This is a genomic window from Pseudomonas sp. SG20056, assembly GCF_031764535.1.
In the GTDB taxonomy this organism is placed as follows: Bacteria; Pseudomonadota; Gammaproteobacteria; order Pseudomonadales; family Pseudomonadaceae; genus Aquipseudomonas.
On record NZ_CP134499.1, the window covers coordinates 675728 to 732224 of the forward strand.

Genomic DNA, 56497 nt, shown 5'->3' on the forward strand with positions numbered 1-56497 from the left:
GCACGCCGATGCCATCCTCAAGCGCATTCTGTTTCTCGAAGGTACACCTGACATGGTTCCGGACAGCTTCCGCTTCGGTCAGAGCGTGCCAGAGATGCTCAAGTTTGACCTTGCGCTGGAGTACCACGTGCGTGCAGCCCTGAGCAAAGGCATCGCCCTGTGCGAGCGGCATCAGGATTACCAGACCCGCGACATCCTGCTGGTGCAACTCAAGGACACTGAGGAGGATCACGCGTATTGGCTTGAGGTTCAGCTGGGTTTGATCGACCGTATTGGTTTGCAGAACTACCTGCAGACGCAGATGTAAGATTTTGCAGCCAACTAAAAGCCCCGCATGTGCGGGGCTTTTTGTTGTGCTCGAGCTTAGTCGCGATCACGTTCCAGCAGCGGTTTAAGGAAGTAGCCGGTGTGCGACTGCGGCATTTCGGCGACTTCTTCCGGCGTGCCGACGGCGATGATCTGGCCACCTTTGGAGCCACCTTCTGGGCCGAGATCCACCAGCCAGTCGGCGGTTTTGATCACGTCCAGGTTGTGCTCGATCACCACCACGGTGTTGCCGTGGTCGCGTAGGCGATGCAGCACGTCGAGCAGTTGCTGGATATCGGCGAAGTGCAGGCCGGTGGTCGGCTCATCGAGGATATACAGGGTCTTGCCAGTGTCGCGCTTGCTCAGCTCGCGGCTCAGCTTGACCCGTTGCGCCTCGCCGCCGGACAGGGTTGTCGCGCTCTGGCCCAGCTTGATATAGGACAGGCCGACATCCATCAGCGTCTGCAGTTTGCGCGCCAGTGCCGGAACAGCATCGAAGAACTCCCGTGCTTCCTCGATGGTCATGTCGAGCACTTCGGTGATGCTCTTGCCTTTGTATTTCACTTCCAGGGTTTCGCGGTTGTAGCGCTTGCTCTTGCATACGTCGCAGGGTACGTAGATGTCCGGCAGGAAGTGCATCTCTACCTTGATCAGGCCGTCGCCCTGGCAGGCTTCGCAGCGTCCGCCTTTGACGTTGAAGCTGAAGCGCCCCGGGCCGTAACCGCGCGAGCGCGACTCCGGCACGCCAGCGAACAGCTCGCGGATCGGCGTAAACAGCCCGGTGTAGGTCGCCGGGTTGGAGCGTGGCGTACGGCCGATCGGGCTTTGGTCGATATCCACCACTTTATCCAAGTGCTGCAGGCCGTCGATGCTGTCGTGGGCGGCGGCTTCCAGGGTGGTGGCGCCATTCAGCGCGGTGGCGCTGAGCGGAAACAGGGTGTTGTTGATCAGCGTCGATTTGCCAGAGCCGGACACGCCCGTGACGCAGGTGAGCAGGCCGATCGGGATTTCCAGGTCGACATTGCGCAGGTTGTTACCGCGCGCACCTTTGATCTTCAGCGAGAGCTTCTTGTCCCGTGGTGTGCGCTTGGCCGGCACTTTGATCTTCACGCGTCCGGACAGGTATTTACCAGTCAGTGAGTCCGGGTGGGCCATGACTTCAGCCGCTGTGCCCTGGGCAACGATCTGCCCACCATGCACGCCGGCACCTGGGCCGATATCTACCACGTAGTCGGCCATGCGAATGGCGTCTTCGTCGTGCTCAACCACGATCACCGTGTTGCCGATGTCACGCAGGTGACGCAGGGTGCCGAGCAGGCGCTCGTTGTCGCGTTGATGCAGGCCGATGCTCGGCTCGTCGAGGATGTACATCACCCCGACCAGGCCAGCGCCGATCTGGCTGGCCAGACGAATACGCTGCGCTTCACCGCCGGACAATGTGTCGGCGCTGCGGTCTAGGGTCAGGTAGTCGAGGCCGACGTTGACCAGAAACTGCAGGCGCTCGCGGATTTCCTTGAGGATCTTCTCGGCAATCTCGCCACGGCGGCCGGGTAGCGCCAGGCTGCCGAAATACTCGGTGGCGTCGCCAATCGGCATGCCGCTGACCGCTGGCAGGGTCTTCTCGCCGACCCATACATGCCGCGCCTCACGGCGCAGGCGTGTACCGCGGCAATCCTGACAGGCCTGGGTGCTGAGAAACTTGGCCAGCTCCTCGCGCACGCTGGTGGATTCGGTTTCGCGGTAGCGCCGTTCTAGGTTCGGCACGATGCCTTCGAAGGGGTGCGAGCGTTTGACGATGTCGCCACGGTCGTTGAGGTATTTGAAGTCGACGTTCTGCGTGCCGCTGCCGAACAGGATGCACTTCTGGTGTTCGGCGCTGAGCTCATCGAAGGGCACTTCCAGGCTGAAGCCGTAATGCGCAGCCAGGGAGCCGAGCATCTGGAAGTAATAGACATTGCGCCGGTCCCAGCCGCGGATCGCGCCCTCGGCCAGGGTCAGTTCGCCATTGACCAGGCGCTTGGTGTCGAAGAATTGCTTAACGCCCAGGCCGTCACAGGTCGGGCAAGCGCCGGCCGGGTTGTTGAAGGAGAACAGCTTGGGTTCCAGCTCGCTGATCGAGTGCCCGCAGACCGGGCAGGCGAAGCGAGCGGAGAAGATGATCTCTTCGCCTTCTTCGCCCTCCATCGGCGCGATCAGGGCCAGGCCGTCGGCCAGCTTCAGTGCTGTCTCGAAGGATTCGGCCAGGCGCTGCTGCAGGTCGCCGCGCGCCTTGAAGCGGTCAACCACGGCATCGATGCTGTGTTTTTTCTGCTTGTCGAGTTTCGGCAGTTCATCCAGCTCGTAAATCTTGCCGTTGACCCGCACGCGGACGAAGCCCTGGGCGCGCAGCTCATCAAAGACTGCCAGGTGTTCGCCTTTGCGTTCGCGGATCACCGGGGCCAGCAGCATCAGCTTGCTGCCTTCGGGCAGGGCCAGCACCTGGTCGACCATCTGGCTGACGGTCTGCGCTTCTAGCGGCAAGTCGTGATCCGGGCAGCGTGGAATACCGGCGCGGGCGTAGAGCAGGCGCAGATAGTCGTAGATCTCGGTGATGGTGCCGACGGTGGAGCGCGGGTTGTGTGAGGTGGATTTCTGCTCGATGGAGATTGCCGGCGACAGGCCTTCGATGGTGTCGACATCGGGCTTTTCCATCATCGACAGGAACTGTCGAGCATAGGCCGACAGTGACTCGACATAACGGCGCTGGCCTTCGGCGTAGAGGGTGTCGAAGGCCAATGACGACTTGCCGGAACCGGACAGGCCGGTGATCACGATCAGCTTGTCGCGCGGCAGGGTCAGGTCGATGTTTTTTAGGTTGTGGGTGCGTGCACCCCGGATCAGAATCTTGTCCACAAACAACGGCCTCGCATGGCGGGCGGAAAACCACCGAGTATACGGGCCCGAAGGCGGGCGCGGCAAAGCGTCACTGCTGTGCCGCGCTCATTCAGTGCTGCTAGAATCGCCGCCTATTTCGACAGGGCCTTTCCCATGCATGATCCGCACAGCGAGCGCATGAGCGGCAGTGAAACCCGCGCGGCCGGTGGCCTGGCGCTGGTGTTCGCGTTCCGCATGCTCGGTATGTTTATGGTGCTGCCGGTACTGGCGACCTATGGCATGGAGTTACAGGGCAGTACACCGGCGCTGATCGGCCTGGCGATAGGCGCCTACGGTTTGACCCAGGCGTTTCTGCAGATTCCGTTTGGCATGCTCAGTGACCGCATCGGCCGGCGGCCGGTGATCTATGTCGGCCTGCTGATTTTCGCCGCCGGCAGCCTGTTAGCGGCCAATGCCGACTCGATTTATGGGGTGATTGCCGGACGCATTCTGCAAGGCGCCGGCGCGATTTCCGCTGCGGTGATGGCGCTGCTCTCTGACCTGACCCGTGAACAGCACCGCACCAAGGCCATGGCGATGATCGGTATGAGCATCGGGCTGTCGTTTGCCGTTGCCATGGTGGTCGGCCCGCTGCTGACCCGCGCCTTTGGCCTGTCCGGGCTGTTTCTCGCCACAGCAGCGATGGCGCTGCTGGGCATTGTGATCGTTGTCGGACTGGTGCCAGGGGCTGCCGGACCGTTGCAGCACCGTGAGTCGGGTGTAAGCACGCAAGCGTTGTTGCCTACGCTCAAGCACGCCGACTTGTTGCGTCTGGATTTCGGCATTCTGGTGCTGCACGCAATTCTGATGGCCAGCTTTATCGCCTTGCCGCTGGCGCTGGTGGAGCAGGGCGGCCTGGCTAAGGAAGAGCATTGGTGGGTCTACCTGACCGCGCTACTGGTGGGTTTCTTCGGCATGGTGCCGTTTATCATCTACGGCGAGAAAAAGCGTCGCATGAAGCAGGTGCTGCTCGGCGCGGTTAGCGTGCTGCTGCTCTGTGAGCTGTTCTTCTGGTGGTTTGGCACCAGCTTGCGTGCGCTGGTGCTCGGCACGGTGGTGTTCTTCACCGCGTTCAACTTGCTCGAAGCTTCGTTGCCGTCGCTGATCAGCAAGGTGGCTCCGGCGGGTGGCAAGGGCACGGCGATGGGGGTGTATTCCACCAGTCAGTTCCTCGGTGCGGCCATCGGCGGCATCCTGGGTGGCTGGCTGTATCAGCACTACAGCCTGTCGGGTGTGTTTGCGGGCTGTGCCCTGCTGGCTCTTTTTTGGTTGGCCTTTGCTGTTACTATGCGCGAACCGCCGTATGTCACCAGCCTGCGTCTGCCGCTTTCAGCTGCGGCTTTGCAAGAGGCGGGGTTGGTCGAGCGTTTACAGGCTGTGCCCGGAGTGGCGGATGCCGTAGTGGTACGCGACGAAGCGGCCATCTATATCAAAGTGGATACCCAACAATTGGACCGCACGTCCCTTGAGCGCCTCATAGAGCCGGCGCCGGTGGCGTGCTGAAAGCCTAGGAGAACGTTATGGCCCGTGGGGTTAACAAAGTCATTCTGGTCGGTACCTGCGGACAGGACCCGGAAACCCGTTACCTGCCGAGCGGCAACGCGGTCACCAACCTGAGCCTGGCGACCAGCGAGCAGTGGACCGACAAACAGACCGGTCAGAAGGTCGAGAAAACCGAGTGGCACCGTGTGTCGCTGTTCGGCAAAGTGGCCGAGATCGCCGGCGAATACCTGCGCAAAGGTTCGCAGGTGTACATCGAAGGCAAGCTGCAGACCCGTGAGTGGGAAAAAGACGGCATCAAGCGCTACACCACCGAAATTATCGTCGACATGCAGGGCACCATGCAGCTGCTTGGCGGTCGTCCGGACAACGCCGGTGGCGGTGATTCCGCCCCGCGTCAGCAGCGCCCTGCGCCGCAGCGCGAGCAGCAGTCAGCGCCACGCCCTGCACCCCAACAAGCACCTCAGCCTGCCGCGGATTTCGACAGCTTCGATGACGACATCCCGTTCTGATCTGCTGAGTTAACGCCGATCATGCGTATGCGGCTGATGCTGCTAGGTGGCGGTAATGCGTTGGGGCAGGCGTTGATTCGTCTCGGCGCTGAGGAAGACATTGGCTTTCTCGCCCCCAAACCGCCGGAGTCAGGCTGGGACCCCGCCAGCCTCACTCAGTTGCTGGATGACACCCGCCCCGATGCCCTGATCAACCTTGCTTACTACTTCGACTGGTTTCAGGCCGAAGCGGTCAGCGAGGCACAGTTTGCTGCGCAGGAACGTTCAGTCGAGCGCCTTGCCGAGCTCTGTCAGCATCATCAGATTCGCCTGGTGCAGCCCTCCAGCTACCGCGTCTTTGATGGTTCACGGGCGACTGCTTACAGTGAGAAGGAAGAACCGGTGCCGCTTGGTGTGCGTGGTCAGGCGCTGTGGCGCTTTGAGCAGCGCGTGCGGGCGATCTGCCCACGGCATGTGCTGCTGCGCTTTGGCTGGTTGCTGGATGACAGCGCCAATGGCTTGCTCGGGCGCTTTCTGACTCGTGCCGCGCATGATGAACCGCTGTTGCTGGCCGATGACCGGCGTGGCAACCCGACCCCTGTCGACGATGCCGCGCGGGTCATTCTCGCCGTGCTCAAGCAGCTCGATTGCCAAACGCCACTGTGGGGCACCTACCACTATGGCGGGCATGAGGCGACCACCTCGCTGGCGCTGGGCCAGGCGGTGCTCAGCGAAGCGCGCAACTTCCGCAGCAATCTGGTCGATGAAGTGAGCGCGCAGGCGCACAGCGCGCGTCCGGATGCGGCTGAAGAGCCGCAGCATGCGGTGCTGTCCTGCAAGAAAATCCTTCATACCTTCGGCATCAAACCGCGAGCATGGCGCTCGGGGCTGCCGAGCCTACTGGACCGTTATTATCGCCATGTCTGATTCACGCCCTGTTCTGGTGACCGGCGGTGCCGGCTTTATCGGCTCGCACCTTGTCGATGCGCTACTGGCGCAGGGTTACCCCGTGCGGGTGTTGGACAACCTGTCGATGGGCAAGCTGGCCAATCTGACGCTGGATAACCCGCAGCTGCAGTTTATTCAGGGCGATGTCGCCGATGCCGCTGTCGTGGCGCAGGCGGTTGCTGGTTGCGCGGCGGTGGCGCACCTGGCTGCAGTGGCCTCGGTGCAAGCCTCGGTGGATGATCCGGTGGCGACTCATCAGAGTAATTTCGTCGGCACGTTGAATATCTGCGAGGCGATGCGTCTGCACGGCGTCAAGCGCGTGCTGTTCGCCTCCAGCGCGGCGGTGTATGGCAACAATGGCGAAGGTATGGCGATTGATGAAGCCACGCCCAAGGCGCCGCTGACGCCCTATGCGGCGGACAAGCTGGCCAGTGAGCATTACCTGGATTTCTATCGCCGCCAGCATGGCCTGGAGCCGGCGATCTTTCGTTTCTTCAATATTTTCGGTCCACGCCAGGATCCATCCTCGCCGTACTCCGGGGTGATCAGCATCTTCACTCAGCGCGTGCAGCAGGGCTTGCCGATCAGCGTATTCGGTGATGGTGAGCAGACCCGCGATTTCTTCTATATCGAAGACTTAGTCGCGCTGCTGACTCAGGCGCTGACCGCGCCGCAAGTCGTTGAGGGGGCGGTAAACGTCGGCTGGAATGAAGCTGTGAGTCTGAATCAGCTGCTGGCGCAGATCGGCGAGCTGTGCGGTGGCCTGCCTGCGGTGAACTATCAGGCGCAGCGTGCCGGCGATATTCGTCATTCGCGAGCGGATAACCAGCGCTTGCAGACACATTATCAACTGCCTGCGGCAACACCCATGCGTGAAGGCTTGCGCCGCTTGCTGGCGCAAGGCTGAGTGTGTGACGTCATAAAAAACCGGCCGCGAGGGCCGGTTTTTTTATGCCTGAGGGCTTAGAACTTGTAGCCCAGGCCAACCATGTAAACGAACGGGTCCACGTCCACATCAACCTTGACCTTGTCGCCGAGGATGTTGGTGGTGCCGGTGGTTTCGATGTCGATGTAGCGCACCTGGGCGTTGAGCATGATGTTGTCAGTCAGCATGTAGTCCATGCCCACCTGTGCGGCCAGGCCCCAGGAGTCCTTCATGTCCAGGCCGCTGAAACCTTTACCTTCCGCTTCGCTGCTCAGCTTGGTGTCGAAGAACCAAGTGTAGTTGATGCCCGCACCCACATAGGGCTGGAAGGCCGAGCTGGCATCCAGCGGGTAATAGACAACGCTCAGGGTCGGCGGCAGGTGCTTGAGTTCGCCGAGTTTGCCGTTCAGGCCAGCAAAGCCGCCCGGCATGCCTTTTACGCCGACGTTATGGCTGAACGGGGTGGCTGCCAGTAGCTCGATGCCGATGTTGTTGGTCAGCATGTAAGCGAAGTTCAGGCCCAACTGAGTGTCGCTGTCCAGGGTCGCTTTGGTACCGGCTACGTCAGTGCCGAGTGCGCCGACCCAGATGTCGCTGCTGCTTTCCTGCGGGTCAACGGTGATCGCGCCGGCGCGCACGATGATGTCGCCAGCCTGGTGTGCGTGCGCCAGTGGGGCGGCAATGGCTAGGGCCAGCAGTGAGGCGGTAAACAGTGAGGTACGCATGATGTGCTCCCATAAAGCGTCGGTTCGTATTGGCTGAGCACGATGTTAGGGGCGCGGATAAAACGACTGTTGATCCAGCTCAATAAAGTAGCTAGCTATCTAAATTTTCTTTTGCAGCCCATGAGAGGCGTGGTGTGCAGCGCTTTTGCGTTAACTGATGGCTTCACGCGGGTTGCTTGAGAGGTGTGAGGCAGTTGATAATGGTTCTCTTTATGTACGTTCTCTTAACAAGGAATGCCCCATGATCCCTCTGCCGAAGCGCCTGCTGGCAGTCGCTCTGGTTCTGGCCAGTGCGCCGCTCGCAGCGACTCCTCTGGATGCTGCGCTGGATGAAAGTCAGCAACTGGCCGCTGATGCCAAAGCCTCGCAGGCGCGCGTCGAGCAACTCGATGACGCCAGCCGGGAAATGCTCACCGAGTATCGAAATGCCTTGCAGCAGGCCGAGGCTTTGCAAGGTTATAACGCTCAGTTACGCGAGCTGGTTGCGGCGCAGCGCAAAGAGCTGGCTGGCTATCAGCAGCAACTCGATGGCATCGAGCGCACTCAGGAGGCGGTAACGCCACAGATGCGCCGCATGGTCGAGGTGCTCGGTGAATTTATCGCCGCCGACCTGCCGTTCCTGCCGGATGAGCGCAGCGACCGTCTGGCTCAGCTGCAGGATCTACTGCCGCGTGCGGATGTCAGCCTGGCCGAGAAATACCGGCGCATTCTTGAGGCCTACCAGGTGGAGAGCGACTACGGCCGCACCCTGGAAGCCTGGCGCGGTGAGTTGCCGAGTGAAGGGACGTCACGCAGTGTCGAGTTCCTCCGTCTGGGCCGCGTGATGCTGTATTTCCAGACCCTCGACGGTCATGAAAGTGGCTGGTGGAACCCGCAAACCCGTAGCTGGCAGCTGCTCGACGGCAGCGCCCGTCGCCCGTTGCGCCAAGCCATTGCGATTGCCCGCCAGGAGCAGGCTCCGGCCGTGCTTGACCTGCCCGTGAAGACCCTGGCGCTGGAGGCCAAGCCATGAATCGTCGTGTTCTCGCCTTTACCCTGGCCCTGCTGCCCGCCCTGGCTGGCGCTGCCGAGCCGCTGAGCCCCGATCAACTGCTGCAACGGATTCGTAGCGAGCGCGCGGCTGAAGTCAGCGCCATGCAAAGTCGCGAGCAGGCCTTTATTGCCGAGCGCGGCGAACGTGCCCAGCTGCTGGCCACTGCGCGCAGCGCCCTGGCCACGCAGAAGGCCGAAGCCGAGCGACTTAAGGCTGAATTTGACCGCCAGGAGGCCGAATTGGCCGAGCAGGAAAAGCTCCTCAGCCAGCGCGCCGGTCACCTTGGCGAGTTGTTTGGCGTGGTCCGCCAGAGCGCCGGTGATGTCGCCGGGCAATGGCAGGACAGCCTGCTCAACGCCCAATACCCCGAGCGCCTGGCGCGCCTCAAGGCACTGGCTGAAAGCCGCACGCTGCCGTCTGCTGCCGACCTCGATGGCTACTGGATGCTGCTGCTCGAAGACCTCACCGCCAGCGGCCGGGTTGAGCAACTGCAACTGCCGGTGGTGGCGGCTGATGGCACGCGCAATGCGCAGGATGTGCTGCGCGTCGGCGCGTTCTCCGCTTACGGCGTCGATGCCTTCTTGCGTTATGACGCCGATGCCGGTGAGCTGCTGGCGCCGCCGCGTCAGCCGTCCGGTTTGGGCCAGGTCGCGGACTATCTCGATAGCAGCGACGCGGTCGCCAGCCTGCCGGTTGATCCAAGCCGCGGTACCTTGCTGGCGCAGTTGCAGCGTGAGCCAGGTCTGTGGGACCGCGTGCAGCAGGGCGGCCTGGTCGGCTGGGTGATTCTGGTGCTCGGTGCATTTGGTCTGCTGCTGGCCGCCTGGCGCATGGTCTACCTGACCCGCGTAGGCCGTGGCGTCAGCGCGCAGATGCATGACTTGAGCGCACCGCGTGCCGACAACCCGCTGGGTCGGATCATCGGCGTGCTGGGTCCCAAGCCGCAGCTGGCGGATCTGGAAACCCTGGAGCTGAAGCTCGACGAGGCGATCCTGCAGGAAACCCCGCCGCTGGAAAAAGGCCAGGGCCTGCTCAAGCTGCTTAGCGCTGTGGCGCCGCTGCTCGGTCTGCTCGGCACCGTGACCGGGATGATCGTCACCTTCCAGGCGATTACCCAGGGCGGTGGAGGCGATTCGCGATTGATGGCTGACGGTATCTCGCAAGCGCTGGTGACCACTGTGTTGGGCCTGGTGGTGGCGATTCCGCTGCTGTTCCTGCACACCCTGTTGGCCAGCCGCAGCAAGGGCCTGATTCAGCTGTTGGAACAACAAAGTGCCGGGCTGATTGCCCTGCACCTGTCCGGGGCGCCGCGCCGTGACTGATTGGCTGGCGCTATGGTTGCGCCTGGTCGACAGCGGCCATGCCTTGCTCGACTTCATGAGCGCTGGTGGCGTGGTGATGTGGGCGCTGGCTGGCCTGTGCGTGGTGTTCTGGACCCTGGTATTCGAGCGCTTCTGGTACATGCGCCGGGTTTTCCCGGAGTGGGTCGCCGAGCGCCGTCAGGCCTGGCAGCAGGTGCTGAGCGACGACACTGGCAACTGGCAGCGCGCGGTGCGCAGTGCCTGGTTAGCCCAGGCGCAGCAACACCTGCTTGGCCCGCTGCGCCTGAGCAAGACCCTGGTGGCGATGTACCCGCTGCTGGGCTTGCTTGGTACGGTCAGCGGCATGGTCGCGGTGTTCGATGTACTGGCCATCAACGGCACCGGTAACCCGCGCGGCATGGCGGCCGGGGTCTGGCAGGCGACTCTGCCGACCATGGCCGGCATGGTCTTGGCGATTAGTGGATTGTTCAGCCTGGCGCGCCTCGAACGCGATGCACGCAGGGCTCTAGAGCGGCTGGCTGACCAGCTGCGTCACGACTGAGATTCGACACATGAGAATGCGCCGTCACCACCAGCAAGACGAAGACACCGGCATCGACCTGACGCCGATGCTCGACGTGGTTTTCATCATGCTGATCTTCTTTATCGTCACCAGCTCCTTTATCAAGGAAGCCGGCGTCGAAGTGCAGCGGCCCCAGGCGGAAACCGCCAGCCCGCAGGACAAAGGCAATATCCTCATCGCCATCACTGCCGATGGGCAGGTGTGGATGGACAAGAAAGTTGTCGACGTGCGCAGCGTGCGTGCGCACGTCGAGCGCATGCGCGTCGACCAGCCGGACGGCGCCGTGGTGGTTCAGGCCGATCAGGACGCGCGTACCGGCTTGGTGGTGCAGGTGATGGATCAGGCGCGTCTGGCCGGAGTACATGACGTGGCCCTGGCCGCTACGGCGGGAGCGCTTTGATGCGTTTGCCACTGTCCTTTGTCGCGGCCTGTGTGATGGCGCTGGCGCTGTTCGGCCTGATGCTTTACATGGTCGCGCCGCCCAGCAGCAAGCCGAGTGAGGAACCGCTGACGGTGGCCAATTTCGTCCGTCTCGACGGCGACTCCAGCGACACCGCGACGCGCACCCGCCAGCAGGCACCGCAACCGCCGCAAGCACAAACACCGCAAACCCCGACACCTCCGACGCCGATGACGGCCACCCCGAGCGCCAACCTGCCGGCCCTGGATCTGCCCGTGCCGAGCCTGAGCACCGGGATTGCCGTGAACAGCGCGCCGACACCAAGCCTGACGGGGCTGGCAGCGGGTGCCTCAGCGCCAAGTGCGCCAGCCCCGAGCGATGCCGGTGGTCAGCCCGGCGGCCCAGAAAGTGAGGTGATGCCGCTCAACGATGTCAGCCCGGAATACCCACGCTATGCCTTACAGCGCGGCATTGAAGGGCATGTGAAGCTGGCGTTCACCATCAACCGCGCCGGTGCTGTCGAAAACGTGCGCGTCATCGAAGCCAGTCCGCAGAACGTGTTCGAGCGCGAAGCCCGCCGTGCAGCCGTACGCTGGCGCTTTGCGCCGCGTACCGAGAGTGGCTTGGCGGTGGCTCGTGAGGCGGTGAAAACCCTGTACTTCCGTCTGGAAGGAGGTCGTTGATATGTATCGTCTACTGTTGCTGATCGCGCTGTGTAGCGCTGGTGCCGCGCAGGCGGCTGGGCAGAGTGTTGATCCGGGCGTGTTTCGCGCGCTGGATACGGCGCAGACCGCACAGAAGAAAGGCGACTACGCTGCCGCGCGGCGCGCTCTGGATGCCGCCAAGGGCACGCCGGGTAGCCTGGAAGAAGCGTTGCTGTGGCGCAGCCGCGGTTATCTGGCCTGGGCCGAAGGGCAGAATGCTCAGGCCATCGAATTGCTGGAAAAGGTGCTGAACAGCGGCAAGCTGGATGCCGAGCTGCAAGCCGCTGAAGTGCTGAACCTCGCTCGCCTGAATCTGGTCGAGCGCCGCTACGCCCAGGTGGTGACCCTGCTGGTGCCGGGGCAGGCCAACGCCAATGAAGAGGTGTTGCAGATGCTGGTGCAGGCCTATCAGGGCCTTAATCAGCCAGCCAAGGCGCTGCCGTTGGCTGAGCGTTATGTGCAGGCCAATCCGCAGGCCGCTGACAGCTGGTTGCAGTTTTTAGTCGCAATGAATGCTGACCTGAAGAAATACGCCGCCGCTGAGCGCTGGCAGCGCCAGTTGCTCGCACGCCAACCGAATAACGCCCAGGGCTGGCGTCAGCTGGCAGCTTTGCAGCAGCTGAGCGGCAGCCATGACAAGTCGTTGGCGACCTTGCGCGCAGCCTATCAAAAGGGCCTGCGCTTCAATGAAGGCGAGCTGGATAACCTGGTGCTGCTGGCGGGCGCGGCCGATCAGCCTTGGCAGGGCGCCAAGCTGCTCGCCGGGATGCTCGATCAGGGCCTGTTGCCGCGCACCGCCGCTCGTGAGGAGCGGCTGGGGCTGCTCTGGTGGCAGGCGCGTGAGCGCAGCAAGTCGGCGCAGGTATTCCGCGAACTGGCGCAGCGCTCGGGCAGTGCCAAACACTGGCTGCACCTGGCCCAGCTGGAACTGGAGCAGGCGCGCTGGCAGGCCGGGCTCGACGCCCTGGCCAAGGCCGAACGAGCCGGCGCCGAACGCAGCAAAGTGCGCGCCTGGCGCCAGTGGGCGGAAAGTGAGCTGAGTTATCAGCGTGACAAGCGGATCGCCAGCGCCGGCTGATCGACTGCCGGCTGGTTACGTCCAATAAAAAAGCCAGACTCGAAGTCTGGCTTTTTTCTGGCTGGTCGCCGCGTAGTGTCTCAGCTGTCCGGCAGCTCATAGGCATAGATCTTTTCCGCTTCCATCTGATAACCGGCTTCGGCCAGCTCGCTGCTGGTCTGTTCGACCTTGAGCGGGCCTTCTATCCAGAACGGCTGATACAACGCGTCGAGCAGCACACCCAGTTCGCTGGTGACATGCACGATCTGGTTCGACGGCGGCGGCGGCACGTGGATGCATGCGCCGAAGTACGGCACCAAGAGGAACTCGGTCACCCGGCCTTCGTCGGTGACATCCAGTGGAACGATATAGCCCGGCAGTTTGACCGATTGGCCATCCAGTGCCTGCACCACCGGCGCTGCGGGGGATTGCTGCATGGCCGCCGGGCCTGCTTCATTCTGTGAGCCGGCGAGGGCGTCGGCCAGCTGCGAGAGGTCGTGGATCGGTGCCGGCTCAGTGACTTGTGGTGGTGCGTCGGCCGGGACCATTTCCGACCAGGTCAGCTCGCGCACCTCGGCGGCAGCCAGCGGCAGGGCCAGGGTGAGCAGCAGGGTGGCGAGCAGGGAGCGGTGCATGCAAAGCCTCATAAGCGGATCGATAAGCCATCGGCCAGGGATTGGCGGTACGCGCGCCAGGCCGGTACACAACCCATCAACAGGGCGGCGCTCAGGATAGCGCCGAGCAGCGTCCACTCATAGCGGCTTGGCAGATTCAGTGGCAGGTACAGGCCGTAATTCGCCTGTACATAACCCTGCGCTCCGGCGATGCCCAGGTACAGCAACAGCAAACCGAGCAGTACGCCGGCTAGGGCCAGGGCAAAGGCTTCGACGATCAGCAGGCTGGCGATATGCCAGGGCCGCGCGCCGACCGAACGCAGAATCGCCATCTCGCGGCGGCGCTCGTTAAGGCTGGTGAGAATCGCCGTGAGCATGCCGATCAGGCCAGTCAGCACCACGAACAGCGACACCACGAACAGCGCCTTCTCGGCGGTGCCCATCAGGCTCCACAGCTCCTGCAGGGCCACACCGGGGAGGATTGCCAGCAGCGGTTCGCCGCGAAATTCGTTGATCTCCCGTTGCAGGCTGAAGGTGGCGATCTTGCTATTCAGGCCCAGCATAAAGGCGGTGATCTGCTTGGGTTGCAGGTCCATGGCCCGCGCCTGCTCGGCACTGACTTTGGCCGCGCCGCGTGCGGGCATGCCGTTTTGCCAGTCGACATGCAGGGCCTCCATACCGGCCAGGGAAATATGCAGGGTGCGGTCCACCGGCGTGCCGGTGCGGGCAAGGATGCCGACCACCTTGAACGGTTTGTCGTCATGCTTGACCAGGCTGATGGTGGCCACGCCATGGGCCAGCACCAGTTCCTGATCGAGCTGGTAGTTGAGCGCTTGCGCCACTTCTGCGCCGAGCACCACTTCGAACGGGTCATCGGCAAAGGTACGACCACTGCTCAGCTGCAGCGGTTGGCTGCGGGCATAACGGTAGTGTTCGAAATACGCCGGGCTGGTGCCCATCACCCGGTAGCCACGGTGCGAATCGCCGAGTGAGATCGGGATAGCCCATTTGACCTGACGGTGCTGGGCTAACTGCTCGAAGCTGTCCCAGCGAATATTGTTAGTGGCGTTGCCGATGCGGAATACCGAGTACAGCAGCAGGTTCACGCTGCCGGAGCGCGCGCCGACGATCAGATCGGTGCCGCTGATGGTGTTGGCAAAGCTGGCGCGGGCTTCGGTGCGCACCCGCTCGACCGCGAGCAACAGGCATACAGAGAGGGCGATGGCGAACACCGTCAGCCAGGCGGTAAAGCGGCGGTTGCCCAGGCTGGCGAGGGCGAGACGCAATAGGTACATCGTTAAATCTCCGCCAGGCGGGTGGCTTTGTTCAGCTCGGCCAGCGACAAGCTGCGGTCGAATAAGCGCGCCAGGCTCTGGTCGTGGCTGACAAACAGCAGGCTGGAGCCGGCCTCGCGGCATTCGGCGAACAGCAGTTCGAGAAAGGCTTCGCGGGCATCGGCATCCAGCGCCGAGGTGGGTTCGTCGGCGATCACCAATTCAGGCTGGCCGATCAGCGCGCGCGCCGCCGCCACGCGCTGCTGCTGGCCGATCGACAGATCACCTGCGCGGCGTTGCAACAGCTCCGGCTGGTGCAAGCCAAGGTGGGCGAGCAGGGCGTTGGTGGCCTTGGTTACGCTGCCATGGCGTTGCACCGCGCGGCTCGCACGCAGTGTGGAAAAGTGACAAGGCAGTTCGACGTTCTCACGCACCGAGAGAAACGGCAGCAGGTTGAACTGCTGGAAGATGTAGCCGGTGTGATCGACGCGAAAGCGGTCGCGGGCGCTGGCGGACAGCGTACTCAAGTCCTGCTCAAGCAGTTGGATGCTGCCGCGATTAGGTTTCTGTACGCCGCCGAGCAGGCCGAGCAGGGTGGTCTTGCCGCTGCCGCTGGGGCCTTTGAGAAACAGGCTTTCGCCGCGTTGCAGGGTGAAGGTGTCGATGTCCAGCAACTCGGGCTGGCCGGGCCAGGCAAAGCCGAGGTTGGACAGGTGGATCAGGGCTGAACTCATAAAGTAAGCGGCCGGGTTGCCCCGGCCGTTCTGCTGCAAAAAGGTGGTTAGAAACTCAGGGTCGGCTGTGCGGGCGTCAGCTCCAGGCCCTGCTGGCCATTCGGACCGATCAGTTGTACCTGAATTTTCTCGGTGGCGGGGAAGCGCTTGAACAGTTCGCCGAGGTTAAGTTGTTTCAATTCTTCAGGCTTTTGGCAGTCGAGGCTGTAGTGCGCGTGGATATCGCTGTGCTCGCTGTCATGGGACTTTTCGTGGTCGTGTTCTTTGTGCTTATGCTCAGCAAATAGTGGGCTTTCCAGCTCTTGCTTGCTGACGTTGCAGTCGCCCGCGTTCAGGCCGAACAGCGCCTGCGGTTGTTCCAGTTGGCTGTGCGCGGCGGCTACCTTGGCTTTGTCTGCAGCACTCTTGGCGGCATGTTCGAAACCCACCAGGTTCATCGCCGGACTATCCAGTTGCAGGTGCAGCATCTTGCCGTCGAGCACCACATTGAGTTGCGCCGCGCCATGCTCATGGGCATCTAGGCTGCCATGTTCGGCGTGATCGTGCGCGTGGTCGTGTTCATGACTGTGTTCAGCAGCAAGGGCGGCAAAGGGCAGTAGGGCGAAAGGCAGGGCAAGTAGCAGGCGGCGCATGGTGATCTCCGATCAGAAGTTAATGTTTGTTACGTTATAACAACTTTGTAGCGTGCATGGCCAGCCTTGCTTGGCGACCTGCAGTGGACGTGGGAGCATGGCGGCTGATTAGTTGAGGGCAGAATGATGGTGCGAATTCGTGGGCAGATTGGCGCCTGGCCGGTGGACCTAACGGTAGAGCTGGATGCGCAGGACTGGGCGCAGCTGGCTCAGCATGTAAGCCTTGAGCCGCCCGCTGCGCCGGCAGCCGCTGTCGCGCCGGTGGCCAATGATGCGCTGTGGCAAACCACGTTGGAGTTGCTGCGCCAGGCTGGGCAGATCGACGGGCCGCAGCTGCTCGGGCAATTGGCTGGGCTGGCGGGTGGTGAGGCAGCGGGCAAACGCCTGCTGGTGCGACTGCGCCATTGCGCGCAGGCGCGCGTGGAAACCGGCGTCGATGCGCCGATTTATCACTGGGTGGGCTAGTTCACGTCGATGGGGTGATCCGTCGACGCTGGAGGGGATCAGTAAATCGCCTGATACAGCTTGCGCCGGTAAGCGGTGACCAGCGGATGGTCATTGCCCAGCAGGTCGAAGACCTGCAACAGGGTCTTGTGTGGCAGGCCATCGGCGTAGCTGCGGTTGCGGATAAACAGCTTGAGCAGGGCGTCCAGCGCCGGCTCGTAGTGCTGGCGTGCCAGTTGTTGAATCGCCAACTGGTAGCTGGCTTCATCATCGTCGGCATTCTGTGCCAGGCGGGTTTTCAGGCTGGCCACATCCGGCAGCTCGCCGGCTTGGCGCAGGAAGGTCAGCTGCGCGCGGGCACCGGCGAGGGCCTGTTTATGCTCATCGCCTTTTACCGCGCCCAGCACTGCCTCGGCTTCGCCCAGCTCGCCACGTTCGGCCAGGCAGCGTGCATAGAGAATCAGCGCGGCCGCGTGTTCGTTGTTTTCCGTCAGCAGCACTTTGAGCACCGCTTCGGCATCGGCAAAGCGGCCTTCGCTGAATAGCGCCTGCGCGGCTTCCATTGGGTCAGCGGCGGCTGGTGCTGGTTCGGCCACGTGCGGTTTAAGCATTTCGCGAATCGCCGACTCTGGCTGCGCACCGGCAAAGCCATCGACCGGCTGGCCATTCTTGAACAGCACCACGGTCGGCAGGCTACGGATACCGAAACGGGCGACGATGTCCTGCTCGATATCGCAGTTGACCTTGGCCAGCAGCAGTTCGCCGTTGTATTCCTCGGTGATCTTCGCCAGCAGCGGCATCAGCGCCTTGCACGGCGCGCACCATTCCGCCCAGAAATCCACCAGCACTGGCTTCTGGAATGAATTTTCGATCACCAGCTGTTCGAAGCTGGCGCTGCCTGCGATATCAAAGATGTAAGGGGAGTCGCTCATGATCGGTCTCGGCTGGGCGCAAGTTGTGATGGGCTGCAATGCGATGAACTATAAATGTGGGCGCGGCGTGCGGGATACAAGGGGCGTTCAGGCACGCTCGGCGTGGTACAGGCTGACATAACGAAACTCCGCTGGCTCGGCCAAATCAGGCCAGGTGCAGGCTTCGAGTACTCCTAGGCGTTGGTACAGCGGGTGTTGGAAGTCGCGCACGCGCGAGTCTGCCACCAGCGCTTCACGACCACGGCTGAGAAACTGGTCGAGTAGCGGCAGGTTGGCGCGGTCATAAAGCACGTCGGCAACGATGATCAGGTCGAAGCGATCAGCCTCGGCAAAGAAATCCGTCGAATAGCTCAGCTGCACATCGTTGAGCGCGGCGTTGGCCTGGCAGGCCGCAATCGCCAATGGATCAAGGTCGCAAGCCACGACTTCCAGCGCGCCGGCTTTGGCAGCAGCAATCGCCGCCACACCGGAGCCCGCACCGAAATCCAGCACGCGCTTGCCGCGCACCCATTCGGGGTGCTCGGCCAGCCAGCGCGCCAGGACCAGACCGCTGGCCCAGCAGAAGCACCAGTAGGGCGGTTCTTCGAGGATCAGGCGGGTTTCTTCCGGGCTGAAGCAGCGATCCATGTTTGTCGGGTCGATCAGCCACAGCGTGATCTCCGTGCCGGGCAGCGTCTGCGCGTTGAGCTGAGCGTCACCCAGCCGTTCGCTGAGCGCAGCCTGCAGGGCGACCGGTGCTGTCATGGCGCCGGTACCAGGCGCAATTCGCCGAGGGCCTGGGTTTCACTGCGCGCGATGGGCTGCGCTGGTAGGCGCAGAATCAGCCGGCCAGCCTGATTGGCGCGGCCATGCAGCTCGATACGGCTGTGTTTATTGAAGGTTTCCGGGTTGAACGGCAAGCGAAACGCCAGCGGGTTGCCGGTGCCGCGCAGTTGGATATTGCCCAGCAGCGCTTGCGGCCGGCCGCGCTGATCGACCGCCAACAGGGCCAGCTCGACATCCGCTTCATTGGGCACATTCAACAGGCTGCCGCTCAGTTCGCGCTGATAAGCAGGCAGAGGCTTGGCTTCGGCCGGTGTAGGCGTCGGCGTCTGTACAGTGGGTTTTGCGAGCGGCGGGCTGTCGCTGGCACAGGCCGTCAGCAAAGCGATCAGGCTTATGAGAATCAGCGGTTGTAACGGCGTGGGGGCTTTCATGGAAGGTCTCAACTGCGCTGGTTTGCATGGGCGCCTGTATACCGCAAACCCCTCGGCTTGTCTTGCCTGCGGGATGCGCTACCATGGCCTCTTTCGTCCTAAGGCTAGCTTTATTTATGCACTGTCCCTTCTGCGGTGCCAATGACACCAAAGTGATCGACTCGCGCCTGGTTGCCGAGGGCGAGCAGGTGCGTCGTCGGCGTGAATGCCTGGCCTGTGAAGAGCGTTTCACTACCTTTGAAACCGCTGAGCTGGTGATGCCGCGTCTGATCAAGCAGGACGGCAGCCGCCAGCCCTTCGATGAAGACAAGCTGCGCGCCGGTATGCAGCGTGCGCTGGAGAAGCGCCCGGTGAGTATCGAGCGCCTGGAAGCGGCCATCGCCCATATCAAGCACAAGCTGCGCGCCACTGGCGAGCGCGAGATCAAGTCGCTGGTGCTGGGTGAGCTGGTCATGGGCGAACTGCAGAAGCTCGATGAAGTGGCCTATATCCGCTTTGCCTCGGTGTACAAACGTTTTCAAGACCTTAATGAGTTCCGCGAGGAAATCGACCGTCTGTCCCGCGAACCTGCCAAAGGCTAACGATGAATTCAGATCACGCCTTTATGGCTCGCGCGCTGGAGCTGGCCCGTAAAGGTCTGTACTCCACCCATCCTAATCCGCGCGTGGGCTGCGTGATCGTGCGTGACGGGCGCATCGTCGGTGAAGGCTGGCATGCTCGCGCAGGCGAACCGCATGCTGAAGTGCATGCGCTGCGTCAGGCCGGCGACAAGGCCCGTGGTGCCACCGCCTACGTCACGCTGGAACCCTGCAGCCACCATGGGCGCACACCTCCGTGTGCCGATGCCTTGATCAATGCCGGCGTTGCCCGTGTGGTGGCGGCCATGCAGGATCCTAATCCACAAGTCGGTGGTGATGGCTTACTGCGCTTGATGCATGCCGGTATCGCGGTGCAGAGCGGCGTGCTGGAAACCGAGGCGCGCGCGCTGAATGCTGGTTTTATCAAGCGTATGGAACAAGGCCTGCCGTTTGTGCGGGTCAAGCTGGCGATGAGCCTGGATGGCCGCACGGCCATGGCCAGCGGCGAAAGCCAGTGGATCACCGGCCCCGCCGCGCGCGCCGCGGTGCAGCGCCTGCGTGCCCGTTCTAGCGCGGTGTTGACCGGTGCCGACACGGTGCTGGCCGATGATGCGCGCCTGACTGTGCGCGCCGATGAACTGGGCCTGGGCGCCGAGCTGAGTGCCCTGGCGCAGACCCGCCCACCACTGCGGGTGCTGGTCGATGGGCGTTTGCGCGTGCCGCTCAGCGTGCCCTTCTTCCAGGCTGGTGCTGCCATGGTGGCGACCTGCGCGGCGGCTTCGGCGCGTGATCGCTATCTGGACGATGGACACGAACTATTGGCCGTGCCGGGCAGCAACGGACATGTTGACCTGCGCAAGCTGCTGGTCGAGCTGGCGGCGCGCGGTGCCAACGAAGTGCTGGTGGAGGCTGGCCCGCGTCTGGCCGGAGCGTTTGCCCGATTGGGGCTGGTGGATGAGTACCAGCTGTTTGTCGCGCCCAAACTGCTTGGCTCCAGTGCACGGCCGCTGCTCGACCTGCCGTTGGCGCGGATGGCCGATGCCCCGGCGCTGAAAATTGTCGAGATGCGTGCAGTCGGTGATGACTGGCGGATTATCGCGGTGCCTCAGCCGGCTGTTTGATGGGCGGCCATTAGCGATGACGAGTCATGAGCGATGGCACAGCATTCAGGCTGTCGTTTGCCGATGCAGGGCGTTGGCAATTTGTGGTAAAACGCGTCTCGGCTATGCAAGTAGCCGTAACGTTCTCAGGGCGGGGTGTGATTCCCCACCGGCGGTAATGGCTGCAAGGCCTAGCCCGCGAGCGCTTGCCCGGTGGTGTAAACCGCTTGGCGAGGTCAGCAGACCCGGTGTGATTCCGGGGCCGACGGTTAAAGTCCGGATAAAGAGAGAGCGGGATTGCCTCAACAAGGCGCGCTCATGTGTGCCTCGAAATCCCTATCGATCAAACGCGCCCTGTTTTTTATAAAACAGGAGTTGGTTTAGATGTCTGATTTTTATTCCGTGCCCCGGGCTTCTGGCGTTATCCGCCAGTATTTTGCCGTGGGTGCGATGCAGGGGGTGGCATGTTTACCGGAATAGTCGAAGCCATAGGCAGTATCCGCGCGCTGACGCCCAAGGGCGGTGACGTACGGGTCTATGTAGAAACCGGCAAGCTGGATCTAGGCGACGTCAAACTCGGTGACAGCATCGCGGTCAACGGCGTATGCCTGACGGCCGTGGAACTGCCGGGCGATGGTTTCTGGGCCGATGTCAGCCGCGAAACCCTGGCGCATACCGCTTTTATAAGTTTGAAAGCCGGCAGCAAGGTCAATCTGGAAAAGGCGCTGACGCCTACCAGTCGCCTCGGTGGTCACCTGGTCAGCGGTCATGTTGATGGGGTCGGCGAAGTCATAGCCCGCGCCGATAATGCCCGCGCCGTGCAGTTCACCATTCGCGCGCCGCGCGAGCTGGCCAAGTACATCGCTCACAAAGGCTCGATCACCGTCGATGGCACCAGCCTGACCGTCAATGCGGTCAACGGCGCTGAGTTCGAGCTGACAATCGTGCCGCATACCCTGGCCGAGACCATCATGGTCGACTATCGCCCTGGTAGTCAGGTCAACCTAGAGGTCGACCTGCTGGCCCGTTACTTGGAGCGTCTGCTGCTCGGTGACAAGGCCGCTGAGTCGAAAGCCTCGGGCATGACCGCAAGTTTTCTCGCCGAACACGGCTACCTGAACAAATAAGGAATCGCCAGCATGGCTCTTAACAGTATCGAAGAACTGGTCGAAGACATCCGCGCCGGCAAGATGGTCATCCTGATGGATGACGAGGACCGTGAGAACGAAGGCGATCTGATCATCGCCTCCGAGTGCGTGACCGCTGAACATATCAACTTTATGGCGCGTTTCGCCCGTGGCCTGATCTGTATGCCGATGACCCGCGAGCGCTGCGAAACCCTCAAGCTGCCGCTGATGGCGCCGCGCAACGGTTCCGGTTTCGGCACCAAGTTCACCGTGTCCATCGAAGCTGCAGAGGGGGTGACCACCGGTATCTCCGCTGCCGACCGCGCGCGTACTGTGCAGGCCGCCGCCGCCAAGCACGCCAAGGCCGATGACATCGTCAGCCCAGGCCACATCTTCCCGCTGATGGCTCAGCCTGGTGGTGTGCTGGCGCGTGCCGGCCACACCGAAGCGGCCTGCGACCTGGCGCGCATGGGCGGTTTCGAGCCGAGTGGGGTGATCTGCGAAATCATGAACGACGACGGCACCATGTCGCGTCGTCCTGAGCTGGAAGTCTTCGCCGCCGAGCACGGCATCAAGATCGGTACCATTGCTGACCTGATTCACTACCGTCTGATCCACGAGCGCACCGTTGAGCGCGTCAGCGAACAGGTGCTCGACAGCGAGCTGGGCCAGTTCAATCTGGTGACCTATCGTGACTCGGTGGAGAACGATGTGCACATGGCCCTGACTCTGGGCGAAATCTGTGCGGAAGAGCCAACGCTGGTACGGGTGCACAACATGGACCCGCTGCGCGACCTGTTTATGGTCAACCAGCCGGGCCGTTGGAGCCTGCGGGCGGCCATGGCGGAAGTGGCCAAAGATGGCAGCGGCGTGGTGCTGCTGTTGGGTAACCCGCTGACCGGCCCGGATCTGCTGGCTCACCTTGAGCGCCAGTTGGGCGGTGAGGCGAAAGTCGCCAACCCGACCACCTATAGCACCGTGGGTGCCGGTTCGCAGATTCTGCGCGACCTCGGCGTGCGCAAGATGCGCCTGATGAGTTCGCCAATGAAGTTCAATGCAATATCCGGTTTCGATCTGGAAGTTGTAGAATACTTGCCCTCCAAATAATCCCAAGGGTCGCCACTGGCGGCCCGGCTCTTTAAATAGACGAGACGCGTTATGACCCTGAAGACCATCGAAGGTACTTTTATCGCCCCCAAGGGCCGCTTTGCACTGGTCGTCGGCCGCTTTAACAGCTTCGTTGTCGAAAGCCTGGTAAGCGGCGCAGTTGACGCCCTGGTTCGCCACGGCGTGAGCGAAAGCGACATCACCATCATCCGCGCGCCGGGTGCTTTCGAAATCCCGCTGGTGGCGCAGAAAGTCGCCCAGCGTGGTGATTTCGACGCCATCATCGCCCTCGGTGCCGTGATTCGTGGCGGCACTCCGCACTTCGAATACGTTGCTGGCGAATGCACCAAGGGCCTGGCCCAGGTGTCCATGGAGTTCGGCGTACCGGTTGCCTTTGGCGTGCTGACTGTCGATTCCATCGAGCAAGCCATTGAACGTTCCGGCACCAAGGCCGGCAACAAAGGCGCGGAAGCTGCATTGTCCGCCCTGGAAATGGTCAGCCTGCTGGCGCAGTTGGAGGCCAAGTGAGCCAGAGCGACGGTAACGGGCAGCAGCCACAAGCGCCGAAGAAAGGCCCTAGCAGCAAGACCCTCGCGCGCCGTCAGGCGCGCACCCTGGCTATGCAGGCGCTGTACTCCTGGCACATGGCTGGGCAATCGCTGAACGAGATCGAAGCGCAGTTCCGCGTCGATAACGATTTCACTGCCGTGGACGGTGCCTACTTCCACGAGATTCTGCACGGCGTGCCGCGGCAGAAGACCGAGATCGATGGCGCGTTCGAATCGCTGCTCGACCGTCCGCTGGATGAGATCGACCCGGTGGAGTTGTCGATCCTGCGTCTGTCGACCTACGAGCTGAAAAACCGCATCGATATCCCTTATCGCGTGGTGATCAACGAAGGCATCGAACTGGCCAAGGTGTTTGGCGCCACCGACGGACACAAGTTCGTTAACGGCGTGCTGGACAAGCTGGCACCGCGTCTACGCGCGGACGAAGTTCGCGCTAACAAGCGTTAAGCCTGTTTTGGGTGAGTTCGAGCTTATCCGTCAGTTCTTCGCCGCTGCGTCTTGTGCGCAGGCTGGCGAAGGCGTGGCATTGGGCATCGGCGACGACTGCGCCCTGCTGCAGGTGCCAGCTGGTGAGCAGTTGGCCATTTCTACCGACACCCTGGTCGCCGGGGTGCATTTCCCCGAATCGCCCGATCCGTTTCTGCTGGCGCAACGTGCGCTCGGCGTTTCGGTCAGTGATCTGGCCGCCATGGGCGCCGCACCTGTCGGCTTTACCCTGGCCTTGACCTTGCCCAGTGCCGATGCCGATTGGCTGCAGGCATTCGCCTCTGGCCTCGATCAGATGGCGCAGCACTGCGCCATTCGTCTGATCGGCGGCGATACCACCCGTGGTCCCCTGAGCCTCACCCTGACTGTGTTCGGCCGCTTGCCGGTTGGCATGGCGCTGACTCGTACGGGCGCGCAAATCGGTGATCTGCTCTGCGTTGGTGGTGAGTTGGGCGATGCTGCCGGTGCCTTGCCGCTGGTGCTGGGGCAGCGCCAAGCCGAGTCCGTAGTGGCCGAGCCGTTGCTGGCGCGTTACTGGTCGCCTATACCGCAGCTCGATCTGGGCCAGGCGCTGCGTGGTAAGGCTACTGCCGCGCTGGATATCTCCGATGGCTTGTTGGCTGACTGTGGCCATATTGCCGCCGCGTCCGGTGTTGAGTTGGTGATTGAGCTGGCGCAGGTGCCGATGTCAGCCGCCTTGCTGGCGTTTGCCGGGGCGTCGGTGGCGCGTCAGTGCGCATTGAGTGGTGGCGATGATTACCGCCTGGCATTCACTCTGCCTGAGCAGTATCTGGCGGACTTGCAGCGGGCTGGCTGGCCTGTGCAAGTGATTGGTCGTGTTGTGGCCGGCCAGGGCGTTACTCTGCTGGACTCGCAAGGCCGGCCCGTGCAACAGCCACACAGCGGCTATCAACATTTTGGAAGTGCCAGTGACTGATCATCCCAAGCAAGTCCCCGCCGAGTTCGTGCCGCCTTCGGTCTGGCGCAACCCCTGGCATTTCCTGGCCTTCGGTTTTGGCTCCGGCACCTTGCCGAAAGCCCCAGGTACCTGGGGTTCGCTGGTAGCGTTGCCGTTTATTCCACTGTTGCAGATGCTGCCGGACTGGGGTTACTGGCTGATGCTCGGCATCACCATGCTGTTTGGCTTTTGGCTGTGCGGCAAGGTGGCCGATGACCTGCGCGTGCACGACCACGAAGGTATCGTTTGGGACGAAATGGTCGGCATGTGGATTACCCTCTGGCTGGTGCCGGACGGCTGGGGCTGGCTGCTGCTAGGCTTTCTATTGTTCCGGGTGTTCGACATCCTCAAACCATGGCCGATTCGCTGGATCGATCGGCACGTGCATGGCGGTGTTGGCATCATGCTCGATGACGTGCTTGCCGGCGTATTCGCCTGGATGGCCCTGCAGCTGATTGTCTGGGGCTGGGCGAATGGGCTGGCTGCGGCGCTGGGTTGGTAATCAAAAGGGATAGCTAATGGGCCGCTGCTGTCGGTGGTTGCTGTGGCTGGTGATAAGCGTTGTCAGCGGGCCGTTGTGCGCCGATGAGTCTACGCAGATCCGTATTGCCAGCGAAACCTGGGAAGGGCACACCCATGCGGATGGCAGCGGCATGGCGTGGGAGATTTTCCGCACGATCTTCGAACCTGCAGGCGTGCAGCTGGAGATCCAGAGTGTGCCTTACACCCGCTCCATCGGCCTGGTACAGCGCGGAGCTGCCGATGCCTGGGCGGGTTCTTACCTGAACGAAGTTGAGCAGGGCGTGTTCTATCCGCGCTGGAACTACGACGCCGACCAGATTGCCGCGCTGGGCCTGCGGGATAAACCCATTCCCAGCCAAGAAACCCTTGGCGAATACCGCCTTGTCTGGGTGCGCGGTTATGAGTACCAGCGTTATCTGCCAAATTTGCGCCAGTACCGCGAAGTACTGCGCCGTGGCGGTATCCTCGGCATGCTGGAAATCGGCCATGTGGATTTCTATCTCGATGCTCTGACCGAAGTCGAGGATGTGCTGAGCACGGCCAGTCAGCCCGAGCGCTATCGTGTTACCCAGCTGACCAAACTACCGATCTACCTGGGTTTTGCCGATACACCGCGTGGCCGAACCCTGGCTGAGCTGTTTGACACGCGTATGGATAGCCTGGTGGCGGACGGTAGCCTACGGCCGATCTTCCAGCGTTGGCAGCAACCTTACCCGTTTGACTAACCTGTGCGAGACATCCCATGTGCGCCTTGAAAACACTGTTATTGAGCCTGTCGCTGCTAATTGGCAGTGGCGTTATGGCGGCCACCCAGGTGCGGGTTGTCGGCCTGTTCCCTGGCGCGGCGGTGTTGAATGTCGATGGTCAGCGCAAACTGGTCAAGGTCGGTCAGGTTGGTCCTGGTGGCGTAGTGGTGGTTAGTGCCGACAGCCGTGGTGCAGTGTTGCGTGTCGATGGTGTTGAGCGCAGCTACAGCCTGAGCCGCGAGTACAGTGATGGCTTTGCCGAGGCGCAGAAGAAGCAGCTCAGTGTGGCGAAAGGCATCGGTGGGCATTACTGGATCGCAGGCTCGGTCAATGGTCAGTCCATCCAGTTTCTGGTGGATACCGGCGCCACTTCGGTCGCCCTGAATGATGAGCATGCGCGCCGCCTGGGTATTGATTACCGAGTGATTGGTGCGCCCTTGCAGGTCAGCACTGCCAGCGGTACTGCGCGTGGTTGGCGCGTGACGCTGGATCGGGTGAAGGTCGGTGAGCTGGAAGTGCTGGGCGTCGATGCCGTGGTGCTGGAAGGTGGTTCGCCTACCGAGGCCTTGCTCGGCATGAGTTTCCTCAGTCGCGTCGGCTGGAAGGTTGAGCAGGACGCGTTGGTGTTGGAGTCCAAGTACTAGCGCTTTGGCCATCTCGCGTTGGCTCGATGCTTATCATCAGTAATTCAGGCTAAGCGGCTGCCAAGGCCTGCTGTTACAATGCCGGCCTGATTATTCCTGCCCATTTTCTTTAGGAGCATCCGGTGTCCGTCGTGTTTGTCGCCGCCTCCCAGCTGCCTACGCCCTTTGGCGTATTCACCATGCATGGCTTCCTCGAAGAGGCCACTGGCAAGGAGCATGTAGCCCTGACTTTTGGTGATGTGGCCGATGGTGCGCCCGTACTGGGCCGTTTGCATTCCGAATGCCTGACCGGTGATGCACTGTTCAGCTTGCGTTGTGACTGCGGTTTTCAGCTCGAAGCGGCGCTGCGTGCGATTGCCAATGAAGGCCGCGGCGTTCTGCTCTATCTGCGTCAGGAAGGCCGTGGCATTGGTTTGCTGAACAAAATCCGCGCCTATGAGCTACAGGACGGCGGCGCCGATACCGTTGAGGCCAATGAGCGTCTGGGTTTCGGCGCAGATCAGCGTGACTACGCGATCTGCCTGCCGATGCTCGATCACCTGGGCATCACCCAGCTCAAACTGATGACCAACAACCCGCGCAAGGTCAAGGCGCTGGGCGACATGGGCATCAATGTAGCCACCCGTGTGCCGTTGCAGATCGATCACAACCCGCACAACAAAAAATACCTCGCCACCAAGGCCGGAAAACTCGGGCATATGCTCGGCAGCCTGCACCAGGGCGAGGTCGAGGAAAGCCTGTGACGCGCGGCGAAGTGCGCCGGCGACTGGCGCTGGAGTGGTGGCGGCAGCTGGCCGTGACCTTGGTGCCGTTGTTCGTACTCAACCTGCTGTTTGGTGCCGAGCAGAAAACTGGCCTGCTGACCATGCCGCTGTTTATCGCAGGTCTAGCCTCGATGTTTGTCAGCCTGCCGCTGTTCAGTGCCTACAAACGCGCGCTGGTGGCCACGGAAAAAGCCCTCGATACAGTAGACGAACACGATGCCTGGCTTGAACTGGCACGTGTCCGTCGCCTGGCCTTTCTCGGTGCGGCGCTGCCGGCCTGGATTGCCGCCATTGCGGTATTCGCTGGCCTGGAAGCGATTGCGCTGATCCTTCTGGCGATTTCCAGCATCGTTCTGCTGTATCTCTACCGCATTCCTCGCCAACTCGGCTGATGCGCGCCGCCATTCTCTGTTTGCTGCTGTTGCTGGCGTTGCCCGCCGCAGCGGTCGAGAGGGTAGTGACTCTGGCGCCATCGCTGACGGAAATCATGCTGGAGCTGGACGCGGGCGAGCTGCTGGTTGGCCTGCTCGATGGCGGCGAGCGCCCGGCAGTGGTCGCGCAGCTACCTTCGGTTGGCCGGTATGGCCAGCTTGAATTGGAAAGTCTGCTCGAATTGCAACCCGATCTGGTGCTGCTCTGGCCCGACAGCATCAGCAGTGCGCAACGCCAACAGCTGCAACGTATGGGGATTCCCCTGCTGATCGTCGAACCGCGCAAGCTGGCTGATCTGGCGGAGAACTTCGTCGAAATCGGCACGCGTATCGGCCGTGCCGAGCAGGGCCGGCAACTGCGTCAGCAATTCAATAGCGGCTTGGCCGCGTTGCGTCAGCGCTATCAGCGTGAGCAGCCTTTGCGGCTGTTCTATCAGGTCTGGGATACGCCGCTGTATACCATTGGCGGCCAGCAGATTATCAGCGACGCCCTGCGTATCTGTGGAGCCGAGAATATCTTTGCCGAGCTCACCTTGCCTGCGCCGCAGGTCAGCGTGGAGGCCGTGCTGCAAGCGAACCCAGAAGTGATTTTGGCTGGCGTGCAAGGGCAGCTGGACGCCTGGCGCATCTGGCCGGGCGTGACGGCAGTTGAGCGCAAGCAGCTGTGGTTGGTGCCGGATGCAGGTCTGGAGCGGCCGAGCTTTCAGATGCTGGCTGCCATCGACCGTCTGTGTGAGGTATTGAGCAAGGCGCACTAAGAGAAAGCCCCGCGTTTGGCGGGGCTTTCTCTTGGGGGCTATTGAGCGCCTAGCTGACGGCTCAAGGTTGAGGTGTCCAGGTCACGGCAAACAGCGCGGTGCGGCCTTCGCTGTTGTAGCCGAAGCGTCCGTTGGTGGTGCTGTAGGTCGCTTCGGCATAGTCCTTGTCGAAGAGGTTGTTCAGTTTCAGGTCGAATGCCACTTCCTTGGTCGCTTGCCATTTGCCGCGCAGGCTAAGCAGGCCGTAACCCCCCAGCTCACGGGTATTGGCGGCGTCGTCATAGCGGCCGCTGACTGCGCGCCAACTGGCGCCTACTGAAAAGTCACCGAACGGACGGTCTAAATCCAGGCTCAGCGTACGTTTGGCGCGGCGTGCGAGAGTGTGGCCAGTGTCGCGATCCCGTGGGTCGATCAGCGCGAGTGTCAGGTTGCCCTGCCAGCCGTACAGTTCCTGCTGGAGCGCCGCTTCGAACCCGTTTATGCGAGCGGTCTGCACGTTTTGCGGAATGAAGTTCTGGTCGAGAACAATCGCGTCCTGCAGGTCGATACGGTACAGCGATAGTTCCAGGGTGCCGGTTTCGCTGTAGCGGCTGCGCCACTGTGCCTCATAACTTTTGGATGTTTCTGGCTCCAGGTCCGGGTTGGCGCTCGCGGAGCAAAAGCCGCCGAAACAAAAGTCGGGGTAGTACAGGTCGTTGAAGGTCGGCGCGCGAAAGCCTTCGCTGTAGGACAGGATTAGGTCGTTGTCGTCATTGAATGGCACGGTCAGTGCGGCGTTCCAGGTGTTTTTACTGCCGAACTGCTGGTTCTTGTCATGACGCAGACCTAGCTCGGTTAAGAAGTATTCGGCGTTGTAGCTGTGCTGAATAAATGCCGCCTGATTCCAGCGCGAGTCCTCGACAAAGTCCGTGTCGCTACGCAGACGGTCTTCGTACCAGTCGGCGCCAAACAGCACCTGGTGGCGCTCGCTGAGGGTCAGAGTGTTCACCCAGTTAGCCGAGTCACGATAGGTGTTGAAGCTGTAGAGCGAGTCCGCACCAGCCTGTGGCTGGTCGTTGCCAGTGTCGCGCTTGTCCTCGCTGTGGCCGATTTCCAGGCGGCTATTCCAGGCTTCGCTGAGATTGGCATCGATGTAGCTGGACAGGCTGCTGAGCTGGAAGTCCGTAGTGGGCAGTGACGTGCTGAAGATGTCCTCAAACTCGCTCTGGCCGCGCTGGTCGAGGGCGCTGAAGCCGATCTTCAGATCGTCATTGAAGCGATGCGAGAGATTCAGGCTCAGCGATTTATTGCGGTAGGCATCGTCATCGCCATTGGCACCGAAGTTATCGCGCGTGGCGTCGATCCCCTGGGTTTCATCGAGTGCAGCCCCCAGGTTGAAGTGAGTCCGCGCGTCGCCGCCGGACACGCCAAGGCTGCGCTCGAAGGTCTGGTTGCTACCGACGCCAAGGCGCACATAAGGCTTGAGGCCGTCGCCACTGCCTTGGCGAGTGAAAATCTGTACGACGCCACCGATGGCATCGGAGCCATACAGCGCCGAACGCGCGCCGCGCACGACTTCAATGCGTTCGATCTGCTCCGGGCTGAGAAACTCCAGGCTGCTGGTGCCGCTGGACGCGGCAGAAATACGTTGGCCGTCTACCAGAACCAGGGTTTGCGCGGTTGAGGTGCCGCGCACAAACAGGCCGGTCTGGCTGCCTGCGCCGCCGGTACGGCTGACACTGACGCCGGGTACGCGCTCAAGTAACTCAGCCACGCTACGCACTTGCAGGCGTTCTATGTCCTTGCGGGTGAATACTGTGGTTGCAGCTGTAGTCTGCTGGACCGGTTCGGCATGACGCCCGGAGGTCACAACCAATGGCTGCAACTCAAGTGGATCTGCATGAGTAGCCAGCGGCATCAGCGCCACAGCCAGGGCAAGACGGGACAATTTCACGTAGAGAATCCTCAAAAGGTCGAACGACTTTTGAGGAGGGCAGGGGCAAGAACGGGCGCGCGAACGCAGCCTGAGCTTGACGGTGATGCCCTCCGCAACACCAGTCACATCCAGCAAGGCCGGTCTCCGGGCTCTCGACGTGCGCCGCCTCGCCTTCCCGGGATAACCCAGTGGCGTTGAGGTGACGTGCAGAACGGTTCTGCGGTCGATTACCGTTGCGGGGGCAGCGCCGGGATGGTTCCTCAGAACGCACCGGCTTCCCGTTTAACGCCGCTTCATTGTGGAAGGGCGCACCTTGGCGGAAGTAAAACGCCGCGCACCTTAATGCGCGGTTGGATGAATTACAAGCAAGCCTGATTTAGCTCTGGATGAGCGGTATTCATGCAGAAACGCTGTCGAGGCGCGCACGGACGGAAGCTTCGATACCGGCGGCATCCAGCCCGCACTCAGCGAGCATTTGCGCCGGTTTGGCGTGCTCGACGTAATAGTCCGGCAGGCCCAGATGCAGCACGGGTTTGAGGATGCCAGCGTGGGCGAGGAACTCGCTGACCGCACTGCCGGCACCGCCCATCACGCTGTTCTCTTCGATGGTCACCAGCAGTTCGTGACTGGCCGCCAGCTGGCGTACCAATGCCTCATCCAGCGGTTTGACGAAGCGCATATCGACCACGGTGGCGTCGAGTGCCTCGCCCACCTTGAGCGCCTCACTCAGCTGTACGCCGAATACCAGCAGGGCCGCTTGGCTGCCTTGGCGCCGAACGATGCCCTTGCCGATTTCCAGTGGCTCCAGGCCAGGCTCGATGGCCGCATTCGGGCCGCTGCCGCGTGGGTAGCGTACCGCTGCCGGGCCATCGAACAGATGGCCGGTGGTGAGCATGCGGCGCAGCTCGTTTTCATCGCTCGGCGTCATCACCAGCATGCCGGGGATGCAGCGCAGGTAGGAAATGTCGAAGCTGCCAGCGTGGGTCGGGCCGTCTTCGCCGACCAGGCCGGCGCGGTCGATGGCGAACAGTACGTCGAGGTGCTGCACAGCCACGTCGTGAATCAGTTGGTCGTAGGCGCGCTGCAGGAAGGTCGAATAGATCGCCACCACCGGCTTGGCGCCATCGCAGGCCATGCCGGCCGCCAGGGTCACCGCATGCTGTTCGGCGATGGCTACGTCGAAATAGCGCTCGGGATAGCGCTCGCTAAAGGCCACCAGATCCGAGCCTTCCTTCATTGCTGGAGTAATGCCGACCAGGCGCGGGTCTGCCGCGGCCATATCGCACAGCCATTGGCCAAATACGCTGGAGTATTTCGGGCCGGCGGCCTGCTTGGGTTGTGCTGCTGGTGCGTTGATAGGCTCCAGCTTGGTGATCGCGTGGTAGCCAATCGGGTCGGCTTCGGCCGGGGCGAAGCCCTTGCCCTTCTTGGTCACTACATGGAGAAACTGCGGGCCGTCGAGGTCGCGCATATTGCGCAGGGTGGCCAGCAGGGTCGGCAGGTCGTGGCCGTCGATCGGGCCGATATAGTTCCAGCCCAGCTCCTCGAACAGGGTGCCGGGTACCAGCATGCCCTTGGCGTGTTCTTCGGTCTTGCGCGCGATTTCCCAGGCGCCCGGCAGGCGCGAGAGGATCTTCTTGCTGCCCTCGCGCATGCTGGCGTAGGTGCGGCTGGAGAGGATCTTGGCCAGGTAGTTGGACAGGCCGCCGACGTTCTTGGAGATCGACATATCGTTGTCGTTGAGGATCACCAGCATATTGGCGTTGACGTCGCTGGCGTGGTTCAGCGCCTCGAAAGCCATGCCTGCGGTCAGGGCGCCATCGCCGATCACCGCTACGCTCTTGCGTTTGCTGCCTTGGATGCGTGCGGCGATGGCCATGCCCAGGGCGGCGCTGATGCTGGTGCTGGAGTGGCCGACGCCAAAGGTGTCGTACTCACTTTCCGAGCGGCGCGGGAAGGCGGCGATGCCGTCCTTCTGCCGCAGGCTGCCCATCTGCTCGCGGCGCCCGGTGAGGATCTTGTGTGGGTAGGCTTGATGGCCGACGTCCCACACCAGGCGATCATCCGGGGTGTCGAAGACGTAATGCAGGGCCACGGTCAGCTCGATCACGCCGAGGCCCGCGCCGAAATGCCCGCCGGTCTGCCCGACCGTATACAACAGGTACTGGCGCAGCTCGTCGGCCAGGGTTTCCAGTTCGGCTTCGCCCAGACGGCGTAGCTCGTCCGGCGTATTGGCGCGGTCTAGAAGGGGCGTCAGCGGGCGCTCACGGGGAATCTCGTGGAAGGTCGTCGGCATCAGGCAGATCGTTATAGGTGTAAAAGATGCGGCAGTTTACCCGAAGCGCCGGAAACTGCCCAAACATGGTTCGGCCAGTCCGGCATCCTCTGGATTACCAGGTATCGACGCTGCGCTTCTTACCTGCACGCGCAGCCGGCCGTGGCGTGGCATTCAGTCCGCGCAGCAGCCAGGCGCGGGTTTCCACAGGGTCGATCACCGCATCGATCTCGAGGAAGCTAGCCATATTGATGCCTTTGCCGTTCTGGTAGGCCTTAGCTACAAGCTTGTCGAACAGCTGTTGGCGCGCGGCGGGTTCTTCCGCGGCCGCCAGTTCCTTGGCAAAACCCAGGCGTACGGCACCTTCCAGGCCCATGGCGCCAAACTCGGCGCTGGGCCAGGCGATGGTAAACAGCGGCGAATGGAAGCTGCCGGCGGCCATGGCCTGGGCGCCGAGGCCGTAACCCTTGCGCAGCACCACGGTAAAGAACGGCACCGACAGGCTGGCGGCGGCGACAAACATGCGCGACACATGGCGCACCGTGGCTTGCTTCTCCGCTTCCGGGCCGACCATAAAGCCGGGGGTGTCGCACAGCGACAGCAACGGAATATCGAAGGCATCGCACAGCTGCATAAAGCGCGCAGCCTTGTCGCCGGCAACCGCGTCGATGGCGCCGCCGAGGTGTGCTGGGTTGTTGGCCAGCAGGCCGAATGGCTGGCCTTCGATGCGGATAAAGGCAGTGATCAGCCCTGGGGCGAACTCGCGGCGCAGTTCCAGCACGCTGTCCCTGTCCGCGAGGGTGGCAATCACTTGGCGGATGTCATACACGCGCAAACGGTTTTCCGGGATCAGGTGGCGCAGCTCGCGCTGATCGGCGCAGTCCCATGCGCTGAGCGCACCCTGGAAGTAGCTCAGGTACTGCTTGGCCACCTGCACTGCTGCGGCTTCATCGGACACCCGCACGTCGATGACGCCATTGGGGCCCTGCACACTGACCGGGCCGACCTGCTCAGGCTTGAAGCTGCCGAGGCCGCCGCCTTCGATCATTGCCGGGCCGGCCATGCCGATAGTCGCGTTATCAGTGGCGATAATCACATCGCAGCAGCCAAGCAGGGCGGCGTTACCAGCAAAGCAGCGGCCCGAAACCACGCCCACCAACGGCACCAGGCCGGAGAGTTTGGCCATGCCGACAAAGGTGTGGCAGTCCAGTCCGGCCACACCGACGAAATCGGTATCCCCGGGGCGGCCACCGCCACCTTCGGCAAACAACACCAGGGGCAAGCGCCACTGCGCGGCGAGACCGAGCATGCGGTCGGTCTTCTTGTGGTTGATCACGCCCTGGGTGCCGGCGAACACCGTGTAGTCGTAGGCAATCGTCATGCAGCGCGCCGCCTGGCTGCCGAACGCTTCGGCGTTGACCGTGCCGATACCGGCTACCAGTCCATCGGCCGGGCTCTGCTCGATCAGCTCATCTAGCGAACGCCGGCGGCGTTGCGCGGCCAGGGCCAGGGCGCCGTATTCGATAAAACTGCCGTCATCCAGCAGCTCAGCGAGGTTCTCGCGCACCGTGCGCTGGCCAGTCTTACGCCGTTTGGCCACGGCCAGTGGGCGGCGCTCGTCACGAGTGATAGCGTGGCGCTCGAGCACTTCAGCGAGGTCGGCGCGCAGGTAGTCGAGGTCCAGGCTTTCCTCGTTCTGGCCTTGCCCGGCAGCCACCGCCGCGGGCTCGATAAACAGCAGCGGCTGGCCTTCGCCGACGGCGCTGCCAACCTGTACCGCCAGCGCGCGGACGATGCCGCTGTGACTGGCCTTGACCACGAACTCCATCTTCATCGCTTCCAGTACGGCGATGTTCTGGCCGACGGCCACCGCATCGCCTTCGCCCACTTCCAGGCTGACCACCACGCCGGTGCTGGGCGTGACCAGTGGCATGCAGCCGGGTGGTGCATCGACTGCCGATGCGGTTTGCGCGGTGGTCGCGGCGCTGGCGGCGAAATAGCGATGCGGATGGGCTTGTGGTTGGGCCGCCAGCAGTGCGTCCAGCTGGCTTTCAACGAAGCGCGTACTGACGTTATAGGCCGTGACCTGTGGCAGGCGCAGCAGGTTTTGCAGCAGGTGCAGATTGTTCGCCACGCCTTCCAGGCGGAATTCGCACAGCGCACGGTAGGCGCGGCGCAGGGTGCTGGGGTAGTCCGGCGCATGGGCAATCAGCTTGGCCAGCAGCGAGTCGTAGCTGGGGCTGACCGGATAGCCGGCGTAGCCATAGCCGTCCACGCGCAGGCCGGGGCCGCTGGGCGGTTGGTAGGCCGTCAGGGTGCCGGCAGCCGGGCGGGTACTGCCATCGCTGCTCATGCTTTCCAGATTGATCCGCAGCTGCACCGCGCAGCCATTAAGGGCCGGCGGCGTGAGCAAACCCAGCTCGCGCAGGGAGATGCCCGCGGCCAGTTTAAGTTGGGTGTGCAGCAGATCGACGCCAGTGACCTGTTCGGTCACGGTGTGCTCGACCTGAATACGCGGGTTGGCTTCCATAAAGTAGAAGCGCTCGGGTTGTTCGGCGTCCAGCAGAAATTCAAAGGTGCCCAGGCCCTGGTAGTGCGCCGCGCCGGCCAGTTGCAGCGCCGCCTCGATCATCTGTGCGCGGGTGGCAGCGGGCAGGTCCGGGCTGGGGGCGATTTCCACCAGCTTCTGCTGGCGACGTTGCAGGCTGCAGTCGCGTTCCCACAGATGGCTCACCGCGCCCGTGCTGTCGCCTAGCACCTGAATCTCGATATGCCGGGCTTGGTTTACCAGCTGTTCGATATACAGCGCATCGTTGCCAAAGGCGGCGCGGGCTTCGGACTGGCAGCGAGCAAAGGCCTCGTCCAGCTCGTTGGCACTGAGCACCGGACGCATACCACGGCCACCGCCACCGGCCAGGGCCTTGAGCATGACCGCGCCATGTTCGGCGAGAAAGCCATGGGCTTCCTCCAGGCTGATCGGCCGATTGATCCCGGCTACCAGCGGCACGGCGCAGCGCTCGGCCAGCTCGCGCGCCGCCGCTTTGTCGCCAAACAGCTGCAGCACCTCGCTGCTGGGGCCGACAAAGCACAGCCCGGCGGCCAGGCAGCGACGGGCGAACTCGGCGTTCTCCGCGAGAAAACCGTAGCCAGGGTGAACCGCATCGCAGTCCTGCGCCTGAGCAATCTCGATCAGCTGATCCATATCCAGGTAAGCCGGCACGCCACGGCCTTTGAGGGCTACCGCGCTATCGGCCTGACGCACATGCAGGGAAGCCGCGTCGTCTTCGGCGTAGACGGCAACCGAGCGAATGCCCAGCTCACTGGCGGCGCGGGCGATACGGATGGCGATTTCGCCACGGTTGGCGATCAGCAGAGCGGCGAAGGGCGCAGATGTAGAGGGCATGGTGGCTCCAGATTTTTATTCTGCAGCCATCTTAGGCGCTCTGTGAGCGAGGTAAACCAAGCCTTAGCGAGTAAGTGTTGGGCTATTGATGCCGGTGATAAGGCGCTGCTGTGTTAGCTGCGCCGCTCGACGATATAGCGCGCCAGATCACGCAGCGGCTCAGCGGCCTGATCGAATGGGCGCAGGGCATGCAGAGCCTGGTCGCGCAGCTCCAGGGCGTAGGCCTTGGCCGCGTCGAGGCCGAGTAGGGCGGGGTAGGTGGGCTTGTCGTGGGCCTGGTCTTTGCCCTGGGTCTTGCCCAGGGTGGCGGTGTCGCTTTCCACGTCGAGGATATCGTCCTGCACCTGGAACGCCAGGCCGATGGCGCGGGCATAGGTGTGCAGGGCTTTCAGGGCGTGCTCGTCGGCACGCTCGCTGGCCAGTGCGCCGAGCTGCACGCTGGCTTCGATCAGTGCGCCGGTCTTGTGCCGATGCATGACTTCCAGGGCGGCTTGGTCGAGCTGCTGGCCTACCGAGCCGAGGTCAATAGCCTGGCCGCCGACCATGCCTGCAGGGCCGGCGGCACGGCTCAGGGTGTTGAGCATGGCCAGGCGCAGTTCGGCGTTGTGCGGGTTGTGCTTGGCATCGCTGAGCACTTCAAAGGCCAGGCTCTGCAGGCCGTCGCCGGCAAGAATCGCGCAGGCTTCATCGAAAGCCTTGTGGGTGGTTGGCTGGCCCCGGCGCAGATCGTCATCGTCCATCGCCGGCAGGTCATCGTGAACCAGCGAGTAGGCGTGAATCAGCTCCACCGCGCAGGCCGCCGCGTTGGCGCGCTCGGGCTGGCCGCCGAGGGCTTCACAGGCGGCGTAGGCCAGCAGCGGACGCACGCGTTTGCCGCCATTGAACAGGCTGTAGCGCATGGCCGCGTAAAGACGCTCCAGCTCAGGGCGAGGGCTGCTCAGGAGGGCTTCCAGGGCGGCATCGACGCGGCTCTGGCAGCTGCTCTGGTAGGCCGCAATCATGCCTGCTGGTCCGCGTCGAAGGGTGCTTCCTCCAGCTCGCCGTCGCGCTCCATGAGGATCTGCACTTTCTGTTCGGCCTGGGCCAACGCGGTCTGGCAATCGCGGGTCAGGCGCACGCCCTGTTCGAAGGCGGTCAACGAGTCTTCCAGCGACAGCTCGCCGTTTTCCAGACGTTCGACCAGGTTCTGCAGATCGGTCAGGGATTGCTCAAAGTCGAGCGCGGCTTTTTTGCGGGCGGCCATGGCGAATATCTCGGGGTAGATCGGGGAGTCGGAACCGGCGCGACACTAGCAGAGCCATGCCGCGCGGGCAAATCAGCGCGGCAGGTGGCTGGCTGTCAGCCGATTACGCCGTGGCCGCGTGCCATCAGCACTGCTAGTAATGGGATGGCCAGTAGCAGCAACAGTTCCAGGCGAATCACCATGATCACCATACGCGCCTTGGCGGGACTGACCTGCGGCACTTCGCCGGCCTTGAGGCTGTTGCGCCAGTTAAGGAAGACAAAGGTCGGCACCACGGAAATCAGCCCGACCAGGATGAACAGGCCGACTTTGGCGTGAAACAGGCTGTTGCCCAGGTAGTAGTCCAGGCCCTTGCCGTACCAGAGCACGCGCGCCAGACCGGTGAACAGCACCACGCCGGCGCTGATGCCGTAAGCGATGTCGGTGATGATCAGGCTGCGCGCGCGGCGCAGGTCCAGCGGCAGTTTGAATTGCACATGCTCGATGCTGAGCAGGGCGAACAGCAGGAAGATCGACAGGTAGTGCAGGTAGGCGGCAATGGCTTGGCCCATAGGGTTTCCCTTGTCTGGTGTGGATGGTCAGTTGGCGAGTTCAACCCGGTTACGGCCATTGCCCTTGGCCTGATAGAGAGCCTGGTCGGCGCGGTTCATGGTGGCTGTCGGTGGTTCCTGAGGGCCGCGCAGGGCCGCGCCGATGCTGATGGTCAGGTTGAGTTGCAGATCGTCGAGGGCCACCGGCTCCTTGTTCAGGGCACTGCGAATGCGTTCGGCAATCTGCAGCAATTCATGCTCATCATGCACCTGCAGCAGCACCACGAACTCCTCGCCGCCGCTGCGCGTCACCACATCCTGTGGGCGCACGGCCGCGCTGATGCGCCGGGCGGTTTCCCACAGCACCTGATCGCCTGCGGCGTGGCCGTGGTTGTCGTTGACCTTCTTGAAGTAATCCAGGTCGCAGAACAGCACGCCGAGCTGCAGGCCCAGATCGTCGGCTTGCTCCTGCTGCCTGGGTAGAAAGTGATTGAGACCGGCACGGTTCCATAGCTGGGTCAGCGGGTCGAGCATGGTCTTGCGCTGTTCGCGGCTCAGCGCCGCCCGCAGTTGCGCGGTCTGCTCGCTGACGTGGCGCAGCTTCAGGTAGCCCTCGACCAGGGTCGCCATGTCGATAAACAGGCGCAATTGTTTGTCCGTCAGCTGCCGTGGGGCCGGGTCGATCAGGCACAGGGTGCCCAGCGGCTGGCCCTCCTGGGAGAACAGCGGTTGCCCGGCGTAGAAACGGATCTGCGGATTGTTGATTACCACCGGATTGTCGTGAAAGCGCAGGTCGTTATAGGTGTCTTCGACGATCAAAGGCTGGTTGCCGAGAATCGCGTGGGCGCAGAAGGATATGGTCCGTGGGGTTTCGGTGATCTCCAGGCCGATGCGTGACTTGAACCACTGGCGGTCATGGTCGATCAGGCTAACCAGCACGGTCTTGACCGCGAAGACCTCACGCACCACCCGTACCAGGGTGTCCAGATAGGCGTCTGCGGGGGTGTCGAGCAGTTCGTTATCATCGAGAATCTGCTGGCGCAGGACTTCATCGCAGGGCATTTCAGGGCTGAGCATGGGGTGCTCCTGATGGGCTGGGGGCGAACCATTGATCGGCACGGGTCAGGCGGTAAGCATAGCCACCCAGGCACAGGCTGCGCAGTCCCATAAAGCTCAGGAAGGCCAGCCACAAGCCCTGATTGCCCAGTGGTTGCAGGGCCCAGGCCAGCGGCAGGCTGAGCAGCAGTGCCAGCAGCATGGAGTCGCGCATCTCACGGGCGCGGGTGGCGCCGATAAACAGGCCGTCGAGTAGATAGCTCCAGACGGCGATCAGCGGCAGCAGGGCGAGGTACGGTAGGTAGACGAATGCGGTTTCGCGTACCGCTACGATATTGGTCTGCAGGCTGATAAACCAGTGCCCGCCCAGCAGAAAGAACAGCGCAAAACCCAGACTGGCGAGCAATGACCAGCCGCCAGCGACGATCAGCGTGCGCTTTAGCGCACTGCGATCACGCGCGCCCAGTGCGTGTCCGCACAGCGCCTCCAATGCATGGGCCAGACCATCGAGGGCATGGGCGGCGAGCAGCAAGCCGTTAAGCAGCAGGGCATTGGCCGCTACCGTCTCATCGCCCAGGCGGGTGCCTTGCACGGTGACCAGAAAGAACACCGCCTGCAGCGCCAGGGTGCGGATAAAGATGTCGCGGTTTACCGCCAGCAACGGCCGCCAGTTCAACCAGCGGCGCAGCGCCGCCCAGTCCAGCGTGCCGGCATAGGCGCGCAGGGCGCGGCGGGCCAGGTACAGGCCAAGCAGGGCGCCGCTCCATTCGGCAATCACCGAGGCCCAGGCCGCGCCGGCCACGCCCCAGTGCAGGCCGAGGACAAACAGCAGGTCGAGGGCGACATTCAACAGGTTGGTGGTCAGCAGAATGGCTAGCGGGCCACGCGCGTTCTGTGTGCCCAGCAGCCAGCCAACCAGGGCATAGGTGGCCAGTGCTGCGGGCAGACCAAGCAGGCGGATATACAGGTAGTTGCGCGCCAGTTCATCGAGTTGCGCGGAAGGCTGCATCAGCGCCAGTGCGGCGCTGCTCAGGGGAATGGCCAGGCTGATCAGCACCACCGCCAGCAGCACGCCAAGCAGCAAACCCTGTAGCAACACCCGACGCAGCGCGCCTCCGTCGTTACGTCCGGCGGCTTGAGCGCTGAACCCGGTGGTGCCCATGCGCAAGAAACCCACTGCCCAGGTCAGCAAGGTGTACAGGCTGCCGCCCACAGCCACGGCGGCCAATTGGTGGGCGTGCGGCAAATGGCCGATCACCGCACTGTCTACCAGCGCCACCAGCGGCACTGAGAGGTTGCAGAGGATCATCGGTGCAGCCAGTGCCCAGACCCGTTTATGGGTGGGCGTGTGCTGCCAGGCATCGCGTAAGGCGTTTATCAAATGTGCTCTCAAACTTGATTGGCGGTAGCTGCAACAAAATGCGCGGGCGTATGTCACAGGCGGGTTATTAAACACTGATCGACAGGCGTGCGCTGCCAAGCAATTTTGCATGTGTACGCGTAGAACCTGTTTATGGTCTTGCGAGCTAGAACCCTGCAAGGCAAAGGCAGGCGAAGACGCGGAGTGTACGAGTTGTACATGAGTATCCGAGCCTGACTTTAACGCCGCAGGGCCGACGCGCAGCAGATCGTTAACAGGTTCTTAGTTGTCGGTGAGCGCCTCGACTATAGTGTCAGGCCTCTGCACCTACCCTTGTTGGAGCCCGCAATGCCGAAGAATGGACTGCTTCTGGCACTTGTCCTGAGCCTGCTCAGCGCCTGTGATTCATCCACCCCTGGGCCAGCCGAAGTGACGGCGACCCAAGCCCCGCCTGTTAGCAGCGAGGCTGCCAAGCCGGCGGTCGACCGCAAGGCGTTGGCCGAGCGCTACGCGGGCCGCGAACTGACCGTGGTGGATGTCTCGGAGGTGCAGCTGGATGGTGCCAGCACGCTGTCGATCAGCTTCTCGGTGCCGCTCGACCCCGAGCAGAAGCTCGCCGAGCGCCTGCACCTGGTCGATAGCAAAGACGGCAAGGTCGATGGCGCCTGGGAACTGACGGACAATCTGATGGAGGTGCGCCTGCGCCACCTGGAGCCACAGCGCAAGCTGGTGCTGACCGTGGATGCCGGGCTGCTCGGGCTGAATGGCAAAAGCCTCGCTGCCGAGCAGGTCACCCGCCTGGAAACCCGTGATCTGCAAGCCAGCGTCGGCTTCGCCAGCCGTGGCTCCTTGCTGCCCACGCGCCTCGCTGAAGGCCTGCCGGTGATCGCGCTGAACGTCGACAAGATCAATGTCGAGTTCTTCCGCATCAAGCCCGAATCGCTGCCGGCCTTCCTTAACCGCTGGGGCCGCGCGAGCAATCTGGACAACTGGGAAGCCCGCAGCCTGCTGCCGATGGCTGACCTGGTTTACGGCGGCCGTTTCGATCTGAACCCTGCGCGCAATACCCGCGAAACCTTGCTGCTGCCGATTGCCGGCCTAGAGCCGTTCAAGCAGCCCGGTGTGTACCTGGCGGTGATGCGTGAAGCCGGCAGCTACAACTACTCACAGCCGGCCACGCTGTTCACCCTGAGTGATATCGGCCTGTCCGCGCGGCGCTACCAGAACCGTATCGATGTGTTCACCCAGGCCCTGGCCGGCGGTGATGCCCTGGGCGATGTGCTTCTGGAAATCCTCGATGCAGAAGGCCAGGTGCTGGCCGAAGGCAAGACCGACAGTGCCGGTCATGGCGAACTGCCACTGCCGCCCAAGGCCGAAGTGCTGTTGGCCCACCAGGGCGAACAGACCAGCCTGCTACGCCTGAATTCCGCGGCGCTGGATCTGGCCGAGTTCGATATCGCCGGCCCCGTCGCTCATCCGTTGCAGTTCTTCGTGTTCGGCCCGCGTGATCTTTATCGCCCCGGCGAAACCGTGCTGCTCAACGGCCTGCTGCGCGATGCCGATGGCCGCGCGGTAAAAGCCCAGCCGGTGAATGTGGAAGTGCGTCGCCCGGATGAGCAGGTCAGCCGCAAATTCGTCTGGCAGGCTGATGACAGCGGTCTGTACCAGTACCAGCTGCAACTGGCCGACGAAGCGCCGACCGGCCGCTGGCAGCTGCTGTTCGACCTCGGTGATGGCCGTCAGCAGCTGTATGAGTTCTCTGTGGAAGACTTCCTGCCCGAACGCATGGCACTGGAACTCAAGGGCAGCGATGTGCCTTACAGCCCGGCAGAAAATGCCCAGTTCGACGTGACGGGGCGCTACCTGTATGGCGCCCCGGCCGCCGGTAATCGTCTCAGTGGCCAGCTCTATGTGCGTCCGCTGCGTGAGGCGGTGGCGAGTTTGCCAGGCTATCAGTTCGGCTCGGTCACCGAAGAAGAGCTGAGCGAGGACATCGAGCTGGATGAAACCAGCCTCGACGAACAGGGCAAGGCCAGCCTGGATATCGAAAGCCGCTGGAGCGACGCCAAGTCGCCGCTGCGTCTGATTCTGCAAGCCAGCCTGCAGGAGTCCGGCGGCCGGGCGATTACCCGGCGGATTATCCAGCCGGTCTGGCCAGCCGAGCGTCTTCCGGGTGTGCGCGGGCTGTTCGATGGCGAGGAAGTCGACGCCGACAGCCTGGCCGAGTTTGAAGTGCTGGTGGCCGATGCCGAGGGCAACAAGCTGGCGGCCGATCAGCTCAGCGTGCGCCTGATTCGTGAGCGCCGTGACTACTTCTGGAACTTCTCCGAGAGCGATGGCTGGAGCCATAACTACACCGAGAAATTCCTCACCCTTAACGAAGAAACCCTCAAGGTCGCTGCCGGTGGCACCGCCAAGATCAGCTTTCCGGTGGAGTGGGGCCCGTATCGCATTGAGGTGATCGACGGCCAGACCGGCCTGCTCAGCAGCCTGCGCTTCTGGGCCGGCTACCGCTGGCAGGACAACGCCGACGGCGGCGCAGTGCGTCCGGATCAGGTCAAGCTGGCGCTGGATAAACCGGCGTATGTCGATGGCGATACGGCCCAGGTCACCGTCACCCCGCCCGCTGCGGGCAAGGGCTACCTGATGGTGGAGTCCAGTGAAGGCCCTCTGTGGTGGCAAGAGGTCGACGTACCGGCTGAGGGCAAGACCTTCGACATCCCGATTGCCAAGGACTGGGCGCGGCATGACCTGTATGTCAGCGCCCTGGTGATTCGCCCCGGCGAGCGCAAGAGCAATGCCACGCCTAAACGTGCGGTTGGCCTGCTGCATCTGCCGCTGGAACGTGCGCCGCGCAAACTGGCGCTGACCCTCACTGCTGCGGAAAAGATGCGTCCTAATCAGCCGCTGAAGGTCAAGGTGCAGGCGCGCAACGCCGACGGCAGCATCCCGAAACAGGCGCAGGTGCTGGTCGCGGCGGTGGATGTCGGCATCCTCAATATCACCGAGTACGCCACGCCCGATCCATTCGCCAACTTCTTCGGCCGCAAGGCCTATGGCGCGGACCATCTGGATATCTACGGGCAACTGATCGAAGCCGGCCAGGGCCGGGTGGCCAAACTGGCCTTCGGCGGTGACGCGGCGCTGGCCGGTGGCGGCAAGCGTCCGGATACCAGTGTGCTGATCGTCGCGTTGCAGAGTGAACCGCTGAAACTGAACGAGCTGGGTGAAGGCGAAGTCAGCCTGAATATCCCTGACTTCAACGGCGAACTGCGGCTGATGGCGCAAGCCTGGACCGTTGAGCACTACGGTATGGGCGAAGGCAAGACAGTGGTCGCTGCGCCGCTGATCGCCGAGCTGTCGGCGCCGCGCTTCCTCGCTGGCGGTGATGAAACCACCCTGGCCCTGGACCTGAGCAACCTGTCCGGGCGCGAGCAGAAACTGGATGTGCAACTGAGCGCTGCAGGCCAGCTGCGTCTGGCGCAGAATCCGGGGGCTGCGGTTGCACCGATCACCCTGGCGGATGGTCAGCGCACCATTCTGCGTATCCCGGTCACCGCGCTGGGCGGCTATGGGCAAGGGCGCTTCAAGGTCAGTGTCAACGGCCTGGCCCTGCCCGGTGAGGATCTGCCGCCATTCAGCCGTGAGTGGACGCTGGGCATTCGTCCGGCCTACCCGGCGCAGTTGAAGCACTTCCGCGCGGTGCTCAAAGACGAAGCCTGGCTGCTGCCTGCTGATGCCTTGAGCGCCTTTGAAACGGTGGGTCTGGAAGCTCGGTTGGCGATTTCTAGTCGTCCGCCGCTCAACCTTGGCGAGCAGATTCGTGCGCTCAAGGCGTATCCGTACGGCTGCTTGGAGCAGACCACCAGTGGTCTGTACCCGTCGCTGTACGCCGATGCTGTAACGCTAAAACGCCTGGGCGTGGAAGCCGAGCCGGATGAGCAGCGCAAGCGCTCCATCGAGTTGGGCATCGAGCGTCTGCTGAGCATGCAGCGCTACAACGGCAGCTTCGGTCTGTGGGGCGCGGACAGCGACGAAGAATACTGGCTGACCGCCTATGTCAGCGACTTCCTCCTGCGCGCCCGCGAGCAGGGCTTCGGCGTACCGGAAGAGGCGCTGAAAAAAGCCAATGAACGCCTGCTGCGCTACCTGCAGGAACGTCACCTGATCGAGGTCAACTACAGCGACAACGCCGAACACAGCCGTTTTGCCGTGCAGGCCTACGCCGGTTATGTGCTGGCGCGCAGTCAACAGGCACCATTGGGTGCGCTGCGCAGCCTGTATGAGCGGCGCAGTGATGCACGCTCCGGTTTGCCGCTTGTGCACCTGGCCGTGGCCCTGCAGAAAATGGGCGATCAGCCGCGTGCCGACGAGCTGCTGACCGCCGGCCTGGCCCGTGGTCGTGACAGCAATAACTGGCTGGCCGATTACGGCAGCCCGCTGCGCGATCAGGCGCTGATTCTGGCGCTGCTGGAAGAGCACGACCTGGCCGGCAACCGCCGCGAAGAGCGGCTGTTCAACCTGGCCGATGAAGTATCCGGGCAGCAGTGGCTGTCGACCCAGGAGCGCAACTCGCTGTACCTGGCCGGGCGCAACCTGCTGAGCAAGCCGGAGCCGAGCTGGAGTGCAGCGTTGCAAAGCGGCAGCCTGGCCTTCGAGCTTAGTAATGCGCAGCCGGGGCTCAAGCTCGATGGCAGCGACCTTACTGCGCCGTTGAGCATCCGTAATTCGGCAAGCAAGCCGGGTGATACCCCGCTGTATCAGCAGCTGACCCTGTCCGGTTACCCCAGTCAGGCCCCAGCTGCCGGTGGTGAAAACCTCAGTATCTACCGCGAATACCTAGGTATGGACGGTGAGACGCTGGACTTGAGCAACCTGCAAAGCGGCGAGCTGGTGCTGGTGCATCTGGCTGTATCCGCCCAGCAGCGCGTACCGGATGCACTGGTGGTCGACCTGCTGCCGGCAGGCCTGGAGCTGGAGAACCAGAACCTGGCACAAAGCTCGGCCAGCCTGGATGACGCCAGCAGTGCGGTGAAGGAGTGGCGTGAGTCGATGCAGAACGCGGCGATCAAGCACCAGGAGTTCCGTGGTGATCGCTACGTTGCCGCGCTGGATGTGAACGGCTACGACACCACCCACCTGCTGTACCTGGCCCGCGCCGTTACCCCGGGAAGCTACCGCGTGCCGCCACCGCAAGTGGAGTCGATGTACCGGCCGAACTGGCAGGCCCTGGGCACCACGCCGGGGCGTTTGATCGTTAAAGAGCGCTAGAACGCACAAGGCCCGCCAAATTGGCGGGCCTTGTTGTTTGGCTTAACCGATTAGGCCGCCGAGCAACCATAACCCCAGCACCAGCCAGATCACCCCGGCAATAATCGAGCGACGGATAAAGGCACGTACAGCCAGGTACAGCAGCCACAGGCCGGCCACCAGCACCACGATGCTGAGCAATGATGGCGTCACCCCCAAGGCCTTGGACATGCCCGTGATAAAGCTGCTGACCGCCCCACCGAGCAGGCCGAAAAAGCCGCTCAAGCCTTCGACGATAAAGCGGATTACCGAGCCAACCGCTTCGCCCAGGGATTCAAAAAAGCCTTCTACACCCATAGTTCTCGTTCCACTCGACTCTGCATTGGTGACTGCTGCGCGCCAGTGTGCCAGTCATTTGGCAGAATGGCAGCGCTACAGAGCATGTCCTGCCAGCGCTGGGCATAGAAAAGCCCCTGCCTCAGCGAGGCAGGGGCTTGTGGTGTAGCCCGTTTCAGTTCAGCAGGGTTGGACAGCTGACACCCACTGCAGCAAACGCGGCAATGGCATCGGCAGAGCCATAGCTGCGGTTCTGCGCCGACTGGATCACGCCGCAGGCGCCGCGGTTGAAGTCGCTGGTTTCCGTCCAATAGAAACGGTTGGCGTCGACAAACACTTCAAACGCTTTGCGGGTATTCCAGCCGATTTTCTGGCTGAGCAGGTAGAACGCGCGGTTATACACCCCGCTTGAGTGGTGAACATCCATACCGGCACGGTACTTGTCGGCGTGGTCAATGGAGCGGCCATCACGGCTGGGTTGGTCCATATAGCGCAAGGCGCCGTCACCTTTGAAGATGTCGTAGCCGACCTTCCAGTCATTCTTGCCTTTCATAAAGTATTCGGCCGCTTCGCCAGCCATATCGGAGAACGCTTCATTGATGCCGCCGGACTGGTTGCTGTAGACCAATCCCGAATGCAGCTCGGTAAAGCCATGGCTGACTTCGTGGGCTGAAACGTCCAGCGATACCAATGGGTAGAAGCGATTGCGACCATCACCGAAGGTCATCGCTTGACCGTCCCAGAAGGCATTTTCATAGCCGTTTCCGTAATGCACTTTCATATACAGCTTGCGGTTGAGCAGCGGGCGCAGGCCGCCAAACCAGTTGCCATACATCTGGAACACCACGTTGCCGAAATAGTGCGCGTCGTTCAGCGGCGAGAACGCACCGTTGATGCTCTTGAAGTCGTTGAACGAACAGGCGAACTGAAAGGGCGTGGTGCTGCTGTTGTTCAAGCTGTGGTTGAGGTTGACGGTGATGACATTACCGCTATCCATCTGACACTTGTTGTTGACCGACAGATGTCCGTAGTCCGTGCCATACAGGTAGCGGCCACTTTTCAGGTTGCCACCCGGCCCGCTTGCCTGGGCGTGGTTGAGACCTTCCCATTGATCAAGTAGCTCGCCGCTGTTGGCTTCGATCATAAAGAACGGGCGTGAGGGTTTGGCGCCTGGGAGGAAGAACGACACTACGTACGCCAGCTGTGCGCGTTGCTGTTCGTCCAGCCGTACGACCAGCTCACTCTGTTCGTTCTCACTCTGCAGGTCATTGGCTTTCAGGCTTTTGGCCATTTCCAGGGCTTGTTTGGCGCTGAGCGTTGGTGTTGCATCGCGTACCAGGTCGCTGCTGATCTCACTCACCAGGCGGCCGCTGCGTAGGGGCTGGCTACCGTCGGTAAACTCGGTGATGGCTTCGCCCCACACCCTGATGCCCTTATAGAACTGTTGATAGCGCACCACCTGAGCGCCACCAGGCAGTTGCGCGCTTAGGGTAGCGTTCAGCTCGTCCGGCTGCAGCCCAAGGTCATCATGGATGTCGCCGGCGCCGGCTATACCGGGGCGGGTTGGCAGGGTTGAGAGATCAATCAGTTCTGCGGCGAAGGTACAGGCGGGGGAAACAAGTGCGGCGAGTAGCAAGGTTTTCGGGAATATCTTCCTATGCATTGATGTAGCTCCATTGGGTAAGCGGAGGATGGCTCCGTGAATAGCCCGTTGCCTTATGGCGATAACGGTTTTTCACTGTTGTCGGCGCGGCGGGTAGCCAGGCGTTAACAGCGAACCCAAGGTATAGGCGTCAAAAATACGAATATCAAAAAAATGACGCAAAAAGATAACAATGGGCGCAAACGGCTCTAGCACGGTGCTTTTGCTCGTATGTTCTGGCGGATATGGCATGTTCTTCCATGGCGTCGAGCTTCTGCACGTCAGGTTTTGAGTTGCCAGCAGAGGCCGGAAATATTGGGCAGCGCCGCGTATAGTGCGGCGCTTCAGGGATGTGTATTGAGAGAGGCGCTATGCGTTCTGGGGCGGGTCGGTTGGTGGCAGCGCGTGCTGTTCTGGTGAGGTATTTGCGCCGTCCCTGGCTGGCTATTCCATTGTGCCTGCTGCTGGTTCTGGCAGCCGCTGACCGGCTATTTCCGCTGCCCTTGCCAGGCGATGATCTGGCCCGCGTGGTGCTGGCCGAGGACGGTGCGCCGCTGTGGCGTTTTGCCGACCGTGATGGCGTCTGGCGTTATCCGATCAGCCCCGGTGAAGTGTCGCCCTATTACCTGGAAGCGCTGCTGACCTACGAGGATCGCTGGTTCTATCAGCACCCCGGGGTCAACCCGTTGGCGCTGGGCCGCGCGGCCTGGCAGAACCTCAGTGGTGGGCGCGTATTGTCCGGTGGCAGCACCCTGTCGATGCAGGTTGCGCGACTGCTCGATCCGCATGCGCGCAGTTACAGCGGCAAACTTAAGCAGCTGTGGCGCACGCTGCAGCTGGAGTGGCACCTGTCCAAGGATGAAATCCTCACCCTTTACCTCAATCGCGCGCCGTTTGGCGGCACGCTGCAGGGGGTGGCGGCGGCCAGTTGGGCTTATCTGGGTAAGTCGCCGAGCCAGCTGACCCGCGCCGAAGCCGCTCTGCTCGCGGTGCTGCCGCAAGCGCCCAGTCGTTTGCGCCCCGATCGCCACCCCGAGCGGGCCCAGGCTGCGCGGGATAAGGTCCTCAAGCGTCTGGCCAGTTTCGAGGTGTGGCCGCAGTCGGCGATCAGCGATGCGCTGGAGGAACCGGTGCTGCTGGCGCCGCGTCAGGAACCGCGCCTGGCCCCATTGCTGGCACGGCGGCTGAATACGGCGGGCAGCCCACCGCTGATTCGCACGACGATCGATGCAGCCTTGCAACGCCGCCTGGAAGACCTACTGCTGGGCTGGCGGGCGCGGTTGCCGGAGCGCACCTCGGCGGCGATTCTGGTGGTCGAGCAACCCAGCATGGCGGTGCGCGCCTACCTGGGCTCAGTGGATATCAGCGATGCCAAGCGCTTTGGCCATGTCGACATGATCAACGCTGTGCGCTCGCCAGGTTCGACCCTGAAGCCCTTTCTTTACGGCATGGCGCTGGACGAGGGGCTGATCCATTCCGAATCACTGCTGCAGGATGTACCACTACGTTATGGCGATTACCGTCCGGGCAACTTTGCTGCCGGGTTCAGCGGCGCGGTGTCGGCCAGCGAGGCGCTGGCCACCTCACTCAATCTACCCGCCGTGCAACTGCTGGAAGCCTACGGGCCGAAGCGTTTTGCCGGCGAGTTGCGCAGCGCCGGGGTGCCCTTGCTGTTGCCGCCGCTGGCCGAACCCAATCTGGCGCTGATTCTCGGCGGCGCCGGCAGTCGCCTGGAGGAGCTGGTCAGCGGTTACAGCGCATTTGCCCGCGGCGGCATGGCCGCACGGCTGCGTTTTCAGCCGCAGGATGGGCTGCATGAGCGGCGCCTGCTGTCGCCCGGTGCCGCGTGGATCGTGCGGCGCATTCTCAGTGGTCAGGCGCGCCCGGACCGTGACCCGCGCGCGCAGCTGGTGCAGCGCCCGAGCCTGGCCTGGAAGACCGGCACCAGCTATGGCTTTCGTGATGCCTGGGCGATTGGCGTGGCGCCGCGTTACCTGATCGGCATCTGGATCGGCCGCCCTGACGGCACCCCGGTGTCCGGCCAGTTCGGCCTGGCCTCGGCCGCGCCACTGCTGCTGCAGGTGCATGATCTGTTGGTCAACCGCGACAGTCAGCGCGGCATTGCCCTGCCGATTGACCCGCAGCCGGCCTCGGTCGGCGTGGCAGCGATTTGCTGGCCGCTGGGCCAATCGCTCGACAGTCGCGACCCCAACTGCCGGCGCCAGCGCTTTGCCTGGACCCTGGATGGCACCACGCCACCGACCTTGCCGGCGCAGGATCAGCCGCTGGGCTTGGGGCTGCAGGAAAGCCTTTGGGTGAATGCCGCCGGGCAACGCGTGGATGCCAGTTGCCCGGGTGCCACGGCACAGCGCCTGGCGTTGTGGCCGGCGCCGCTGGAACCCTGGCTGCCGCGTCGTGAGCGGCGCAGTGCGCGCCTGCCGGTGGTTGATCCGCAGTGCCCGCCACGGCATGTGCCCGTCGCTGCGCCACTGTCGATTGTCGGCGTGCGTGAGGGTGATCATTTGCGGCGCCCGGCCGGCAGTAGCGAAGCGCTGCGTTTGCGTCTGTCTGCACTGGGCGGCAGCGGAAGGCGTTGGTGGTTTGTCGACGGTCAGCCGATTGCCGAAACCAGCGCCGATGCGTTGTTTAATCACGCCTTTACACGCAGCGGGCAGTATCAGCTCAGTGTGCTGGACGAAAGCGGGCAGACCGCGCGGGTTGAGTTCAGCTTGTCGGACTAAAACGCGCGGCAGGGTGTCCTGGCCATGAGTGACTACGCTATTGGGTGAAGGTTGGCACAGTCGTCTGCCGGCCGGTCGCGCAGGGATATGCGATGGCGAGATATAGATACGCAGCTGCTATCTGCCTTAGTGGGTTGTTGTTCAGCGCACTGCTTATTGCGAGTGAGTGGACCGGGCCGAGGCAGGCGCCGCCCGCACGCAGTGGCATGCAGGTGAGCTTTATTGCGGCGGATTTTCGTAACGGTGGGGTAGTCGGTGTGTACCGCAGCTTTGAGCGCGCGGCCAAGTTGCTGGGGTGGCGGGTGCATGCGGTAGATGGTCGTGGCGATGCGGCGGAGATCAAGCGGCTGGCCGCTGAGGTGCTTGAGCATAACCCCGATGGCGTGGTGCTCGGTGGCTTCGAGCCTGGCTACCTCGGGGAATTGCATGAAGCCTTTCAAGGCCGCGAGATCGCCTTGGTCGGTTGGCACGCCGGGGATCGGCCGGGGCCGACGGACAAGCTGTTCAGCAATATCACCAGCGACCCCATGCAGGTGGCCGACCTGGCTGCCGAGCACGCCATGCGTGACGGCCAGATCGGCGTGGTGCTGTTCACTGACAGCCAATTCGCCATTGCCACCGCCAAGACCCAGCGCATGGTGCAGCGCCTGGAAGAGTGCGCGCAGTGCAAGGTGCTGAGCGTTGAAGACCTGCCGATTGCCAGTGCGGGCAAGGGCATGGATGAGCGTGTGCGTTCGTTGCAGCGCCGTTTCGGTGCAGAGTGGAGCCATACCCTGGCAATCAATGATGTGTATTTCGACCATATCAACGTGCCGCTCAATGCCCTCGGACGTAAGGACATCCGCAATATTTCCGCTGGCGATGGCTCGGCCAAGGCGCTGGGGCGCATCCATTCGGGGTTGTCCCAGCAGGTCGCCACCGTCGCCGAGCCGTTGGGTATGCAGGGTTGGCAGCTGGTGGATGAACTGAACCGAGCCTTTGCCGGCCAGCCGCCTAGTCAGTTCGTGACACCGCCGCTGTTGATTACCCCGCAGGTGCTGCAGGAATCGGATGACCTCAGCATCGAACTGGACTTCAGTCATGAGGATGCGTATCTGCGACTTTGGCGGCAGGTGGACTGAGTTATTCCCGGCGCTGGTTAAAGTCTGCAGCTGGTGCAGCCGATAGCGGTTATACGTCGCCGGACAATTGAGTTTGTATACAAAATTGTATTCAATCTCTGTTTTCAAATAATAACTAGAAGGTAACCTCCATGGGCTTGTGGAAACGCAGCATCCAGTGGCAGCTAATTCTCAGCATGGGCGCGGCCCTGCTCGCCAGTATTCTGATCGTGGTAGGCGTCTACTCCGCAGTGGTCAATCGCCTGACTGAGCGCTTCCTGGTCGAAGAGGCCTTGCCGGCGCGGGTGCTGGCGATTCGTAACGATCTGGAGCGGGTGCTGACCGCGCCAATCACCGCCAATGCCGGGATTGCTGGCAATGCCTTTATTCAAGACTGGCTGGCGGCCGGCGAAGAGGAAGGCCAGCGCGATGCCGTGGCACGTTACCTGGAGGGCGTGCGCGAGCAGCAGAACGCCTTGACCACTTCGATTGCCGTGCTGGACAGCGGCAACTATTTCACCGGTGCGGGCCTGGCTCGGGTGATCAGCCGTGATCAGCCGGAAAACCAGTGGTTCTACAAGCTGGTCGACAGCAGCCGCGATCAGGTGCTGGAAATCGATATCGACAAGGGTACGCGACTGCCGACCCTGTTTATCAACCAGCGGATCAAGCAGGGCGGCAAAACCCTCGGCGTTTCCGGATTGGGTTTCAGCCTCAAGGCCATGTCGGAAATGATTCGCGACTTTCGTTTTGGTGAGCGCGGTCAGGTGTTTCTGATTGATGCCCAGGGCGAGGTCAAAGTGCACCCCCAGGCCGACCTGAGTGGCAGTGGCCGCCTCGCTGAACTGTTTGGCAAGGCGCCCGCTGATGAGCTGTTGGGCAGCGGTGGCAAGGCGGTACGTTTCGAGCGTGATGGTGAAACCTACCTGGCGGTGGCGCAGAAACTCTCCAGCCTTGACTGGTTGCTGGTCAGCGAGGTGCCGGAAGCGGAAATCTATGCCGAGGCGCGCCAGGCGCTCCTGATGACCAGCGCTATCGGGGTTGGTGTGGCCTTGCTGTTCCTCGGCCTGGTGGTGCTATTGGCGCGTGGCCTGGTCCGGCCGATTCGTCAGGTGACCGCGGCACTGGTGGAAATCGGCGGTGGCGGTGGCGACCTGACCCGTCGTCTGGATGAATCCCGCGAGGATGAGCTGGGCGATCTGGCCCGTGGTTTCAATCGGTTTATCGGCGGTCAGCGCAGCCTGATCAGCGATGTGCTGGCGACCAGCGAGCGTTTGCGCGCCTCGGTTAGTCAGGTGGCGCAGGTGGTCGACAACACCGCCGGACGCTCTAGCCAGCAACAGGAAATGACCGATATGGTCGCCACGGCGGTGCACGAGATGGGCCTGACCGTGCAGGAAATCGCCCGGAATGCCAGCAGTGCCGCGCATGCCTCGCAGTCGGCGCGCGATGAAGCGCAGCAAGCGCGCAAGGTGGTTGGCCAGTCGATCAGCCATATTGAGAGCATGTCCGCTGATATCGGCGGTGCAGCGGCGGCGGTCAGCGAGCTGGCCGAGCAGGTGGCCTCGATTGATCAGGTGCTGGCGGTGATTCGCGGGATTTCCGAGCAGACCAACCTGCTGGCACTCAACGCCGCCATCGAAGCGGCGCGGGCAGGTGAGATGGGCCGCGGTTTTGCCGTGGTAGCTGATGAGGTGCGTACCCTGGCCAGTCGCACGCAGAGCTCCACCGATGAAATCCAGCAGATGATCCAGCGCCTCAAGCAGGGCGCTGAAACTGCCGTGAGCTCCATGCACGCCGGGCAGAGCGCCACCGGCACCGGGGTCGAGGCCAGTCAGCGTACCGGTCAGTCGCTCAGTGCAATCACCGAGCAGGTCGAGCGCATCAGCGATATGAACACCCAGGTGGCCGCTGCAACCGAGGAGCAATCGTCGGTGACCGAAGAGATCAACCGCAACGTGCAGGGCATCGCCGACCTGGCGCATGCCACCGCCGGTGAGGTGCAGGTGTGTAAAGAGGACTGTCAGACCCTGCGTGGTCTGGCCGATGACCTGGCCAAGCAGATGAGCAGTTTCCGTTTGTAAGCGTATGCCGGCGGCACGCCTGTGCCGCCGGCATCAGGCCAGCTCTAGACGATTGCGCCCGGCAGCTTTGGCTTGATAGAGCGCATCGTCGACGCGCTTGAAGAACGCTTCGGCACTGCCGTCGCGCAGCATGTCATAACACCCCACACCCAGGCTCGCGGTCAGCGGCAGAGTCGCTCCCGGTACGTTGAAGCCTTCGCGCTCCAGCTCCAGACGAAACTGCTCGGCCAGCAGGCGTGCCTGTTCCAGCGGGGTGTTGGGCATCAGGATGCCGAACTCTTCACCACCCAGGCGTAGCAGCGCGTCGCTGTCGCGGCGGAAGTTCTGGCGCATGCGTTCGGCAAAGTCGCTCAGGCAGCTGTCACCGCAGGCATGCCCGTACTCGTCGTTGATCCGCTTGAAGAAGTCGATATCCAGCAGTACCAGCGACAACGGCTGGCTCTGCCGCTGGGCGTTGGCCACCATCACCGGGAACAGACTGTTGAACTGATAGCGGTTACCCAGCTGGGTCAGGCTGTCAGTGCGGCTGAGGTGTTCGAGGCGTTCCTGTTGGTCGAGCAGCTGCAGCTCCAGGGCCAGGGTGTTGTGGTACTCGCGGTGGCTGCGGTTCAGCGCCAGTAGCAGGTAGCTCAAGTAGAAACTCAGGGTGATCAGGATGGCGTACTGCTCGCGCCATGCCAGAGCCAGGGTCAGCAGCCCCGGCAGATAAATCAGCAGCAGCGCGAGTATTGCGCGTTTCTTGCGCATGGCGAAGTTGAAGGCCAGCGCGGTGCTGAAGGCAATGGTGCTGAGGGTGGCGATGATCACCGAGCTGCTGAACAGCGGATTGTGTTGCGCCAGGGCGTGGGCCAGACCCCAGCTCAGCGCAGTAATCAGAATCAGGCTCCAGTGCAGATTAAGCCAACGGCTGAGTGATTCGTTGCTCTGCTCCTGAGGCAGGCGATGCAGTACGCGCAAGGCCAGCAGCAGGGCAAACAGAGCGATGCCGGCGACGCCTGGCAGCACCAGTGCGCCTGGGGCATCGCTGAAAATCCAGGTCAGCAGCCATGCCAGCAGGTAATAAATACCGCCGAGTGGCGAGCGGATGCGTGTGTCCTGCGCTTCGCGCCAGAGGGCGAAGGCATTTGGCTGGCGGGGGACTTGGACTTCAGTCATGGCCTGTGATCACAAAATAACGGCTTGATCGCAGCATAACCCTTTGCTTTTGAAAAAGCTGTCAGATTGCTATCGCGCCCTAGTGGGCTAAAACCAAATGGTGGGCTGTGGTTTATCCAGTCCTGAGTTGTGGCATGTCCGGCCAAACCGGTGGCCGTTCCGGGTGATGTCCTGGCGAATCGTGACGTGAGCTGCATTTATGGAGGTGAGCGAAACGCGCATCCGCCAGCCGACTTACTTGCTGACACGCAGCGGGCAAGGCCTATGGGTTCAGTAGGTGCAGGACTATCGGCAATTGATCAAGGAGGGTGGGGCGCAATAACGGCCTGGCGGTTGGGCGCGCAAGTTGCATCGCCACGTGCACTGATCATGCGCAGATGGGCCAGCGGCTTGCTGGCCATTGCATGGGCTGCTGGATGCGCCAAAAAGGTGCTGGGCGTGTTCCTGGCTGGGCAGGTGGTTGTTGATCAGTGCGTGAGGTGAACCATGGCATTACTGCGTTTTCTGTTGTTGAGCGGCTGCCTGGGGTTGTTGTCGTGGCAGGTTCAGGCGGCAAGCTTTCCGGAGCGACCGCTGACCATGATCATCGGTTATGCCGCAGGCGGCAGCACCGATTTGCAAGGGCGGGTGCTGGCCACCGTGCTGGAGGAGCAGCTAGGGCAGAAGGTCACGGTCAGCAATATTCCCGGTGCCGGCGGCGCGGCCTCGGCGGCGATGCTGGCCAGCAGTATTGAGCAGGGCTATGTGTTCCAGTTCGGCGGCTCGTCGGTGGTCAGCATTGCGCCGCTGCTGTCTCCAGCCTCCTATGGTCCGGACAGTTTTACCTATGTAGCAGGGCTGTCACTGGAGCAACCGGCTTTTGTCACCGGTTCTAAGCATGGCCTCCAGGATTGGCCTGGGTTGCTGGCCTATCTGCGCGCCACACCGGGGCAGATCTATGTCAGCCAGGCAGCGGAGGATCGGCTGATTATCCGTGCCCTGGCCAAGCGCGAAGGGCTGGAACTGCGGACTGTACCCACCTCCGGCGGCGCCGGGATGGCACCGCTGGTGCTTTCCGGCGATGCCGTGTTTGCCTACAGCGGTGGCACCCATACGGGTTACACCGAGTCTGGCGAAATGCGTGTACTGGCCAGCCTGGCCGATACCCGCCTGTTGGGCTACCCCGATGCGCCGACTCTGCGCGAGCTGGGTTACGACCTGGGCCTGCATACCATGCGCATTGTCATGGTACCGGCCAACACCCCTGCCGAGCAGGTCGAGATCCTGGCCGACGCCCTGGCGGTCGCGGCCAAGGACCCGCGCTTTATCGAGGTGACCGAGCAGCGTATTCGCCAGCCGGTGGTGTTTATGCGTGGCGATGAGATCAAGCCTATGCTGCTTAGACAGATGAACGAGTACCGCACACTGATTGATGACATTGGATTGCAGTAGGCACCTACAGGGATTAGCTGACTGTGTTGTGACCCTGAGGCGCGGATGCAGATGAGTAGTCGCAAGAGTTACATGTCGAAAGCGGCGCGTTGGGAGCTGAAGTTCTCGACGCGGATAGCGTTGCTGTTTGGCATGCTCGGCATGGTGGCGATCACGGTGGTGATGGTTTACGCGCTGCGCACGGCTGAGGCCAACCTGCAAAGTGAAATTCGCAACAGCCTGGCGCAATACCAGCGCACCACTGTCAGCCTGATCAATAACCGTCTGCAGCTGCTTGAGGTGTATCTGCACAGCGCCTCGGCGCGGCGCACCGTCAGTGCCTTGTCGGAACAGGTTATGCCGGTTGAGAAAATCGCCGCCGACGTCGCCTTTATGTTCCAGGACGCCAATATCGATGCGCGCCTGGAGGTGTTTTTCCTGCTTGATCCAACGGGCAAGCTGGTGATGGATGCCGGCCTGCCGTTGCATGACATC

The 56497-nt window shown here is 62.5% G+C and carries 51 protein-coding genes, 1 pseudogene and 2 riboswitches (2 of these 54 cut by a window edge); of the genes and pseudogenes, 32 read left to right on the plus strand and 20 right to left on the minus strand.

From position 1 onward, the window contains the following. Positions 1 to 307: the 3' portion of a bacterioferritin gene (gene bfr / locus RHP75_RS03280; RefSeq protein ID WP_311090433.1), read on the plus strand. The gene continues 158 nt to the left of window position 1, outside the view; only the last 307 of its 465 coding nucleotides appear in the window; the start codon falls outside the window, past its left edge; it ends in the stop codon at positions 305 to 307. 56 nt (positions 308 to 363) lie between these two features. Here the strand turns inward: bfr and uvrA are convergent, their stop codons facing one another. After that, the gene (gene uvrA / locus RHP75_RS03285) at positions 364 to 3198 is read right to left on the minus strand and encodes an excinuclease ABC subunit UvrA (protein WP_311090434.1); all 2835 of its coding nucleotides are present in this window, start codon (positions 3196 to 3198) and stop codon (positions 364 to 366) included. A 135-nt stretch (positions 3199 to 3333) separates the two neighbouring features. On the opposite strand from uvrA, the gene RHP75_RS03290 reads away from it, so the two are divergent. Genes RHP75_RS03290 through RHP75_RS03305 form a run of 4 tightly spaced genes read left to right on the plus strand, consistent with a single transcriptional unit; the run spans position 3334 to position 7065 of the window. Next, positions 3334 to 4722: an MFS transporter gene (locus RHP75_RS03290; protein WP_311090435.1), complete on the plus strand. Its 1389-nt coding sequence runs from the start codon at positions 3334 to 3336 to the stop codon at positions 4720 to 4722. Positions 4723 to 4739: 17 nt separating this feature from the next. Beyond that, a complete protein-coding gene (locus tag RHP75_RS03295) occupies positions 4740 to 5231 on the plus strand; it encodes a single-stranded DNA-binding protein (RefSeq protein ID WP_233686006.1) in 492 nt (163 codons plus the stop codon). 21 nt (positions 5232 to 5252) lie between these two features. Then, complete coding sequence (locus tag RHP75_RS03300) at positions 5253 to 6137, plus strand: sugar nucleotide-binding protein (RefSeq protein ID WP_311090436.1); 885 nt, start codon at positions 5253 to 5255, stop codon at positions 6135 to 6137. Beyond that, on the plus strand, positions 6130 to 7065 hold the full coding sequence (locus RHP75_RS03305) for an NAD-dependent epimerase/dehydratase family protein (RefSeq protein WP_311090437.1): 936 nt from the start codon (positions 6130 to 6132) through the stop codon (positions 7063 to 7065). Before RHP75_RS03300 ends, RHP75_RS03305 begins: the two co-directional genes overlap by 8 nt. Positions 7066 to 7121: 56 nt before the next feature. On the opposite strand, the gene RHP75_RS03310 is transcribed toward RHP75_RS03305, so the two are convergent. Then, entirely contained in the window at positions 7122 to 7808 is a 687-nt protein-coding gene (locus RHP75_RS03310; protein ID WP_311090438.1) for an OmpW family outer membrane protein, read from the minus strand. Between the two features lie 241 nt (positions 7809 to 8049). Here RHP75_RS03310 and RHP75_RS03315 point away from each other — a divergent pair, with 241 nt between their 5' ends. From RHP75_RS03315 to RHP75_RS03340, 6 genes are read left to right on the plus strand one after another with little or no spacing between them, the layout of a single operon-like run. Beyond that, complete coding sequence (locus RHP75_RS03315; RefSeq protein WP_311090439.1) at positions 8050 to 8820, plus strand: DUF3450 domain-containing protein; 771 nt, start codon at positions 8050 to 8052, stop codon at positions 8818 to 8820. Continuing rightward, positions 8817 to 10163, plus strand: coding sequence for a MotA/TolQ/ExbB proton channel family protein (locus RHP75_RS03320; RefSeq protein WP_311090440.1), 1347 nt, complete (start codon positions 8817 to 8819; stop codon positions 10161 to 10163). Before RHP75_RS03315 ends, RHP75_RS03320 begins: the two co-directional genes overlap by 4 nt. Continuing rightward, positions 10156 to 10704, plus strand: coding sequence for a MotA/TolQ/ExbB proton channel family protein (locus RHP75_RS03325; RefSeq protein WP_257777825.1), 549 nt, complete (start codon positions 10156 to 10158; stop codon positions 10702 to 10704). Before RHP75_RS03320 ends, RHP75_RS03325 begins: the two co-directional genes overlap by 8 nt. A gap of 10 nt (positions 10705 to 10714) precedes the next feature. Next, complete coding sequence (locus tag RHP75_RS03330; protein ID WP_090255761.1) at positions 10715 to 11125, plus strand: biopolymer transporter ExbD; 411 nt, start codon at positions 10715 to 10717, stop codon at positions 11123 to 11125. Next, positions 11125 to 11808, plus strand: coding sequence for an energy transducer TonB (locus RHP75_RS03335; RefSeq protein ID WP_311090441.1), 684 nt, complete (start codon positions 11125 to 11127; stop codon positions 11806 to 11808). The genes RHP75_RS03330 and RHP75_RS03335 overlap by 1 nt, the downstream gene beginning before the upstream one ends. A gap of 1 nt (position 11809) precedes the next feature. Then, a complete protein-coding gene (locus RHP75_RS03340; protein WP_311090442.1) occupies positions 11810 to 12907 on the plus strand; it encodes a tetratricopeptide repeat protein in 1098 nt (365 codons plus the stop codon). A gap of 80 nt (positions 12908 to 12987) precedes the next feature. On the opposite strand, the gene RHP75_RS03345 is transcribed toward RHP75_RS03340, so the two are convergent. The 4 genes from RHP75_RS03345 to RHP75_RS03360 are packed head-to-tail and all read right to left on the minus strand — an operon-like array spanning position 12988 to position 16140. Beyond that, positions 12988 to 13521, minus strand: a complete 534-nt coding sequence (locus RHP75_RS03345) for a DUF3299 domain-containing protein (protein WP_160016210.1) — start codon at positions 13519 to 13521, stop codon at positions 12988 to 12990. An 8-nt stretch (positions 13522 to 13529) separates the two neighbouring features. After that, positions 13530 to 14795, minus strand: a complete 1266-nt coding sequence (locus RHP75_RS03350) for an ABC transporter permease (RefSeq protein WP_311090443.1) — start codon at positions 14793 to 14795, stop codon at positions 13530 to 13532. Between the two features lie 2 nt (positions 14796 to 14797). Then, positions 14798 to 15508, minus strand: a complete 711-nt coding sequence (locus tag RHP75_RS03355; protein WP_311090444.1) for an ABC transporter ATP-binding protein — start codon at positions 15506 to 15508, stop codon at positions 14798 to 14800. A gap of 47 nt (positions 15509 to 15555) precedes the next feature. Beyond that, positions 15556 to 16140: a DUF2796 domain-containing protein gene (locus RHP75_RS03360; RefSeq protein ID WP_311090445.1), complete on the minus strand. Its 585-nt coding sequence runs from the start codon at positions 16138 to 16140 to the stop codon at positions 15556 to 15558. A 126-nt stretch (positions 16141 to 16266) separates the two neighbouring features. Between RHP75_RS03360 and RHP75_RS03365 the strand changes: the two genes are divergently transcribed. Next, positions 16267 to 16605, plus strand: a complete 339-nt coding sequence (locus tag RHP75_RS03365; RefSeq protein ID WP_090255746.1) for a hypothetical protein — start codon at positions 16267 to 16269, stop codon at positions 16603 to 16605. Positions 16606 to 16643: 38 nt separating this feature from the next. On the opposite strand, the gene trxA is transcribed toward RHP75_RS03365, so the two are convergent. The 3 genes from trxA to RHP75_RS03380 all read right to left on the minus strand — a co-directional run bounded on the left by trxA (position 16644) and on the right by RHP75_RS03380 (position 18712). Further along, entirely contained in the window at positions 16644 to 17516 is an 873-nt protein-coding gene (gene trxA, locus RHP75_RS03370; RefSeq protein WP_311090446.1) for a thioredoxin, read from the minus strand. Between the two features lie 87 nt (positions 17517 to 17603). Next, the gene (locus RHP75_RS03375; RefSeq protein WP_311090447.1) at positions 17604 to 18260 is read right to left on the minus strand and encodes a 50S ribosomal protein L11 methyltransferase; all 657 of its coding nucleotides are present in this window, start codon (positions 18258 to 18260) and stop codon (positions 17604 to 17606) included. Continuing rightward, entirely contained in the window at positions 18257 to 18712 is a 456-nt protein-coding gene (locus RHP75_RS03380; protein ID WP_311090448.1) for a YbaY family lipoprotein, read from the minus strand. Before RHP75_RS03380 ends, RHP75_RS03375 begins: the two co-directional genes overlap by 4 nt. 116 nt (positions 18713 to 18828) lie before the next feature. Between RHP75_RS03380 and nrdR the strand changes: the two genes are divergently transcribed. The 13 genes from nrdR to RHP75_RS03445 all read left to right on the plus strand — a co-directional run bounded on the left by nrdR (position 18829) and on the right by RHP75_RS03445 (position 28502). Next, complete coding sequence (nrdR, locus tag RHP75_RS03385; RefSeq protein ID WP_311090449.1) at positions 18829 to 19293, plus strand: transcriptional regulator NrdR; 465 nt, start codon at positions 18829 to 18831, stop codon at positions 19291 to 19293. A 2-nt stretch (positions 19294 to 19295) separates the two neighbouring features. Continuing rightward, on the plus strand, positions 19296 to 20411 hold the full coding sequence (gene ribD, locus RHP75_RS03390) for a bifunctional diaminohydroxyphosphoribosylaminopyrimidine deaminase/5-amino-6-(5-phosphoribosylamino)uracil reductase RibD (protein ID WP_311090450.1): 1116 nt from the start codon (positions 19296 to 19298) through the stop codon (positions 20409 to 20411). 117 nt (positions 20412 to 20528) lie between these two features. Further along, positions 20529 to 20687: riboswitch (FMN riboswitch) on the plus strand. A gap of 167 nt (positions 20688 to 20854) precedes the next feature. Further along, positions 20855 to 21517, plus strand: a complete 663-nt coding sequence (locus RHP75_RS03395; protein ID WP_311090451.1) for a riboflavin synthase — start codon at positions 20855 to 20857, stop codon at positions 21515 to 21517. A gap of 12 nt (positions 21518 to 21529) precedes the next feature. Continuing rightward, entirely contained in the window at positions 21530 to 22624 is a 1095-nt protein-coding gene (gene ribBA, locus RHP75_RS03400; RefSeq protein ID WP_160016199.1) for a bifunctional 3,4-dihydroxy-2-butanone-4-phosphate synthase/GTP cyclohydrolase II, read from the plus strand. A 51-nt stretch (positions 22625 to 22675) separates the two neighbouring features. Further along, positions 22676 to 23152 (plus strand): 6,7-dimethyl-8-ribityllumazine synthase, encoded by a 477-nt coding sequence (gene ribE / locus RHP75_RS03405; protein WP_087515564.1) that lies wholly within the window; start codon positions 22676 to 22678, stop codon positions 23150 to 23152. Beyond that, a complete protein-coding gene (gene nusB / locus RHP75_RS03410; RefSeq protein WP_311090452.1) occupies positions 23149 to 23640 on the plus strand; it encodes a transcription antitermination factor NusB in 492 nt (163 codons plus the stop codon). The genes ribE and nusB overlap by 4 nt, the downstream gene beginning before the upstream one ends. A gap of 7 nt (positions 23641 to 23647) precedes the next feature. Next, positions 23648 to 24616 carry a thiamine-phosphate kinase gene (thiL, locus tag RHP75_RS03415; protein ID WP_311090453.1) on the plus strand — a complete coding sequence of 323 codons (969 nt, stop codon included), beginning with the start codon at positions 23648 to 23650 and terminating at the stop codon, positions 24614 to 24616. Beyond that, positions 24609 to 25139 carry a phosphatidylglycerophosphatase A gene (locus RHP75_RS03420; RefSeq protein WP_160016196.1) on the plus strand — a complete coding sequence of 177 codons (531 nt, stop codon included), beginning with the start codon at positions 24609 to 24611 and terminating at the stop codon, positions 25137 to 25139. Before thiL ends, RHP75_RS03420 begins: the two co-directional genes overlap by 8 nt. A gap of 16 nt (positions 25140 to 25155) precedes the next feature. Beyond that, positions 25156 to 25884 carry a transporter substrate-binding domain-containing protein gene (locus RHP75_RS03425; protein WP_311090454.1) on the plus strand — a complete coding sequence of 243 codons (729 nt, stop codon included), beginning with the start codon at positions 25156 to 25158 and terminating at the stop codon, positions 25882 to 25884. Positions 25885 to 25901: 17 nt separating this feature from the next. Further along, positions 25902 to 26549, plus strand: a complete 648-nt coding sequence (locus RHP75_RS03430) for a TIGR02281 family clan AA aspartic protease (protein WP_311090455.1) — start codon at positions 25902 to 25904, stop codon at positions 26547 to 26549. A gap of 122 nt (positions 26550 to 26671) precedes the next feature. After that, positions 26672 to 27292, plus strand: coding sequence for a GTP cyclohydrolase II (ribA, locus tag RHP75_RS03435; protein ID WP_311090456.1), 621 nt, complete (start codon positions 26672 to 26674; stop codon positions 27290 to 27292). Beyond that, complete coding sequence (locus RHP75_RS03440) at positions 27289 to 27705, plus strand: MFS transporter (protein ID WP_311090457.1); 417 nt, start codon at positions 27289 to 27291, stop codon at positions 27703 to 27705. The genes ribA and RHP75_RS03440 overlap by 4 nt, the downstream gene beginning before the upstream one ends. After that, positions 27705 to 28502, plus strand: coding sequence for a cobalamin-binding protein (locus RHP75_RS03445; protein ID WP_311090458.1), 798 nt, complete (start codon positions 27705 to 27707; stop codon positions 28500 to 28502). The genes RHP75_RS03440 and RHP75_RS03445 overlap by 1 nt, the downstream gene beginning before the upstream one ends. A gap of 61 nt (positions 28503 to 28563) precedes the next feature. Here the strand turns inward: RHP75_RS03445 and RHP75_RS03450 are convergent, their stop codons facing one another. The 8 genes from RHP75_RS03450 to RHP75_RS03485 form a co-directional block, all read right to left on the minus strand. Continuing rightward, positions 28564 to 30435 (minus strand): TonB-dependent receptor domain-containing protein, encoded by a 1872-nt coding sequence (locus tag RHP75_RS03450; RefSeq protein WP_311090459.1) that lies wholly within the window; start codon positions 30433 to 30435, stop codon positions 28564 to 28566. Between the two features lie 99 nt (positions 30436 to 30534). Beyond that, positions 30535 to 30748: riboswitch (cobalamin riboswitch) on the minus strand. A 66-nt stretch (positions 30749 to 30814) separates the two neighbouring features. Further along, complete coding sequence (dxs, locus tag RHP75_RS03455; protein WP_311090460.1) at positions 30815 to 32713, minus strand: 1-deoxy-D-xylulose-5-phosphate synthase; 1899 nt, start codon at positions 32711 to 32713, stop codon at positions 30815 to 30817. 94 nt (positions 32714 to 32807) lie between these two features. Beyond that, the gene (locus RHP75_RS03460; protein ID WP_311090461.1) at positions 32808 to 36095 is read right to left on the minus strand and encodes a carboxyl transferase domain-containing protein; all 3288 of its coding nucleotides are present in this window, start codon (positions 36093 to 36095) and stop codon (positions 32808 to 32810) included. Between the two features lie 113 nt (positions 36096 to 36208). After that, complete coding sequence (ispA, locus tag RHP75_RS03465) at positions 36209 to 37096, minus strand: (2E,6E)-farnesyl diphosphate synthase (protein WP_311090462.1); 888 nt, start codon at positions 37094 to 37096, stop codon at positions 36209 to 36211. Continuing rightward, entirely contained in the window at positions 37093 to 37338 is a 246-nt protein-coding gene (locus RHP75_RS03470; protein ID WP_160016186.1) for an exodeoxyribonuclease VII small subunit, read from the minus strand. Before RHP75_RS03470 ends, ispA begins: the two co-directional genes overlap by 4 nt. Before the next feature lie 95 nt (positions 37339 to 37433). Then, complete coding sequence (locus tag RHP75_RS03475) at positions 37434 to 37889, minus strand: DUF2214 family protein (RefSeq protein ID WP_311090463.1); 456 nt, start codon at positions 37887 to 37889, stop codon at positions 37434 to 37436. 27 nt (positions 37890 to 37916) lie between these two features. Next, on the minus strand, positions 37917 to 38945 hold the full coding sequence (locus tag RHP75_RS03480) for a sensor domain-containing diguanylate cyclase (RefSeq protein ID WP_311090464.1): 1029 nt from the start codon (positions 38943 to 38945) through the stop codon (positions 37917 to 37919). Next, entirely contained in the window at positions 38932 to 40302 is a 1371-nt protein-coding gene (locus tag RHP75_RS03485; RefSeq protein WP_311091856.1) for an MATE family efflux transporter, read from the minus strand. Before RHP75_RS03485 ends, RHP75_RS03480 begins: the two co-directional genes overlap by 14 nt. 330 nt (positions 40303 to 40632) lie before the next feature. Here RHP75_RS03485 and RHP75_RS03490 point away from each other — a divergent pair, with 330 nt between their 5' ends. Next, positions 40633 to 45555, plus strand: a complete 4923-nt coding sequence (locus tag RHP75_RS03490; RefSeq protein WP_311090465.1) for an alpha-2-macroglobulin — start codon at positions 40633 to 40635, stop codon at positions 45553 to 45555. Positions 45556 to 45597: 42 nt separating this feature from the next. Here RHP75_RS03490 and RHP75_RS03495 read toward each other — a convergent pair whose 3' ends face one another. Further along, positions 45598 to 45891, minus strand: coding sequence for a hypothetical protein (locus tag RHP75_RS03495; RefSeq protein ID WP_233685972.1), 294 nt, complete (start codon positions 45889 to 45891; stop codon positions 45598 to 45600). Between the two features lie 154 nt (positions 45892 to 46045). Further along, positions 46046 to 47533 (minus strand): M4 family metallopeptidase, encoded by a 1488-nt coding sequence (locus RHP75_RS03500; protein WP_311090466.1) that lies wholly within the window; start codon positions 47531 to 47533, stop codon positions 46046 to 46048. A 350-nt stretch (positions 47534 to 47883) separates the two neighbouring features. On the opposite strand from RHP75_RS03500, the gene pbpC reads away from it, so the two are divergent. The 4 genes and pseudogenes from pbpC to RHP75_RS21145 all read left to right on the plus strand — a co-directional run bounded on the left by pbpC (position 47884) and on the right by RHP75_RS21145 (position 53437). Next, entirely contained in the window at positions 47884 to 50253 is a 2370-nt protein-coding gene (pbpC, locus tag RHP75_RS03505) for a peptidoglycan glycosyltransferase PbpC (protein ID WP_311090467.1), read from the plus strand. Positions 50254 to 50459: 206 nt separating this feature from the next. After that, the gene (locus RHP75_RS03510; protein WP_311090468.1) at positions 50460 to 51374 is read left to right on the plus strand and encodes a substrate-binding domain-containing protein; all 915 of its coding nucleotides are present in this window, start codon (positions 50460 to 50462) and stop codon (positions 51372 to 51374) included. A 176-nt stretch (positions 51375 to 51550) separates the two neighbouring features. Then, positions 51551 to 52519 (plus strand): annotated as a pseudogene (locus RHP75_RS21140) (cache domain-containing protein); the annotation flags it as partial. A 213-nt stretch (positions 52520 to 52732) separates the two neighbouring features. Then, the gene (locus RHP75_RS21145; RefSeq protein ID WP_409079719.1) at positions 52733 to 53437 is read left to right on the plus strand and encodes a methyl-accepting chemotaxis protein; all 705 of its coding nucleotides are present in this window, start codon (positions 52733 to 52735) and stop codon (positions 53435 to 53437) included. A 33-nt stretch (positions 53438 to 53470) separates the two neighbouring features. On the opposite strand, the gene RHP75_RS03520 is transcribed toward RHP75_RS21145, so the two are convergent. Next, positions 53471 to 54592 carry a GGDEF domain-containing protein gene (locus RHP75_RS03520; protein WP_311090470.1) on the minus strand — a complete coding sequence of 374 codons (1122 nt, stop codon included), beginning with the start codon at positions 54590 to 54592 and terminating at the stop codon, positions 53471 to 53473. Between the two features lie 486 nt (positions 54593 to 55078). Here RHP75_RS03520 and RHP75_RS03525 point away from each other — a divergent pair, with 486 nt between their 5' ends. Together RHP75_RS03525 and RHP75_RS03530 are read left to right on the plus strand one after the other, a co-directional pair. Further along, on the plus strand, positions 55079 to 56023 hold the full coding sequence (locus RHP75_RS03525; protein ID WP_311090471.1) for a tripartite tricarboxylate transporter substrate binding protein: 945 nt from the start codon (positions 55079 to 55081) through the stop codon (positions 56021 to 56023). Between the two features lie 51 nt (positions 56024 to 56074). Further along, positions 56075 to 56497, plus strand: the 5' portion of a protein-coding gene (locus tag RHP75_RS03530) for an EAL domain-containing protein (RefSeq protein ID WP_311090472.1). Its footprint extends 2310 nt past the window's final position; the window shows 423 of its 2733 coding nt (coding positions 1-423); its start codon is at positions 56075 to 56077; its stop codon lies beyond the right edge, outside the window.

Bases quoted from the DNA above. Each gene is read 5' to 3' on its own strand.
- RHP75_RS03330 (WP_090255761.1), top strand. From the start codon at position 10,715: ATGAGAATGCGCCGTCACCACCAGCAAGACGAAGACACCGGCATCGAC.
- RHP75_RS03460 (WP_311090461.1), bottom strand. From the start codon at position 36,095: ATGCCCTCTACATCTGCGCCCTTCGCCGCTCTGCTGATCGCCAACCGT.
- pbpC (WP_311090467.1), top strand. From the start codon at position 47,884: ATGCGTTCTGGGGCGGGTCGGTTGGTGGCAGCGCGTGCTGTTCTGGTG.
- RHP75_RS03500 (WP_311090466.1), bottom strand. From the start codon at position 47,533: ATGCATAGGAAGATATTCCCGAAAACCTTGCTACTCGCCGCACTTGTT.
- RHP75_RS03495 (WP_233685972.1), bottom strand. From the start codon at position 45,891: ATGGGTGTAGAAGGCTTTTTTGAATCCCTGGGCGAAGCGGTTGGCTCG.
- ribE (WP_087515564.1), top strand. From the start codon at position 22,676: ATGACCCTGAAGACCATCGAAGGTACTTTTATCGCCCCCAAGGGCCGC.
- nrdR (WP_311090449.1), top strand. From the start codon at position 18,829: ATGCACTGTCCCTTCTGCGGTGCCAATGACACCAAAGTGATCGACTCG.
- RHP75_RS03445 (WP_311090458.1), top strand. From the start codon at position 27,705: ATGCGCGCCGCCATTCTCTGTTTGCTGCTGTTGCTGGCGTTGCCCGCC.
- RHP75_RS03320 (WP_311090440.1), top strand. From the start codon at position 8,817: ATGAATCGTCGTGTTCTCGCCTTTACCCTGGCCCTGCTGCCCGCCCTG.
- RHP75_RS03375 (WP_311090447.1), bottom strand. From the start codon at position 18,260: ATGACAGCACCGGTCGCCCTGCAGGCTGCGCTCAGCGAACGGCTGGGT.
- RHP75_RS03300 (WP_311090436.1), top strand. From the start codon at position 5,253: ATGCGTATGCGGCTGATGCTGCTAGGTGGCGGTAATGCGTTGGGGCAG.
- RHP75_RS03380 (WP_311090448.1), bottom strand. From the start codon at position 18,712: ATGAAAGCCCCCACGCCGTTACAACCGCTGATTCTCATAAGCCTGATC.
- RHP75_RS03295 (WP_233686006.1), top strand. From the start codon at position 4,740: ATGGCCCGTGGGGTTAACAAAGTCATTCTGGTCGGTACCTGCGGACAG.
- RHP75_RS03335 (WP_311090441.1), top strand. From the start codon at position 11,125: ATGCGTTTGCCACTGTCCTTTGTCGCGGCCTGTGTGATGGCGCTGGCG.
- RHP75_RS03305 (WP_311090437.1), top strand. From the start codon at position 6,130: ATGTCTGATTCACGCCCTGTTCTGGTGACCGGCGGTGCCGGCTTTATC.
- RHP75_RS03525 (WP_311090471.1), top strand. From the start codon at position 55,079: ATGGCATTACTGCGTTTTCTGTTGTTGAGCGGCTGCCTGGGGTTGTTG.
- RHP75_RS03490 (WP_311090465.1), top strand. From the start codon at position 40,633: ATGCCGAAGAATGGACTGCTTCTGGCACTTGTCCTGAGCCTGCTCAGC.
- ispA (WP_311090462.1), bottom strand. From the start codon at position 37,096: ATGATTGCGGCCTACCAGAGCAGCTGCCAGAGCCGCGTCGATGCCGCC.
- ribD (WP_311090450.1), top strand. From the start codon at position 19,296: ATGAATTCAGATCACGCCTTTATGGCTCGCGCGCTGGAGCTGGCCCGT.
- RHP75_RS03290 (WP_311090435.1), top strand. From the start codon at position 3,334: ATGCATGATCCGCACAGCGAGCGCATGAGCGGCAGTGAAACCCGCGCG.
- trxA (WP_311090446.1), bottom strand. From the start codon at position 17,516: ATGAGCGACTCCCCTTACATCTTTGATATCGCAGGCAGCGCCAGCTTC.
- RHP75_RS03350 (WP_311090443.1), bottom strand. From the start codon at position 14,795: ATGTACCTATTGCGTCTCGCCCTCGCCAGCCTGGGCAACCGCCGCTTT.
- RHP75_RS03345 (WP_160016210.1), bottom strand. From the start codon at position 13,521: ATGCACCGCTCCCTGCTCGCCACCCTGCTGCTCACCCTGGCCCTGCCG.
- RHP75_RS21145 (WP_409079719.1), top strand. From the start codon at position 52,733: ATGGGCCTGACCGTGCAGGAAATCGCCCGGAATGCCAGCAGTGCCGCG.
- RHP75_RS03340 (WP_311090442.1), top strand. From the start codon at position 11,810: ATGTATCGTCTACTGTTGCTGATCGCGCTGTGTAGCGCTGGTGCCGCG.
- RHP75_RS03480 (WP_311090464.1), bottom strand. From the start codon at position 38,945: ATGCTCAGCCCTGAAATGCCCTGCGATGAAGTCCTGCGCCAGCAGATT.
- RHP75_RS03425 (WP_311090454.1), top strand. From the start codon at position 25,156: ATGGGCCGCTGCTGTCGGTGGTTGCTGTGGCTGGTGATAAGCGTTGTC.
- RHP75_RS03520 (WP_311090470.1), bottom strand. From the start codon at position 54,592: ATGACTGAAGTCCAAGTCCCCCGCCAGCCAAATGCCTTCGCCCTCTGG.
- RHP75_RS03395 (WP_311090451.1), top strand. From the start codon at position 20,855: ATGTTTACCGGAATAGTCGAAGCCATAGGCAGTATCCGCGCGCTGACG.
- dxs (WP_311090460.1), bottom strand. From the start codon at position 32,713: ATGCCGACGACCTTCCACGAGATTCCCCGTGAGCGCCCGCTGACGCCC.
- ribBA (WP_160016199.1), top strand. From the start codon at position 21,530: ATGGCTCTTAACAGTATCGAAGAACTGGTCGAAGACATCCGCGCCGGC.
- RHP75_RS03310 (WP_311090438.1), bottom strand. From the start codon at position 7,808: ATGCGTACCTCACTGTTTACCGCCTCACTGCTGGCCCTAGCCATTGCC.
- RHP75_RS03365 (WP_090255746.1), top strand. From the start codon at position 16,267: ATGGTGCGAATTCGTGGGCAGATTGGCGCCTGGCCGGTGGACCTAACG.
- RHP75_RS03430 (WP_311090455.1), top strand. From the start codon at position 25,902: ATGTGCGCCTTGAAAACACTGTTATTGAGCCTGTCGCTGCTAATTGGC.
- RHP75_RS03470 (WP_160016186.1), bottom strand. From the start codon at position 37,338: ATGGCCGCCCGCAAAAAAGCCGCGCTCGACTTTGAGCAATCCCTGACC.
- RHP75_RS03315 (WP_311090439.1), top strand. From the start codon at position 8,050: ATGATCCCTCTGCCGAAGCGCCTGCTGGCAGTCGCTCTGGTTCTGGCC.
- RHP75_RS03510 (WP_311090468.1), top strand. From the start codon at position 50,460: ATGCAGGTGAGCTTTATTGCGGCGGATTTTCGTAACGGTGGGGTAGTC.
- RHP75_RS03355 (WP_311090444.1), bottom strand. From the start codon at position 15,508: ATGAGTTCAGCCCTGATCCACCTGTCCAACCTCGGCTTTGCCTGGCCC.
- RHP75_RS03475 (WP_311090463.1), bottom strand. From the start codon at position 37,889: ATGGGCCAAGCCATTGCCGCCTACCTGCACTACCTGTCGATCTTCCTG.
- RHP75_RS03360 (WP_311090445.1), bottom strand. From the start codon at position 16,140: ATGCGCCGCCTGCTACTTGCCCTGCCTTTCGCCCTACTGCCCTTTGCC.